Origin of the sequence: Streptomyces sp. NRRL WC-3626 (assembly GCF_000718785.1) — a bacterium.
GTDB lineage: Bacteria > Actinomycetota > Actinomycetes > Streptomycetales > Streptomycetaceae > Streptomyces > Streptomyces edwardsiae.
Genome location: NZ_JOCA01000019.1, coordinates 113,304 through 155,752 on the forward strand (window position 1 = coordinate 113,304; position 42,449 = coordinate 155,752).

30 protein-coding genes, 1 other RNA gene and 1 pseudogene (1 of these 32 only partly in view) are annotated in these 42,449 nt (G+C 73.3%); 18 read left to right on the top strand and 14 right to left on the bottom strand.

Translation table 11 applies throughout. The annotated features are described in order from the left end of the window. The 3 genes from IF28_RS0125965 to IF28_RS0125975 all read right to left on the bottom strand — a co-directional run. Positions 1–1,830: the 5' portion of a polysaccharide deacetylase family protein gene (locus IF28_RS0125965; RefSeq protein WP_030224860.1), read on the bottom strand. It extends 369 nt beyond the left edge of the window; only the first 1,830 of its 2,199 coding nucleotides appear in the window; its start codon is at positions 1,828–1,830; the stop codon falls past the left edge of the window. Continuing rightward, positions 1,830–3,452, bottom strand: a complete 1,623-nt coding sequence (locus IF28_RS38095) for a hypothetical protein (RefSeq protein ID WP_051713882.1) — start codon at positions 3,450–3,452, stop codon at positions 1,830–1,832. Before IF28_RS38095 ends, IF28_RS0125965 begins: the two co-directional genes overlap by 1 nt. Positions 3,453–3,629: 177 nt before the next feature. Continuing rightward, complete coding sequence (locus tag IF28_RS0125975; protein ID WP_030224862.1) at positions 3,630–4,592, bottom strand: LysR family transcriptional regulator; 963 nt, start codon at positions 4,590–4,592, stop codon at positions 3,630–3,632. Between the two features lie 83 nt (positions 4,593–4,675). Between IF28_RS0125975 and IF28_RS0125980 the strand changes: the two genes are divergently transcribed. Both IF28_RS0125980 and IF28_RS0125985 read left to right on the top strand, forming a co-directional pair. Further along, a complete protein-coding gene (locus IF28_RS0125980) occupies positions 4,676–6,067 on the top strand; it encodes an MFS transporter (protein WP_030224865.1) in 1,392 nt (463 codons plus the stop codon). A gap of 90 nt (positions 6,068–6,157) precedes the next feature. After that, complete coding sequence (locus IF28_RS0125985; RefSeq protein WP_030224867.1) at positions 6,158–7,165, top strand: LacI family DNA-binding transcriptional regulator; 1,008 nt, start codon at positions 6,158–6,160, stop codon at positions 7,163–7,165. A 90-nt stretch (positions 7,166–7,255) separates the two neighbouring features. On the opposite strand, the gene ssrA is transcribed toward IF28_RS0125985, so the two are convergent. The 5 genes from ssrA to ftsE all read right to left on the bottom strand — a co-directional run bounded on the left by ssrA (position 7,256) and on the right by ftsE (position 11,176). Beyond that, positions 7,256–7,659: a transfer-messenger RNA gene (gene ssrA / locus IF28_RS37295) on the bottom strand. Between the two features lie 119 nt (positions 7,660–7,778). After that, positions 7,779–8,258, bottom strand: a complete 480-nt coding sequence (gene smpB / locus IF28_RS0125990; RefSeq protein ID WP_030224868.1) for an SsrA-binding protein SmpB — start codon at positions 8,256–8,258, stop codon at positions 7,779–7,781. 59 nt (positions 8,259–8,317) lie between these two features. Beyond that, positions 8,318–9,472 (bottom strand): S41 family peptidase, encoded by a 1,155-nt coding sequence (locus IF28_RS0125995; RefSeq protein WP_199809040.1) that lies wholly within the window; start codon positions 9,470–9,472, stop codon positions 8,318–8,320. 67 nt (positions 9,473–9,539) lie between these two features. Continuing rightward, the gene (gene ftsX, locus IF28_RS0126000) at positions 9,540–10,457 is read right to left on the bottom strand and encodes a permease-like cell division protein FtsX (RefSeq protein ID WP_030224871.1); all 918 of its coding nucleotides are present in this window, start codon (positions 10,455–10,457) and stop codon (positions 9,540–9,542) included. Between the two features lie 29 nt (positions 10,458–10,486). Next, a complete protein-coding gene (gene ftsE, locus IF28_RS0126005; protein WP_030224873.1) occupies positions 10,487–11,176 on the bottom strand; it encodes a cell division ATP-binding protein FtsE in 690 nt (229 codons plus the stop codon). A 341-nt stretch (positions 11,177–11,517) separates the two neighbouring features. Here ftsE and IF28_RS0126010 point away from each other — a divergent pair, with 341 nt between their 5' ends. Beyond that, on the top strand, positions 11,518–11,709 hold the full coding sequence (locus IF28_RS0126010) for a hypothetical protein (RefSeq protein WP_030224875.1): 192 nt from the start codon (positions 11,518–11,520) through the stop codon (positions 11,707–11,709). An 85-nt stretch (positions 11,710–11,794) separates the two neighbouring features. On the opposite strand, the gene IF28_RS0126015 is transcribed toward IF28_RS0126010, so the two are convergent. From IF28_RS0126015 to IF28_RS0126030, 4 genes are all read right to left on the bottom strand, one after another. Beyond that, positions 11,795–12,505: an LPXTG cell wall anchor domain-containing protein gene (locus IF28_RS0126015; protein WP_030224876.1), complete on the bottom strand. Its 711-nt coding sequence runs from the start codon at positions 12,503–12,505 to the stop codon at positions 11,795–11,797. A 308-nt stretch (positions 12,506–12,813) separates the two neighbouring features. Then, positions 12,814–13,920, bottom strand: coding sequence for a peptide chain release factor 2 (prfB, locus tag IF28_RS0126020; protein ID WP_030224878.1), 1,107 nt, complete (start codon positions 13,918–13,920; stop codon positions 12,814–12,816). A 105-nt stretch (positions 13,921–14,025) separates the two neighbouring features. Next, entirely contained in the window at positions 14,026–15,270 is a 1,245-nt protein-coding gene (locus IF28_RS0126025; RefSeq protein WP_030224879.1) for a serine/threonine-protein kinase, read from the bottom strand. A 109-nt stretch (positions 15,271–15,379) separates the two neighbouring features. Then, complete coding sequence (locus IF28_RS0126030) at positions 15,380–17,029, bottom strand: serine/threonine-protein kinase (protein WP_030224880.1); 1,650 nt, start codon at positions 17,027–17,029, stop codon at positions 15,380–15,382. Between the two features lie 460 nt (positions 17,030–17,489). Between IF28_RS0126030 and IF28_RS0126035 the strand changes: the two genes are divergently transcribed. The 9 genes from IF28_RS0126035 (at position 17,490) to IF28_RS0126075 (ending at position 35,028) form a co-directional block, all read left to right on the top strand. Then, entirely contained in the window at positions 17,490–21,038 is a 3,549-nt protein-coding gene (locus IF28_RS0126035; RefSeq protein WP_030224881.1) for an FHA domain-containing protein, read from the top strand. Between the two features lie 515 nt (positions 21,039–21,553). After that, positions 21,554–22,918, top strand: coding sequence for an ABC transporter substrate-binding protein (locus IF28_RS0126040; RefSeq protein ID WP_030224882.1), 1,365 nt, complete (start codon positions 21,554–21,556; stop codon positions 22,916–22,918). A 7-nt stretch (positions 22,919–22,925) separates the two neighbouring features. Further along, positions 22,926–24,275, top strand: coding sequence for a carbohydrate ABC transporter permease (locus tag IF28_RS0126045; RefSeq protein WP_030224883.1), 1,350 nt, complete (start codon positions 22,926–22,928; stop codon positions 24,273–24,275). Next, positions 24,272–25,141, top strand: coding sequence for a carbohydrate ABC transporter permease (locus tag IF28_RS0126050; protein WP_037894011.1), 870 nt, complete (start codon positions 24,272–24,274; stop codon positions 25,139–25,141). Before IF28_RS0126045 ends, IF28_RS0126050 begins: the two co-directional genes overlap by 4 nt. A gap of 148 nt (positions 25,142–25,289) precedes the next feature. Continuing rightward, positions 25,290–27,557, top strand: coding sequence for a bifunctional glycosyltransferase/CDP-glycerol:glycerophosphate glycerophosphotransferase (locus IF28_RS0126055; protein WP_030224885.1), 2,268 nt, complete (start codon positions 25,290–25,292; stop codon positions 27,555–27,557). A gap of 151 nt (positions 27,558–27,708) precedes the next feature. Continuing rightward, positions 27,709–29,910 carry a bifunctional glycosyltransferase/CDP-glycerol:glycerophosphate glycerophosphotransferase gene (locus tag IF28_RS0126060; protein WP_030224890.1) on the top strand — a complete coding sequence of 734 codons (2,202 nt, stop codon included), beginning with the start codon at positions 27,709–27,711 and terminating at the stop codon, positions 29,908–29,910. A gap of 1 nt (position 29,911) precedes the next feature. Further along, positions 29,912–32,122: a bifunctional glycosyltransferase/CDP-glycerol:glycerophosphate glycerophosphotransferase gene (locus IF28_RS0126065; protein WP_030224892.1), complete on the top strand. Its 2,211-nt coding sequence runs from the start codon at positions 29,912–29,914 to the stop codon at positions 32,120–32,122. After that, entirely contained in the window at positions 32,119–33,384 is a 1,266-nt protein-coding gene (locus tag IF28_RS0126070; RefSeq protein ID WP_030224894.1) for a hypothetical protein, read from the top strand. Before IF28_RS0126065 ends, IF28_RS0126070 begins: the two co-directional genes overlap by 4 nt. 99 nt (positions 33,385–33,483) lie before the next feature. Then, a complete protein-coding gene (locus IF28_RS0126075) occupies positions 33,484–35,028 on the top strand; it encodes a hypothetical protein (RefSeq protein ID WP_030224896.1) in 1,545 nt (514 codons plus the stop codon). 12 nt (positions 35,029–35,040) lie between these two features. On the opposite strand, the gene IF28_RS0126080 is transcribed toward IF28_RS0126075, so the two are convergent. Then, positions 35,041–35,454: an organic hydroperoxide resistance protein gene (locus IF28_RS0126080; protein WP_030224898.1), complete on the bottom strand. Its 414-nt coding sequence runs from the start codon at positions 35,452–35,454 to the stop codon at positions 35,041–35,043. Between the two features lie 128 nt (positions 35,455–35,582). On the opposite strand from IF28_RS0126080, the gene IF28_RS0126085 reads away from it, so the two are divergent. From IF28_RS0126085 to IF28_RS0126105, 5 genes are all read left to right on the top strand, one after another. Continuing rightward, positions 35,583–36,098, top strand: coding sequence for a MarR family winged helix-turn-helix transcriptional regulator (locus IF28_RS0126085; protein WP_030224900.1), 516 nt, complete (start codon positions 35,583–35,585; stop codon positions 36,096–36,098). 130 nt (positions 36,099–36,228) lie between these two features. Beyond that, the gene (locus IF28_RS0126090; RefSeq protein WP_030224902.1) at positions 36,229–37,689 is read left to right on the top strand and encodes a nitronate monooxygenase; all 1,461 of its coding nucleotides are present in this window, start codon (positions 36,229–36,231) and stop codon (positions 37,687–37,689) included. Between the two features lie 89 nt (positions 37,690–37,778). Beyond that, complete coding sequence (locus IF28_RS0126095) at positions 37,779–39,380, top strand: glycosyltransferase family 2 protein (RefSeq protein ID WP_030224904.1); 1,602 nt, start codon at positions 37,779–37,781, stop codon at positions 39,378–39,380. Positions 39,381–39,431: 51 nt separating this feature from the next. Beyond that, complete coding sequence (gene galE, locus IF28_RS0126100) at positions 39,432–40,400, top strand: UDP-glucose 4-epimerase GalE (protein WP_030224906.1); 969 nt, start codon at positions 39,432–39,434, stop codon at positions 40,398–40,400. Continuing rightward, positions 40,400–41,332: an ADP-ribosylglycohydrolase family protein gene (locus IF28_RS0126105; RefSeq protein ID WP_030224909.1), complete on the top strand. Its 933-nt coding sequence runs from the start codon at positions 40,400–40,402 to the stop codon at positions 41,330–41,332. The genes galE and IF28_RS0126105 overlap by 1 nt, the downstream gene beginning before the upstream one ends. A 166-nt stretch (positions 41,333–41,498) precedes the next feature. Here the strand turns inward: IF28_RS0126105 and IF28_RS0126110 are convergent, their stop codons facing one another. Then, positions 41,499–42,125 (bottom strand): TetR/AcrR family transcriptional regulator, encoded by a 627-nt coding sequence (locus IF28_RS0126110; RefSeq protein WP_037894027.1) that lies wholly within the window; start codon positions 42,123–42,125, stop codon positions 41,499–41,501. 140 nt (positions 42,126–42,265) lie between these two features. Between IF28_RS0126110 and IF28_RS0126115 the strand changes: the two are divergent. Then, positions 42,266–42,449, top strand: a pseudogene (locus IF28_RS0126115) (ABC transporter permease); the annotation flags it as partial.

Consider the following 42,449-nt stretch of genomic DNA (forward strand, 5'->3'; position numbering starts at 1 on the left):
GGAGACGAAGGGCAGGCCCACGCGGCCGAAGCGGCCCGAGGGGCCCTTCTCGATCAGGGAGCGGCGGTGCTTCCAGATCGCCTGCATGGTGCCGTACGACCAGCGGTAGCGCTGGGACCACAGCTGCTGGACGGTCTCCGGGGCCTCGGTCCAGGCGCGGGCGTTCTCGGCGTAGACGACCCGCCAGCCGGCGCGGTGCAGTGCCATGGTGACGTCGGTGTCCTCGGCGAGGGTGTCCTCGCTCATGCCGCCGATGGGCTCCAGGGCGGAGCGGCGGAAGGCGCCGACCGCGCCGGGGATGGTCGGCATGCAGCCGAGGATGTCGTACATACGGCGGTCGAGGTTGAAGCCCATCACGTACTCGATGTGCTGCCAGGCGCCGATGAGGCTGTCCTTGTTGCCGACCTTCGCGTTGCCCGCCACCGCGCCGACCCTCGGGTCGCCGAAGGGCTGGACGAGTTCGCGGACGGTGGACGGCTCGAAGACGGTGTCGCCGTCCATCATCACGACGATGTCGTAGCGGGCGTTGGCCAGGCCCCGGTTGAGGGCGGCCGGCTTACCGGCGTTGAGCTGCCGGATCACCCGTACGTTGGGCAGGCCCATCGCCTCGACGATACGGGCGGTGCCGTCGGTGGAACCGTCGTCGATGACGAGGACCTCGATCGGGTGCTCGCTCGCCATGAGTGAGTTGACGGTGTTCTCGATGCACTTGGCCTCGTTGTACGCCGGCACGAGCACCGTCACCGGTTCGCTGACCGGCGGGCCCCAGCGGAAGCCCTTGCGGCGCACCCGGCGGGCGTGGAAGCCGGAGAGGACGAGCATCAGGACGAAGCGGGCGATGACCAGGGTGCCGATGATCGCGAGGCCGACCACCAGGACTCCGGTGATGTTCTCCGAGGCCTGGACCAGGAAGATCCACGCCTTGCCCTTCCAGAGTTCGGCGCCGGTGACGGGGCTGTGGGCGCTGGGCGCGTCCAGGGCCTCGGTGAGGTTCTCGAACGCGTAGCCCTCGTCCTTCATGTCGGGCAGGAACGTGTCGAGCGCCGCCACGGTCTGGCTGCGGTCGCCGCCGGAGTCGTGCATCAGGACGATGGCGCCCTTGCCGCCGTGCGGTGTGGCGCGGCGGATGATCTCGTGGACGCCGGGCCGCTTCCAGTCCTCGCTGTCGGTGTTGTTGACGACGGTGAGGTAGCCGCGGCTGCCGATGTACTGGGTGATCGGCCAGGACTTGTTGTCCATGGCGTCGGCGTACGAGGAGTACGGCGGACGGAAGAGCGAGGTGCGGATACCGGCCGCGCCGGTGATCGCCAGCTGGTTCTGCGACAGCTCCCAGTCGATGCGCCTCTTGGACTGGAGGGAGAGATCGGGGTGGTTGAAGGTGTGCAGGCCGATCTCGTGGCCCTCGTCGACCATGCGCCTGACCAGGTCCGGGTAGCGGGAGGCCATGGTGCCGGTGACGAAGAAGACCGCGTGCGCGTCGTGCTTCTTCAGCACGTCGAGGACCTTCGGGGTCCAGGTGGGGTCCGGGCCGTCGTCGAAGGTGAGGACGAGACGGTGGTCGGGGATGCGCAGGCCCTCGGTGTGTCCCGCGCGGGCGTCGATGACCGGGCCGCCCTCCAGTATCTTCTCCGGCACCTGTGTGGTGGGCGCGGGACTCTGGATGCGGTGGTCGGCGAGGATCTCGCTGTGCACATAGCCGCGCAGCATGAGCATCGCGGCCAGGGCGACGAGGACGAGCACGGGGAGCAGCAGGCGCAAGGGCACACGGCGGCGCGGGGCGCCGTCGCGGGGCCGGCGGGTGGCCCTGCGACGGTGGGAACGGGATGCCATCAGACGACGTTCTCCGGGGACGGTGCGGCGGGAGTGGTGGACGTGGCCGGCGGGGCGGCGGAGCCGTCGGAGACGACGACCGGCTGACCGGCGGGCGCACCGGCGACGCGGGGGTCGCTGCCGTCGGCCGTGGGAGCGGTCGTCACGGGGTCGGGTTCTTCCGACACCGGCGGGCTCGCGGGCGCCGTGCTCACGGTGTCGCCCGAGGGTGTGGAGGTGGTGTCGCCACCCCCACCGGTGGCCGGCTTTCCGGTGTCGTTCCGCCGGGTCGCCGTGGGTGACGGGTCGACGGATCCGGGCCGGTCCGCGGTGCTGCCCGCCCCGCCGCCCGTCGCGGGCGCGGTGGCGCCGGGCGCGGTGGCGGTGGGGGCGCCGGTGGTCGGCGTGCTGCCGGGGGTCTCGTCGGCGCCGGCGCTGGGCGGGGTGTCCGTCTCGGCCGGCTCGGGCGTGGTCTCGACCTGGCTCGCGGGCTTGTCCTCCTGGCCCGGTACGGGCATCCAGGGGGCGTCGGAGTTTCCGGACAGCAGCGTGGCGACCATGACGACGGCGTAACCGGCGCAGGCGAGGCCCACGGCCATGCCGATACGGCGGTAGAGGCGGCTGCGGCGTCCGGACTCGTCGACGAACACGGGTCCGGCGGCGGCCTCCTGCCCTCCGCCCGCCCGGCCCGGGGCTGCCCGGCGCAGCTCCAGGCCTTCCCCTATCTGTACGGAGTCGAGCTGGACGGTGACCTCGTGCGGATCGTGGGTGGCGGCGCCGGAATCACCGGCGTCCTCCTGCCACGGGTCGCGGACGGTCGCGCGGGAGGCGGGCTTCGGCAGCCCGGTCGGGGCGCCGGTGCCGGCGGTCGCCGGGGAGCCGGGGGCGCCGGTGCCGGTGGCCGGCGGGAAGACGGCGGTCGCGGGGTCGGCGGACGCGGGGCGGGGCCCGCCGGCCACGGGACGGCCGAGGCCGCCCGGGGCACCGGACGGCCGACGCCCGGTGGCCGGCTGGAAGACGGAGGTCTCGGCCTCGGACGACGGCCCGTTCGCCGGGCCGGACGCGGAACGGCCGAGACCGGTCGCGGCACCGGACGGCGGGCGTCCGGTGACGGGCGGGAAGACGGAGGTCTCGGCCTCCGAGGACGCGGACGGGGAGCCGTTCGCGGGGCTTCCGGGCGCGGGGCGGCCGACGCCGGACGACGGACGCCGGGGCGCCGTCGGGGCGCCGGGGCGGCCGGAGTCGTACGGCGGGCGCGGCCCGCCCTGCCGGGGGGCGGGACCCGTCGGCCGGTCGCCGGGGGTGCCGCCCGGGTCGCGGGGGACCCGCAGGGCCGTGGTGCGTTCGGCGTCCCAGGGGCTCTCCCGCGCGTCCCGGGACGGTGTCGCGGGGCCGCCGGAGGGGGGCTCCGCGCGGTGCGTGGTGGCGTCGGGCAGGACCTGGGTCCTGTCGGTTCCGCCGGGGAAGACTCCGAGGCGGGCCCAGCGGTCCTCGAGGGAGTCGGGACCCGTGCCGGGTCTGACGGGCTTCTCGTTCAGGGGAAGGACCCGCGTCTCCCGCGGGTCCTCGTCCTCGGTGTTCTCGCCGGACGCCCCGACGCCCTCAGGCCGATCCGGTTGGGCGTCTTCTGGCCAATTTCTCACGCGCACGCACTTCCCCCCACAGGACTTACCGGCGCGCACACGACCGAGCCCTCGTCGTCGGACCGGGCCCCCACCCGCTCCGAGCGCCCCGTTTATCACACTGAGCTCGGGCATTGAATGTAGCGCACGCGGAGGTTCTGTGTTTCCGGGGCAGTCATTCGTGTCAGTAGCGAGACATCAGTGGGCTGCCATGGCGACAATATCCAGTTTGGGTATCCATGCGCCCTCGGGCCGCCGCAGCCAGCCCTCCTCGGCGGCGACGAGTGCCGCGGCCCGCCGCAGAGCGTCCAGACCGGGATGAAGCATCCCTTTCCGCCACACAAGAGACACGGGTGAGAGCGGGACGGGGTCCACCAAAGGGCGTAGAACCGTCGCCGGAAGTGGCGGAAAGTCGACTACGGCAAGGATCGGATGGCGGGTCCTCCTCATGATCCGCTGGAACTCCTCGTCCCCCACGGCCAGCGGAGCGGGCGGCGCGAGGGCGATTCCCCGCCCCTCGAAGAGGGCCCGCGCGAGGTCCGTCCACTCCGGGGTACGGGGGTTGCCGGCGCCCGCGTAGACCGTCTCGCCGGCGAGCGCGGCGAGCGGCACCTCGGGCCGCGCGGCCAGCGGGTGGTCCTCGGGCAGGACGACCGCCATCGGCTCGTAGCGCACGGGCCGGTGCTCCAGCCCCGACCGCAGTGCGGGGGCGAGGCCCGCGAAGCGTCCGAACGAGGCGTCGAGCCGGCCCGCGAGCACCTCCCCCGCGGCCCAGGTCAGTCCGCTCTCGTAGCGGGCCATCAGCTCGTGACCGGGGGCGAGTTCGCGGGCCCGGTGCAGCACCAGACGCGGGGTGATCAGGCCCGGGGAGTTGAGGTCGACCAGCAGGGGGCGGGCCCGGCCGGCGGCGGCGAGGAGGTCGTCCTGCGCCTGGAGCACCGCGCGGGCGTACGGCAGCAGGCGTTCGCCGTCGGCGGTGAGGGTCACGTGCCGGGTGGTGCGTACGAACAGCTCGCCGCCCAGCTCCCGTTCCAGCCGCCGTACGTCCCTGCTGAGGGCCTGCTGGGCGACATAGAGACGGGCGGCGGCACGGGTGAAGTGCAGCTCCTCGGCGACGGTCACGAAGGCACGCAGGAGACGGGGGTCGACGTGGGCGGACATCCCGTGAATTTACAACAGGAGTGCGTCAATCGGCGCAGGGAAGGTGTTGGACCCCGCACGTGAGCGGGGGCGACGGTGGTGTCATGCCGCAATCAACCACCGGGGCCACCCGGAACACACCCCTGTTCACCGTCACCGCCGACACCCTCGTCGCCGTCGACTTCGGCCCGCGCGGGCGCGACAGGCCTCGCGCCGAGGTCCCGCGCGGGCGCGGCGAGCCCCGCCCGGAGGACCCGCGCGAGCGGAGCGGACCCCGCGCGCCGGGCCCGTACCGCCGCCTCTTCGCCCTGCCCGGCGCCCGCGCGTTCACCGCCGGGAACCTCATCGCGCGGCTGCCGATGGGCATGTTCAGCGTGAGCGCGGTCGTGATGATCGCCGGGACGCGTGGGTCGTACGCCCTGGCCGGCGCCGTCACCGCGACGGGCCTGGCGGCGACCGCGGTGGTCGCCCCCTGGACCGCCCGCCTGGTCGACCGGTACGGGCAGGCCCGGGTCGCGCTGCCGGCCACGGTGTTCGCCGTGCTCGGCTCCCTCGCCCTGCTGCTGTGCGTACGTCAGGGCGCCCCGGACTGGACCCTGTTCGCCTCCTACGCCGCCACCGCGACCACCCCGAACACCGGCGGGATGTCCCGCGCCCGCTGGACGCATCTGCTGAAGGGGGACGAGAAGGCACTGCACACGGCGAACTCGTTCGAGCAGGCCGCGGACGAGCTGTGCTTCATGCTCGGCCCGGTCCTCGCGGCCTTCCTGTGCGGGACGTTCTTCCCGGAGGCGGGCACGCTCGTGGGCGCCGTGCTGCTGCTGACCGGCGTCGCACTGTTCACCGCCCAGCGGTCGACCGAGCCGCCCGCCGCACGGCGTTCCTCCGCGCGGGCGCCGTTCCGGTCGCCCGGGATGCGGCCACTGCTCGTGGTCTGTCTCGCGACGGGGGCGGTGTTCGGCTCGTTGGAGGTCGTCACCCTGGCGTTCGCGGACGTGCGGGGGCACCGCACCGCGTCCGGCGCGGTGCTGGCGCTCCAGGCGGCCGGCTCCTGCGCGGCGGGACTGCTGTACGGGGCGATGCGCCCGGCGGGCTCCGCGCGGTCCCGGCTGCCGTGGTGCCTCGCCGCGATGACGGCGCTGATGACGCTGCCACTGCTCGCCGCCGAAGCCACCGGCTCGCTGGTGGTGCTGGCGGGCGCGCTGCTGATCGCCGGGATGGCGACCGCGCCCACCATGGTCACCACCATGACCCTGGTGCAGCGGTACACGCCCGGGGAACGGCTGAACGAGGGCATGACGCTCGCGGTGACCGGTCTGCTCGGCGGGATCGCCTGCGGCAGCGCGGCGGGCGGCTGGACGGTGGAGCACGTCACCGCGACCGCCGGGTACGGGGTTCCGGTGGCGGCGGCCGCGACCGCCCTTCTCGTGTCCCTCTGCACCGTTGTGCCGTTCGGGCCGTCGAACCGCTCCAACGATTGTCTCCCGACCCATTGACGACCACAGGTCCCGCACATACCTTCACCCGTCGAAGCGCTTCGAAACCGCTTTCTGCATCCCCACGGACCATGCAGACGAGGACCCCCGATGGTGAAGATCACGGATGTGGCCCGGCGCGCCGGGGTCTCCCCCAGCACCGTCTCGTACGCGCTCAGCGGCAAGCGGCCGATCTCCGACGCGACCCGGCTGCGCGTCCAGGCGGCCGTCCGCGAGCTGGGCTACCGCGCGGACGGTGGCGGCCGGGGCCCGGCCGGCCGCAGGTCGAAGGTGCTGGCGCTGGCGGTCCCGATGCGCTCCGGCGTCCATGTGCCGGTGGTGACGCAGTTCGCCGTGTCGGTGGTCACCGCGGCCCGCGCGCACGACCACGACGTCCTCCTGCTCACCCAGGGCGAGGGCGAGGACGGGCTCGCGAGAGTCGCGGACACGGGCCTCGCGGACGCGGTGATCGTCATGGACGTACAGCTGCACGATCCGCGGCTGCCGCTGCTGCGCTCGCGGTCCCTGCCGTCCGTGCTGATCGGCGTGCCCGCCGAGCCGGACGGGCTGACCTGTGTCGATCTGGACTTCCGGGCGGCCGGCGAGCTGTGCGTGGACCATCTGGCCCGGCTGGGGCACCGGGCGGTGGCGCTGGTCGGCTCGCCGCCGGAGGTGTACGTACGGCGGACGGCGTTCGCGCGGCGGCTGGTGGAGGGGTTCACCGGGGCCGCCGACCGGCACCGGCTCACCTCGGCCGTGCACCCCTGCGGCACCGGACGGGAGGCCGCCCGCGCGATCGCCGGGCGGCTGGTGCGGGAGCTGCCCTCGCTGACGGGGGTCGTGGTGCACAACGAACCGCTGGTCGATCCGCTGATCGACGCCTTCGAGGAACTGGGGCTGAGCATTCCCGGCGACCTGTCCCTCACGGCCGTCTGCCCGGCGCCCGTCGCCGCGTCGGCCCGTGTCCCGGTCACCTCGGTCGCCGTACCGTCGGCGGAACTGGGCACCCGCGCGGTGCACCTCCTCGTACGGAAGCTGGCCGGTGCCCCCGTGCCAGGGGCCACGCTGCTGCCGCCCCGGCTGACGGAACGGGCGAGCACGGCCCCGCGCGGGGCGTGACGGGGCGGGTGCGGGTCGTGGGACCGCATGACGGACGGCATGACACAGGCCCCGCCGCTCGAAGCGACGGGGCCTGTGCCCACATGGGATGAGTGGAGATGGCGGGAATCGAACCCGCGTCCAACGGTGCGGAACCAGGGCTTCTCCGTGTGCAGTCGACTGTGCTTTTCTCGGCCCCGGAGATCACGTCGACAAGTCTCCGACGGGCTCAGTCACTGTTAGGTTTCCCTCTTCACCCCGTGACCGGGATCAAGGTTTAGTCCCCTAGCTGATGCCAGGATCCGGGTCGGGAACATCCCCGGGCTGACACTCCCTTAAGTAGGGGAGCCGCTGCTCGCTACCTGAAAATCAGGCAGCGAGGGCGAGCTCGCCCTGGGAGACAGATCGCTTGGAATTGGCGATTGTTTTTTTCGGCCTGTGGTTTACGAGATCATGGCCGCTTCCTCGACACGCTTCCCCTGCTTCGACATCCGCTGTCGAAACCGATCATCCCCATGTTGTTTTTTCAAAACCCTCCGAGGAGGGGGCTCGCACCCTCTGTGAGGTGCTGTCGCCATCGTACGTGACCAACGCGGGTCGGTGCCAGCGTATTCCCCGGCCCTCCGTGAGAGCCCTACGCGCGCTGCTTCCTGCGCACCGCGGAGATCGCCCGGTCGGTCTCGCGCCGGTCCTGCTTCTCGCGCAGCGTCTGCCGCTTGTCGTACTCCTTCTTGCCCTTCGCCAGCGCGATCTCCACCTTCGCGCGGCCGTCCTTGAAGTACAGGGCGAGCGGCACGACCGTGTGCCCCGTCTCCTGGGACTTGGACTCCAGCTTCTCGATCTCCGCGCGGTGCAGCAGCAGCTTCCGCTTGCGCCGCGCGCTGTGGTTGGTCCACGTGCCCTGGCTGTACTCCGGCACGTGCACGTTGTGCAGCCACGCCTCGTGGTCGTCCAGCTGGACGAACCCGTCCACCAGCGACGCCCGCCCCTGACGCAGGGACTTCACCTCGGTGCCGGTGAGGACCAGGCCGGCCTCGTAGGTGTCGATGATGAGGTAGTCGTGCCGCGCCTTCTTGTTCTGCGCGATCAGCTTGCGCCCTTTTTCCTTAGCCATAGTGCGGCCCATTTTCGCACTACGGAGGGGTCCGGCGGGAAGCCGATTATCGGGGTTCGCTAACGGCCGAGTCCGCTGAGGACCGTTTCCGCGCGCCGGAGGGCCTCTCCGTCGGCCTCCAGGTCGGGCGTGAGCCCGTGGCCGTCGACGCCGCGGCCCGAGGGGGTGCGGTAGTGGCCGACGGTCAGCTCGGCCACGGAGCCGTCGGGCAGCTCGGTCGGCATCTGGACGGAGCCCTTGCCGAAGGTGCGGGAGCCCACGACGACCGCGCGGCCGCGGTCCTGGAGGGCGCCGGTGAGGAGCTCGGCCGCGCTCATCGTGCCGCCGTCGACGAGCGCGACCAGGGGTCGGGTGGTGTCGCCGCCGGGTTCGGCGTGCAGGGCGCGCTGCTCGCCCTCGACGTCGTACGTGGCGACCAGGCCGCCGTCGAGGAAGGCGGAGGCGGCGGTGACGGCCTCGGCGACCAGCCCTCCGGAGTTGCCGCGCAGGTCGAGGACGATGCCGGCGCCGGCCGGGGCCTCGCGTACGGCGGTGCGGACCTCGTCGCCGGAGCCCTTGGTGAAGGCACCCACCTCGACGACCGTGACCCCGGAGGCGAGCTCGCGGACGGTGACGGTGTCCCGGGACAGCCGGACCCGGCGTACGGTCTCGTGCCACGCGCGCGTGCCGCGTTCCAGACCGAGGCGGACGGTGCTGCCGGCCGACTCGCCCGTCGTCTCGCCGCGCAGTAAGGAGACGACCTCGGTGACGGGCCGCCCGTCGACCTTCTCCCCGTCGACGCTGCGCAGCCGGTCGCCCGCGCGGATGCCGGCGTCGGCGGCGGGCGTGTCGTCGCCCACCTTCGTCACCTCGATCCGGCCCTCCCGCTCGCGGGCCCACAGCCCCACGCCGGTGTAGCGGCCGTCCAGCGTCTCCTCGAACTCCTCGTACTCGCCCGGCGAGTAGACGGCGGCCCAGCGGTCCCCGCTGCGGCTGACGGCGCGCTGGGCGGCCTCCATGGGGGACGTGCCGTCGGCGGCGGCCTCCTCGGCCGCGCGGGCGACGTCATGGCCGACGGGAGCGGCCGAAGGGGCCCCGTCCGAACGGGGCTTGCCGCCCGCTCCCGGAAGGCTTCCCGTGGCGGCTCCGGCGACGAGGACACTCGCGAACACCAAGGTCAGGGCGGCCCCACGGCCGATGCGGCGGGGCTGACAGAACAGGGCACGACCTGACATGCCGGTGAGTCTAGGACAACGAGAAGGGGCGCACGGCCGGTTGGCCGCACGCCCCATTTGGCGAGAGTCACACCTTGAGGTACTTGCGCAACGCGAAGAACGCGGCCAGCGCCGGCATCAGGAGACTGGTCGCCAGGATCAGTGGCAGCTTCGTCAGTACGGCGTCCCAGCCGATGAAGTTGATCAGGTTCAGCTTCTCCGACAGGGCCAGGCCGTTGTCGATGATGAAGTACCGGCCCACCACAAGGAACGCGCACGCGAGGATGCCGCCGATGAGTCCGGCGACCGCGGCCTCCATGATGAACGGCGTCTGGATGTAGAAGCCGGACGCGCCGACGAGCCGCATGATGCCGGTCTCACGTCTGCGGCTGAACGCGGACACGCGCACCGTGTTGACGATCAGCATCAGCGCGACGACGAGCATCAGCGCCATCACCGCGAGCGCGGCGACGTTCATGCCCTCCAGCAGCCCGAAGAGGCTCTCCAGGAGGCCCTTCTGGTCCTGCACCGACTGCACGCCGTCCCGCCCGTCGAAGGCGGTCGCGATGACCTGGTACTTCTCCGGGTCCTTCAGCTTGATGCGGTACGACTCCTGCATCTGGTCCGGCGTGAGGGAGCTGGCCAGCGGGGAGTCGCCGAACTGCTCCTTGTAGTGCTTGTACGCCTCGTCCTGCGACTCGTAGGTGACCGAGTCGACGACCGACATCTTCTCCAGGTCGGTCTTGATCTGACCCTTCTGATCGTCGGTCACCGCGCCCTTGGCGCAGTTGGGGTCGGACTCGGCGTCCGCCTTGTTGCACAGGAAGATGGAGACGTTGACCTTGTCGTACCAGTAGCCCTTCATCGTGTTCACCTGGTCGTTCATCAGAAGCGAACCACCGAACAGGGCGAGCGACAGGGCGACGGAGACGACGACCGCGAAGGTCATCGTCAGGTTGCGGCGGAGACCCACACCGATCTCCGACAGGACGAACTGGGCGCGCATGGCGTCTGATCAAGCCTTTCCGTGGAGCGTCAGTGCTGGTAGCCGTAGACGCCGCGCGCCTGGTCGCGGACGAGACGGCCCTTCTCCAGCTCGATGACGCGCTTGCGCATCTGGTCCACGATGTTCTGGTCGTGCGTCGCCATCACCACGGTGGTGCCCGTCCGGTTGATCCGGTCGAGCAGCTTCATGATGCCGACGGAGGTCTGCGGGTCGAGGTTGCCGGTGGGCTCGTCGCAGATCAGCAGCTTGGGCCGGTTGACGAAAGCCCGCGCGATGGCCACGCGCTGCTGCTCACCGCCGGAGAGCTCGCCGGGCATCCGGTCCTCCTTGCCGCCCAGCCCGACGAGGTCGAGCACCTGGGGCACGGACTTGCGGATCTCGCCGCGCGACTTGCCGATGACCTCCTGCGCGAAGGCGACGTTCTCGGCGACCGTCTTGTTCGGCAGCAGACGGAAGTCCTGGAACACGGTCCCCAGCTGGCGCCTGATCTGCGGCACCTTCCAGTTGGAGACACGGGCGAGATCCTTGCCCAGAACGTGCACCTGTCCATGGCTGGCCCGCTCCTCGCGGAGGATCAGCCGCAGGAAGGTGGACTTTCCGGAGCCGGAGGACCCCACGAGGAACACGAACTCGCCCTTCTCCACTTCCAGGGAGACATCCCTGAGTGCAGGACGGTTCTGCTTGGGGTAGGCCTTGGACACGTTGTCGAATCGGATCACGGATGCACCACGGGTAGCCGGGGGTAGATGAGCGTGACCATACGCGACCGGGGCAGTCGAGCGCAGGCGCCGATAGCGGTTGCGTAAGACTTACGCCCTTTTGTTCTGCCGTGCCGGGCGGGGTGGCGCCCTCTTTCCGAGGGAGCGGGGCTGTGACATGTGCGGCTCCGCCGCGTGGGCACGGCCGGCACCCGCGGCCCGCGGCCGCGAAAGCAGGCCGAATCACCCCTCCTGGAGCGACCCGGCGCAGCTTCCGCGGGAACCTGGCAGAGTGGTAGAGGGGAACGTTCACGGAAGCGTGGACGTTGTTCCACTGAGACCGGTGCGAGGAGGGCGAGCGCATGACGTACGACAGGCTGGTGTGCGCGAACTGCGCCGCGCCCGTGAGCGAGGGCCGGTGCCCGGTGTGCCGTGCGAACCGCGAGCGGCTGCAGCAGGAGAACTTCTTCGCGGGGCTGAACCCCATGACGCTGATCGCACTGCTGGCGGTGCTGATCGCGGCGGTGGCGCTGCTCGCGCACCAGACCGTCTGACGTAGCGAGGGAAGGGCCCGGAGCGCGGTCGCGCTCCGGGCCCTTCCGTCATCTCACGCTACGGTGCGTGGACGCGCGGCCACCGTCAGGCGGCGGCACCCCCGCGGCCGTTCGCCAGGCGCGGCAGCACCCGGAAGCCGATGCCGCCGGCGATCATCGTGGCGGCGCCGATCAGCAGGAACGTGGTCTCGGTGGCACCGGTCTCGGCGAGCTCCTTGCCGTTGCCCTGGGCCGAGGTGGCCGGGGCGTCGTCGCCGGTGTCGGTGAGGGCCGAGGAGCCCTCGTCCTGCGGCGAGGCACCGTTGCCGCCGTCCGGCTTGGTGCCGGGGTCGTTGTCGTCACCCGGGGTGGTCGGGTTCTCGGAGGGCTCCTCCACGGGGTCCTCCCCACCCGGGTTCTCCCCGCCCGGGTTCTCCCCGCCCGGGTTCTCCCCGCCCGGGTTCTCCCCACCGGGGTTCTCCCCACCGGGGTTCTCCCCGCCCGGGTTCTCCCCACCGGGGTTCTCCCCGCCCGGGTTCTCCCCGCCCGGGTTCTCCCCACCGGGGTTCTCCCCACCCGGGTTCTCCCCACCGGGGTTCTCCCCGCCCGGGTTCTCCCCGCCGGGGTTTTCTCCACCCTCCCCTTCGCACTCCGGGTCGACCGCGATGTCGCAGCCGGGGTCCGGCTCGTCCGCGACGGTGACACCGATGTTGAGGTCGAGCGCCGAAGCGGCGCCGGCCGCCGACAGCGAGGCCCCGGCCGCGATCACGGCGCCGGCCGCGATCCGAGCGACACGGATCCGCGTCTTCTTGGTCATATGTTTGCTACCCCCAGTAGCTCATCGTCAGTGAGGCGGCGCCCGGGGCCGTGATCAACGGGGGTAACTGCGGTGAAACGCCCCCCGGTTCACATGCGCCCCAGAGATACGCATGCCACGCTTCACCCTTCCCATTTTCCAAAAGAACGTCAAGGCCGTTGCGTACGCGATGTCCCGCTACGCACGCTTTGCGGGAGAAGGAAGCTGTGAGTGTGATGTAAATCCCGGACATCCCCGGCACGAAAAAGGCAACTGCCGTCAAAGTGACGGCAGTTGCCTTGTCGACAAATCGGCGCTCGTGCGAGGAGTTACTTCTCCTGCTGCTTGCGCCAGCGAATTCCGGCCTCCAGGAAACCGTCGATCTCACCGTTGAACACGGACTCGGGGTTGCCGACCTCGAACTCGGTGCGCAGGTCCTTGACCATCTGGTACGGGTGCAGCACGTACGAACGCATCTGGTTGCCCCAGGAGTTGCCGCCGTCGCCCTTGAGGGCGTCCATCTTGGCCTGCTCCTCCTGCCGGCGCCGCTCGAGGAGCTTGGCCTGGAGGACGTTCATCGCGGTGGCCTTGTTCTGGATCTGCGACCGCTCGTTCTGGCAGGAGACCACGATGCCGGTGGGGATGTGGGTGAGCCGCACCGCGGAGTCGGTGGTGTTCACGCCCTGGCCGCCGGGCCCGGACGACCGGTACACGTCCACCCGCAGCTCGGACTCGTCGATCTCGATGTGGTCGGTCTGCTCGACCACGGGGAGGATCTCGACGCCGGCGAAGGAGGTCTGGCGGCGGCCCTGGTTGTCGAAGGGGGAGATGCGCACCAGACGGTGGGTGCCCTGCTCGACGGAGAGCGTGCCGTAGGCGTAGGGAACCTGGACGGAGAAGGTGGTCGACTTGATGCCGGCCTCTTCGGCGTACGACGTCTCGATCAGCTCGGTCTTGTAGCCGTGCTGCTCGGCCCAGCGCAGGTACATGCGCTGCAGCTTCTCGGCGAAGTCCGCGGCGTCGACGCCGCCCGCCTCCGCGCGGATGTTGACGAGCGCCTCGCGGGAGTCGTACTCGCCGCTGAGCAGCGTACGGACCTCCATCTCGTCCAGGGCCTTCTTCACCTGGGCGAGCTCGGACTCGGCCTCCGCGCGGGTGTCCGGGTCGTCCTCCTCCTCGGCCATCTCGAAGAGGACCGCGAGGTCGTCGATGCGGCCCCGCAGTGCCTCGGCCTTCCGCACCTCGGCCTGGAGGTGGGAGAGCTTGCTGGTGATCTTCTGCGCCTCGTCCGGGTTGTCCCAGAGGGACGGCGCGGCCGCCTGCTCCTCGAGCACGGCGATGTCTGCCCTCAGCTTGTCGAGGTCCAGAACGGCCTCGATCGACTCCATGGTGGAGGAGAGGGATTTGAGCTCTTCGGATACGTCGACGACTGCCACGTTCTCCAGCGTAACGGTTCCCCGGGGTGGGCCACGCAGTACCGCAGGGAAGGGCAGCCCACCGCGCTCCACACGGTGCCGCCCCAGCGGCACGACTGCCCGCAGTTATGGGGCAGCCGGGGCCGAGTTCCGGGTGTCCTCGGGCAGGGGCGGAGCGTCCTCCGTGACGGCCAGCCAGGTGCCCACGCCCGCCGCTGCCAGGATCACCGCCGCCACCGCCACCGTGAGGCGACGGCGGCGGGTGATCGTACGGTTGCGGGCCGAGCCCGGGCGGCGGGCGCCCGCCGCCCGAGGGGCGCGGGCCGTGCCGCGGGCTCCGCCGGCCAGTTCGTCGGGGCCCGGGACCCTCATCGACGTATGCGTGTCGCGGTTGGAGTCGGCCGGTCTGGCGCCCGGTACCAGGGGGACCGCGCCCCGGCGGCGTACCGGCTCTCCGGCGGCCGGGGCCGTGCCGGAGGGCTGGAGGTCCTCGCCCGTGTCCTCCGCGGACTCGGGGTCCGGCTCGTCCACGTCCAGCGGGGGCATCCCCGCCAGCAGCGGCAGCAGCTCCCGCAGCCGGGCGCCCAGCTCGGAGGCGCGCAGCCGGGACGCCGGGGCCTTCGCCAGGCACTGCACCAGCAGTTGCCACAGCTCGTCCGGGATGCCCGGGAGGGGGACGACCGTCTCGGTGACGTGGCGGCGCAGTACCGCGCCCGGGTGGCCGCCGCCGAACGGGGTGAAGCCGGCGAGCAGCTCGTAGAGGACCGTGGCCAGCGCGTAGATGTCGACCGAGGCGCGCGGGGGCAGGCCCTCGACGATCTCCGGGGCGAGATAGTCCGGCGTGCCGATGATCTTCGTGGCGCGGGTGCGGCGCGGGGTGTCGATGAGTTTCGCCACACCGAAGTCGGTGAGGAGGGCGCGGTGCGAGCCGCCGGGACCGAGCGGGCCCTGCATGTCCAGCAGCACGTTCTCCGGCTTGACGTCCCGGTGCACGACCCCGGCCGCGTGCGCCGCCGCCAGACCGTCGGCGACGTCGGCGACGATCGCCACGGCTGCCTCGGGGGCCAGCCTGCGCTCACGGTCGAGGCGGGTGCGCAGGTCCGTGCCCCGGACGAGGTCCATGACCAGCGCGAGGTCGTTGCCGTCGACCACGAGGTCGCGTACGGAGACGACGTGCGGATGCTCCAGGCCGAGCAGTGCCGTGCGCTCCTGTACGAAGCGGCCGACGAGTTCCTGGTCCGAGGAGAGGTCCTCACGCAGCAGCTTGACGGCGACGGGCCCCTCGGGGCCCTCGCCCAGCCACACCGTCCCGGCGCTGCCCCGCCCGAGGATCTGATGGGCGGTGTACCGGCTGCCGATTCTCCGTGCCAAGACTGCTCCTACCGACGCGTGTTGTCGCCAAAGCTACGCGTCCGGTGCGGCGACCTTCACCGGGGATACGGAAATTGCTCCCCAGATGTCGACAAATCAGCAAACAGGCTCAGTTCGTCCCGGAGGGCACCGAGGGCTCGTCGGAGCCGCCCAGGTCCTCGATCCAGCCGCCCACCTTGCCGAACCAGTCGCCGATCTGGTCCCAGTAGCCCCGGCCGGTGCCGATCCAGTCCTGGAGCGGGGTCAGCTCCCAGATCAGCCAGCTCGCGACGAACAGGATGAGGAGCGTGAACAGGCAGCCCTTCAGACAGCCCAGACCGGGGATGCGCATCCGGTTGGCGCCGCGCTGCCGGGGCTGCCGGGGCTCGGGGGCCGGACGCTGCGGCTCCGGGGGCTGCGGCGCGTACCGCTGCGGCGGGGGCTGCTGCGGCCGCTGGTGCTGCTGCGGCGGCGGGGCGTACTGCTGCTGGGGCTGGGGCTGGTAGCCGTACCCCGGCTGCTGACGCTGCGGCGGCTGATGCTGCGGCGGCTGCGGGGGGCGTGACACCTGCCGCTGGGGGCGGCGGCGCAGCGGGTCCTGGTGGGGGTCGAGGTACTGGACCTGGGTCTGCTCGTTGCGGTCACGGGCCGCGCGGAGCTGGTTCTGCCAGGGGTGCGGGTCCTCCGGCCCGCCGCCGGGCCCGCCCGGCGGTACGGGCGGCATCACGGCCGTGGGGTCGGCGGCGCCCGCCGGGCCGCCGGTCTGCGGCAGGACGCTGGTGGCGCCGTTCGGGTCGTAGGCGCCCGCGCCGTGCGGCAGCACCTGGGTGGGGTCGGCGTCGCCCGGCACGCCGGGTACGGCCGTGGGCGCCGGGTCGGGTGCGAGGAGCGCGCCGACGTTCTCGGCGGCGCCGATCTGCGCGGAGCTCGCGTGCACGCCGATGCCGTCGGCGACGACACGCAGGCCGCGCGCGAGGTTCTCGGCGCTGGGCCGCTGGTCGGGGTTCTTGCGCAGACAGCGCTCGATGACCGTCCACAGCGGGTCGGGGACCGTGGAGGGGCGGCGCGGTTCGGCGCTCAGGTGCTGGTGCAGCACCTCCAGGGCGGAGCCGCCGGAGAACGGCGGGCGGCCGGTGACCAGCTCGTAGAGGAGGATGCCGGCGCCGTAGATGTCGACGGCGGAGGTCTGCGGCCGGCCCTCGGCGGACTCGGGCGCGATGTACGCGGGCGTGCCGACGAACTCGTGGGTGCGGGTGAGGCCCGGGGAGTCGGCGAGGCGGGCGATGCCGAAGTCGGTCAGCATCGGGTGCAGCTCGCCGCCCTGCTGCTTGAGCAGCACGTTGGCGGGCTTCAGGTCGCGGTGGACCACGCCGTCGGCATGGCTGGCGCCGAGCGCGTCGGCGATCTGCGCGGTCAGCAGGGCGGCGGCGACCGGGGTGAACGGCCCGCTCTCGCGCAGCTGGCGGTGCAGGTCGGGGCCCTCGACGAGGTCCATGACCAGCGCCAGCAGATCGCCCTCGACGACCAGGTCGCGGACCCGGACGATATTGGGGTGGGTGAGCCGGAGCAGGACGGAGCGCTCGCGCAGGAAGCGCATCACGACGTCGGCGTCGTTCGCGAGCTCCTCCTTGAGGACCTTGATCGCGACGGTTTCGCCGGGCTGTCCGGCCACGGCCGCCTCGGCGCCCGCGGTCTCCCGCTGGCGGGCTCGCCAGACGGTGCCCGTGGCGCCGCGTCCGAGCGGCTCCTCGAGCAGGTACTTGCTGCCGACTGGCCGCACGTCACGCACTCCCTGCTGCTTGCTTGGCGTACACCCTGGTCCACGGTGCTACGGAACGTTCCGACCCACTGTAGTGCCGCCGCCCGGGATACCGGCCGGTCGTCCTCGACGTGATCTCCCCGTGGTCCATACGTACCGGTTCCCGTCCGTGTTCGGAGGTCGGCGGGAAAGACGCCCGACCCGGTCCCTTGGTTGCCGTATGCCGAACGTGACCGATCTCAAGTGGAGCCACAACGATCATTCACTCCTCACCTGTCAGGCACTTTTGCGGGCAGAGCCGACCAATCAAGATCATTTGATGGTGGAAGGCGGGCGCGTTGTCGGTGGCAGGTGCGAGGATGCGTGCAGTACTGGCCGTACGTGCGCGTGTGGCGGTGGGGGAAGTCCACGGTGGGGGACCGCGGACCGGCCGAGTCCCCCCGCGTCGCGGGCGCCCTCGCAGAAGGGACCGCTGACGGCGATGCAGATCCGGCTGACCGTCGTAGACCCGCTGGGCTCCTCCTCCCCCGCGCGGGAGCGGGCGGCGAGCTGCGATGTGCTGGTCACGGCACCCGCGGGCACGGCGCTGGCCGCGGTCGCCTCCGCGCTGGCCTCGGCGGTCGCCGGTGGGGACGGCTCGTCGGGCACCCCGGTGCTGTACGCCGGTGACCTGCGGCTCGACGCCCAGCGCTGCACGCTGGGGGAGCCGCCGCTGATCGACGGCGCGGTGCTGGCCGTGGGCGCCCCCGGTGAGCCCGAGCCGCATCCCGAGCTGGACGGGACCCCCACGCGGCTGCATGTCGTCGCCGGTCCCGACGCGGGCGGGGTGCATCTGCTGCACGGCGGGGAGATCCGCATAGGCCGTTCCGCCGACGCCGACGTACCGCTGGACGACCCGGACGTCTCCCGGCTGCACTGCGCGGTGACGGTCGCCCCGGACGGCGGTGTCTCGGTCGCCGACCTCGACTCCACCAACGGCACGACCCTGGACGGCCGGCGCGTCGGCCCCCGCCCGATCCGGCTCACCCCGGGCGCGCTGCTGCGCATCGGCGAGTCGGCCCTGCGGCTGACCCCGGCGGCGGGACCCCGCGCGCGTGCGGCGACGACACCGGACGGCGAGGGGCACGTACGGGTGCCGGGGGCGCGGGCGGGCGAGGACACCGGCGGTGCCGCACGCGAGCGGACGGAACCGGGTGCCGGCCCGCGCGCGGGGACGCATCACGCGTACGGCTCCCTGGAGTGGGCCGCGTCCGGTGACGCCGCCGAGGGGCAGGCGTCCGGTGCGGCGGGCCCGCGCGCGGGCCGTACGCCGGTGGTGCCGGGGCAGAGCGGCGCGCCGGACATCGAGGGGGCGGACGGCACCACCGGCCGGCGGCCGGTACGGGTCGCGACCCGGGGGGACGGCGTTCCGCCCATGCCCGGGGGGCGGCGGGTGTCCCGGCCCCGGCCCGCCGGTGACGAGACGCACGCGGGGAGCGGTGCCCTCGACCCCGGGTTCGGTCACGGCACCGTCGCTCCGGATCGACGCGGCCCCGACGCCGCGCACGGCGACTCCCGGGACGAGTCACCCGCCGCGGCGCGGCACGGCGGGGCGCCGGGACGCGGCTCCGTCCGCGGGGACGACGGCACACGTGACGGGGAGTACGGCCGGTACGCCGACGGCGGTCCCGCAGCCGCACCGCACACCGAGCGGCCCACCCGCGCCGACGACCCCGCGCGGGGCGGACGGCACGACCGGTACGACGGCCCCCGCGACGGCGTCGACGGCACGCCCGCCGCCTCCCGCGAAGGCACCCCTGCGCGCGGCACCGACCGCCCGCAGCCGCCCGCCGCCCGCAGGCGCGGCGGGATCGGCGCCTGGGCCCGGCGGCTGGCCGCGGGACGGCAGGAGCGGGAGGACACCTCCGCGCGGGACGCGTACGGGGACGAGCCGGCCGGGTTCGCCGCCGAACCGGTCCACGTCGCCCCCGTACTGCCCGAGACCTGGCCGGACCCCGCCACGCTGCTGCTGACCGCGCTGGGCCCCGGCCCCCGGCTGTGGGAGCGCGGGCCGGACGACCCCGAGGCGCTCGCGGTGCGGCTCGGCACGGCCGACCGGCCGGCGCCGGACGGTTCCGGACTGCTGCCCGCCGTACCGGTGACGTCGGGCCTGCGCGAGGCCGGCGCGCTGGGACTGGCCGGTCCGCGTGAGCGGCTCGCCGGGCTGGCCCGCGCGGTGGTCGCGCAGCTCGCCGCGCTGCACTCCCCCGACTCGCTGGAACTCGTCCTGATCGCCGCCGACCCCTCCCGCCCGCTGGCGGAGCGCACCGCCGAGTGGTCCTGGGCGGGCTGGCTGCCGCATGTACGCCCGGCGCACGGGCAGGACTGCCGGCTACTGCTCGCGCACGACCGGGATCAGGCGGCGGCCCGCGCGGAGGAGCTGTTGCGCCGGCTGGAGGACCACGACCACACGGCGCCCCGCATATCCGGAGGCCGTGGAGGGCCGTACACCGTCGTCGTCGTGGACGGCGATCCGGGCGGTGCCGAGGTGCGCGAGGCCGTGGCCCGGCTGGCCCTGGAGGGGCCGCGGGCCGGTATCCACGTGGTGTGTCTCGCCGAGACGGCCGCCGCCTCCCCGTCGTCCCCGGTGACGGAGACGTACGAGGCGGCCTGCGCGGTGGCGCCGACGTTCCGGCAGTGCGGGGCCGTCGCCCTGCTCAGCGGGGACGTGGCGACCACCCTGCGGCTGCTGCGGGTCGGCGGGACCGGCCCCGTCGGCCACGGCACCCTCGCGACGGTCGACGCGGTCTCCCCCGCCTGGGCGGAACGCTTCGCGCGCGCGCTGGCGCCCCTGCGCACCGACGGCACCGGCGGGGGGCGGCACGCGCGCGTGTCGGCGCCGCTGCCCCGGTCGGCCCGGCTGCTGGACGAGCTGGGCCTGGCCCGCGCCACCCCGGCCTCGCTGATGGCCCGCTGGGCGGACGCGGCCGACGACACCCAGGCGCTCGGCGGACGCGTCACCGCCGTACTCGGCGCCGGCCCGCGCGGGCCCGTCACCGCCGACCTCGCCGCCGACGGGCCGCACCTCCTGGTCGAGGGGCCGTCCGGCAGCGGCCGTACGGAACTGCTGCGGGCGGTCGTCGCCTCGCTCGCCGCCGCCGAGCGTCCCGACCGGCTGGCCGTCGTCCTGGTCGACGGCCGGGGCGTCCCCACGCCGGACGCCACGCCCGGCGAGGGCCTGCGGGTGTGCACGGACGTACCGCATGTCACCACGCATCTGTCCGCCCACGACCCGGTGCGGATGCGGGAGTTCGCGCAGTCCCTGAGCGCCGAGCTGAAGCGGCGCGCGGAGCTGCTGGGCCGGTCGGACTTCGCGGAGTGGCACACCGGGCGGGAGCTGTCGGACCGGATGGTCGCCCAGCGCACGGCGGCCGCGTCCCGCGAGGACCGGAACGGGGACCTGGACAGTCCGCCCAGTTCGACGCTGCGGCTGCGGCCGGGCGCGGACCGGCGCAGGGCGGAGCCGGCGCCGCCGCTGCCCCGGCTGGTGGTGGTCGTGGACGACCTGGACGCGCTGGTGTCCCCGGCGCTCGGCTCACCGGGGCGGCCCGCCGCCGGATCGGTGATGCGGGCGCTGGAGGCGGTGGCGCGGGACGGGGAGCGGCTGGGGGTGCATCTGGTGGCGGCCACCGGGCCGTGTGCGCGTACGGCGCAGACGGAGCCGGTGCGGCAGGCGTCGCTGCGGGTGGTGCTCGATGCGGTGGTGCCGGGGGGTGGTCCTGACGAACCGGCGCCGGGGCGGGGGCGGTTGGCCCGTGCGGACGGGTGGGAGACGGCGTTCCAGGGTGGGCGGGTGACCGGGCGTATCCCTCGGACGGCGACGCTGCGGCCGACGGTGGTGCCGCTGGAGTGGCATCGGATGGGGGATCCGCCGGCTCGGCGGCAGGTTCGCGAGCTGGGGAACGGGCCCACCGATCTGGCGTTGCTCGCCAGTGCGTTGGAGCGGGCGGCGCGGCAGGTTTCGGCGGCGGAGGTTCCGTCGCTGCTCTGAGCTGGTTGCGGGCGGCCCGGCGTGTGCGGGGTGCCGCGCCCCCCCTTGCGGAGGGGTTGGGCGGCTGCCCGGTGTGAAGGCTGGACGGGGGTGGGTCGCGCAGCCCGGCGCCCACGGGGTGCCGTCGCGCCCACCCGTGCCGCCCTGCGGCACGATTGCCCGCGGAGTGCGGAGGGCGGGGGTGGGACTGCCACCCCGGCGGCACGAATGCCCGCGGATCGCGGAGGGCGGGGTGGGACTGCCGCCCCGGCAGCACGAATGCCCGCGGATCGCAGAGGGCTGGGGAGGGACGCCACCCCAGCGGTGCGATTGCCCGCGGAGGGCGGGAGGGGCGGGGGTGGGTTCGCCGTCCCGGCGGTGCGGGTGTGTGGGGCTTGGTGACGTGGGGTCACGGCGTGGTTACGATCGTGAGGTTGACGTGGGGTGCGGTCTTGCCACCCCCACCCGCCGGGCGTAGACCATTGCGCACGGGAACAGTGCTCGGCGTTCGACGGCGTACGAAGAACGGGGCAGTGATGCGCAGGACGAGCAGGATCATCCGGATACGTGGTGCCGCCGCGCTCGCCGCGGGGGTGCTCGCGGTCTCGCTGACCGCGTGCGGCGGCGGTGGCGACGACGACAGCGGCGGCGACGACGAGGACAAGGGCACCGGCGACACCGGAACCACCGTCACCCTGCCGAAGCTGGACGGCGAGACCCTCGAGGTCGCCGCCGTGTGGACCGGCGCCGAGCAGGCCAACTTCAAGAAGGTCCTCGCGGAGTTCGAGAAGCGCACCGGCGCCAAGGTGACCTTCGTCCCCGCCCAGGACCCGATCATCAACTTCCTCGGCTCGAAGGTCGCGGGCGGCGCCCCGCCGGACGTGGCGATGCTGCCGCAGCCGGGCGCCATCAAGCAGGCCGTCGACAAGGGCTGGGCCAAACCGCTCGGCGCCGACGCGGTCAAGGAGCTCGGCGAGAACTACTCGCAGGGCTGGCAGGACATCGGCACGATCGACGGCAAGCAGTACGGCGTCTACTACAAGGCCGCCAACAAGTCGCTGATCTGGTACAACGCCCAGGTCTTCGAGAACGCCGGCGCCGCCGAGCCCAAGACGTGGGACGAACTCCTCACCGCCGCGCAGACGGTGTACGACTCCGGTGTCACACCCTTCTCGGTCGGTGGGGCGGACGGCTGGACGCTGACCGACTGGTTCGAGAACGTCTATCTCTCGCAGGCCGGCCCGGAGAAGTACGACCAGCTCGCCCGGCACGAGATCAAGTGGACGGACCCGTCCGTCAAGGAGGCCCTGACCACGCTCGCCGGGATCTGGGGGAAGAAGGACTACGTCGCGACCGGCGCCCTCGGCACCGACTTCCCGACCTCCGTGACCCAGACCTTCACCGGCGGCGACCAGCCCAAGGCCGGCATGGTCTACGAGGGCGACTTCGCGCAGGTCAACATCGGTGAGACCAAGGCGAAGGTGGGCACGGACGCCAAGGTGTTCCCGTTCCCGGCCGTCGGCGACACCGCGCCGGTGGTCTCCGGCGGTGACGCGGCCGTGATCCTGGACGACTCGAAGGCGGCGCAGGCGCTGGCCACCTTCCTGGCCTCGCCGGACGCGGCGCAGATCCACGCGAAGCTGGGCGGCTTCCTCTCGCCGAACAAGAACGTCGACCCGTCGACGTATCCGAACGAGGTGCAGAGGAAGATCGCCGAGGCGCTGGTCGCGTCCGGTGACGACTTCCGCTTCGACATGTCCGACCAGGCCCCGCAGGCCTTCGGCGGCACACCCGGCAAGGGCGAGTGGAAGGCGCTGCAGGACTTCCTGAAGAACCCGGGGGACATCGCCGGCACACAGGCGAAGCTGGAGGCCGACGCGGCCGCGGCGTACGGGAACTGATCCGGCGATGGCGTCGGACACGGCGGCAGGGGCGCCGGGGACGGCCCCCGCCGCTCCCAAGTCGCGCAGGAGCGTCACCGGGACCCGCAGGACCGTCGCGGCGCTGTTCCTGCTGCCCGCGCTGGTGCTGCTCGGTGCGCTCGTGGTCTACCCGATCGGGTACTCCGTCGTCCGCAGCTTCTACGACCAGTCCGGCGACGGCTTCGCCGGATTCGACAACTACGAGGCCCTGTTCACCGACGACGGCATCCGCACCGCCCTGAAGAACAACGTCCTCTGGGTGGTGTTCGCGCCGACGGTCGCGACCGCGCTCGGTCTGGTCTTCGCGGTGCTGACCGAACGGGTGCGCTGGGGCACGGCGTTCAAGCTGGTCGTCTTCATGCCGATGGCGATCTCGATGCTGGCGGCCGGGATCATCTTCCGTCTGGTGTACGACCAGGACCCGGACAAGGGCGTGGCGAACGCGGTGTGGGTGGGGGTCCACGACACCTTCGCCCAGTCGTCGGCGTTCCCGAAGGCGCACCCGGGCCGTGAGTCACCGCTGGAGCCGGCCGGCGGGGGCGCGTTCGTCACCACATCGACGGTGAGCGCCGGTGACACGGTGACGCTGCCGCTCGTCGGTGTCGCCCCGGATCTGATGCCGAAGGAGGCGCGGCGGGCGGCGGCCCCGAAGCCGGAGGACGACCGGATCACCGGCACCACCTGGCAGGACTTCACCCGTGGCAAGGGCGTCGGCACGCTGAACGGCGTCGACGCGACCGAGCTCGGCTATCCGGGGATGAAGATCGAGGCCGTGAAGGACGGCAAGGTGGTGGAGACGGCCACGGCGGGCGACGACGGCACGTTCTCCCTCTCGTCGAAGGCCGACGGGGCCCTGCTGCGGCTCCCGGCGGACAACTTCGCGCAGCCGTACAACGGCCTCGACTGGCTGGGCCCGTCACTGGTCACGCCGGCGATCATCGGGTCGTACATCTGGATGTGGGCGGGCTTCGCGATGGTGCTGATCGCGGCCGGGCTCGCGGGGATGCCCAGGGAACTGCTGGAGGCGGCGCGGGTGGACGGCGCGAACGAGTGGCAGGTGTTCAGACGTGTCACGGTGCCGCTGCTGGCGCCGGTCCTCGCGGTCGTCACGGTCACCTTGATGATCAATGTGCTGAAGGTGTTCGACCTGGTCTTCATCATCGCGCCGGGCTCGTCCCAGGACGACGCCAACGTGCTCGCGCTGGAGCTGTACCGCAAGGGCTTCGCGTCGGACCAGCCGGGCATCGCGAGCGCGATCGCGGTGTTCCTGCTGCTGCTCGTCATCCCGGTGATGTGGTTCAACGTGCGTCGGCTGCGGCGGGAGGTGCGGCGATGAGTGTCGCCAAGGCCGACGAGCCGCTCGGGTCCCGGCTCAGCCGGTGGGTCGGCGGCGGTCTGGTGCGCGTTTTCCTGATCGTCGTGGGCCTGTTCTGGCTGGTCCCGACGGTGGGGCTGCTGCTGGCCAGTCTGCGCACCCCGGAGGACATGGCCGCCGACGGCTGGTGGAACGTGTTCACCGAGCCGTCGCAGCTCACCTTCGGCGCCTACGAGACCCTGCTGAAGAACGACGACATCACCGGTTCGCTGCTGAACACGGCGTACATCACCGTCCCGGCGACCGTGCTGGTGGTGGTGATCGGCTCCCTGGCCGGATACGCCTTCGCCTGGATGGAGTTCCCGGGCCGCGACTGGTGGTTCCTCGCGGTGGTGGGGCTGCTGGTGGTGCCGGTGCAGGTGGCGCTGATCCCGATCGCCGAACTCTTCGGCACTCTCGGCATCTTCGGCTCGCTGACCGGGGTGATCCTCTTCCACGTCGGTTTCGGTCTGCCGTTCGCGGTGTTCCTGCTGCGGAACTTCTTCGCGGAGATACCGCGCGAACTGCTGGAGGCGGCCCGGCTGGACGGCGCGGGCGAACTGCGGCTGTTCGTCAGGGTCGTGATGCCGCTGGCCGGTCCCGCGATCGCCGCTCTCGGTATCTTCCAGTTCCTGTGGGTGTGGAACGACATGCTGGTCGCGCTGATCTTCACCGACTCGGGAAGCCAGCCGATCACGGTCGCCCTGCAGACGCAGGTACGGCAGTTCGGCAACAACATCGACGTCCTGGCACCCGGCGCGTTCATCTCGATGGTGGTCCCGCTGGTCGTGTTCTTCGCGTTCCAGCGGCAGTTCGTCTCCGGTGTCATGGCCGGCGCGGTGAAGTAGCCGAACGCAATGCCGAGTTGAGGGGGCGGGTCCGCCCGGGACCGCCCCTTCGTGTGACGGGAGTCCCCCGGATGCCGCAGGGCGCGTAACCAAGTAGGGCGGGCGGCCGTTGCCGGGCAGAGCACCCGCACCGACCGTTGGACGCCCCTTGCCCAGGTTCAGTGTCATTGTCCCCGCGTACCAGGTCCAGGCGTATCTGCACGAGTGCCTGGACTCCGTGCTGTCCCAGTCGTACCCCGATCTCGAACTGATCGCCGTCGACGACTGCTCGCCGGACGCCTGCGGTGCGGTGATCGACGAGTTCGCGGCCCGCGACCCGCGCGTACGGGCCGTGCACCTGCCGGAGAACGGCGGCCTCGGGCCCGCCCGCAACGCGGGCATGGAGCGGGCGACCGGCGACTACCTGGTGTTCCTGGACGGCGACGACACCCTGACCCCCGACGCGCTGCTCGCCCTCGCCGACCGGCTGAAGGAGACCGGCGAGCCGGACGTCCTGGTCTACGACTACGCCCGCACCTACTGGTCGGGCGAGACCGTCCGCAACCGGGCCGCCGCCGAACTCGGGGAGGCCGGGCCCGCGCCGTTCCGACTCACGGACCGGCCGGGGCTGCTGAATCTGCTGATGGTGGCCTGGAACAAGACGTACCGGCGGACGTTCGTCGAGCGGGCGGGCCTCACCTTCCCGCCCGGCTACTACGAGGACACCCCGTGGACGTACCCGGTCCTGATGACGGCGGGGTCCATCGCCACCCTGGACCGGGTGTGCGTGCACTACCGGCAGCGGCGGACCGGCGGCATCCTGCGCACCACCAGCGAACGGCACTTCGACGTCTTCGACCAGTACGACCGGGTCTTCGCGTTCCTCGACGAGCGGCCGGAACTCCGGCGCTGGCGGCCGGTGCTGTTCCGCCGCATGGTCGACCACCTGGTGACCGTGTACGCCCGCCGGGACCGGCTGCCGCACGGTTCGCGCACCGCCTTCCTGCGCCGGGCCCGTACCCACTACCGGCGTTACCGGACGCCCGGCGCGCCCGTGTCCGCGCGCGCCCGCGCGCACCACGCGATGGTCCGGTTCGGACTGCACCGCACCTACCGGTCGCTGCGGCTGGCGGCCGCCCTGCGCCGCAGGTGGACCCGGATCGCCGGGCGGCTGCCGCGCGCCCTGGGCCGCGCCGCCCTGCGGCTGCACTACCGCGTCCAGCGCCTGCTGCCGCTGCGCGCCGACCGGGCCGTGTTCACCGTGCACGGCGGCCGCGGTCACGGCGGTGACCCGGGCGCGCTGGAGTCCGCGCTGCGCGATCTCGCGCCGCACATCCGCACGGCGTGGGTGGCCCGCCCCGAGTACCACCACACCCTCCCTTCGGCCACCGCCCGGCTGGTGCCGGGGACGGCCGCGCACTGGAGCGCGCTCGCCCGGTCGGCGTATCTGGTGACGGACGCCGACGTGGTGCCGGGGCTGGTCAAGCGCAAGGGGCAGGTCGTGGTGCAGACGCGGCGCGGCACCCCCCTCGGGCATGCGGGCCTGGACCTCCTCGAACGTCCGGCTGCGGCCCGGGGCACCGACTTCGCACGGCTGCTGCGGGGCGTCGACCAGTGGGACTACGTGATCTCCGCCGACCGCCACTCCACCCTGACCTGGGAGCGGGTGTGCCCCGGCCGCTACACCACCCTGGAGTACGGCCGCCCGCGCACCGACCGCTTCCACACCGCGACCGCGGCGGACGTGGCCCGGCTGCGGAGGTCGCTGGGCGTACCGGAGGGCTCGGTGGCGGTCCTGTACGCGCCGGCCCACCGCGACTACCGGCGCACCCAGCCCCGGCTCCTCGACCTGGAGCGCCTGGTGCGCCGCCTCGGCCCCCGCTTCGTGGTCCTGTCCCGCGCCCACCACCCGCACCGCGGACCGCTGGAGGCCGCCTCCGACCGGGTCCTGGACGTCACCGGCCACCCGGACCTCACCGCGCTCTGCCTGGCCTCGGACGTCCTCGTCACCGACTACTCCCCCGTGATGTTCGACTACGCGGGACTTGACCGGCCCGTGGTGCTGCACATCGAGGACTGGGAGGCGTACGAGGCTGCCCGCGGCGCCTACTTCGACCCGCGGGCGTTCCCGCCGGGCGCGGTCGCGGGCAGCGCGGACGAACTGATCGACATCTTCGCCACCGGGCACTGGTGCGGCGCCCGCTCCGCCCGGCTGCGGGCGGACTTCCGCGCGCGCTTCTGCGCGTACGACGACGGCCGCGCCGCCGAGCGGGTGGTGCGGCGGGTCTGGCTCGGCGAGGCCCGGCCCGCGCCGGTGGTCCCGCGCGGGGAGCGCCGGCCGGTGCCGTCCGCCGCCGACGTGACCGGTCCCGCGTCGCTCACCACGGTGCCGCCGCAGCAGCCCGCCGGCCTGCGGACCGTCACCGACCACGGCTGACCGCCGTTTTCCCCCACGTACAGGGAGTGCCCATGCCCTCCGGCTCGTCGCGGCCCACCCCGACCCGGCCGTCCACCTGGCGGCCGGCGGGGCGGCCCGGCCGGCGCCCCTCCCGCTGAGGGCGCCAGACATCCGCTACGGAAAGAAGAGAATGCCCCGCTTCAGCATCATCGTCCCGTCCCACGGGGTCGCAGGCAGGCTGGGACAGGCGCTGGACTCGGTCCTCGCCCAGTCCTTCGGCGACTTCGAGCTGATCCCGGTCTGTGAAGCGCCCGGTTCCCCGGCCGACGGGGTGGCCGCCCGGCACGCCGCGCGGGACTCCCGGGTGACGCCCGTGCACGCGCCGCCGTCGGCCGGACTCGCGGGGGCGCGCAACGCGGGACTGCGGGCGGCCACGGGGACGTATCTGCTGTTCCTCGACGGTGACGACGTCCTCGTGCCGGGCGCGCTGGCGGCGCTGGACGGGCGGCTGACGGAGACCGGCCCCGTGGACGTGCTGTACTTCGAGCACGAGCGGGCGCCCTGGTGGGAGGGTGAGCCCACCAACCCGGCCGCGCCTCTCCTGGCGCGGACCCCGGACGGCGCGTTCGCGCCCGCGGACGCCCCGCGTCTCACCGGCGTGAGCCTCCCGGCGTGGAGTGCGGCCTGGCGGCGGGCGTACGTCGCCGAGCGCGAACTCGTGTTTCCCGAGGGCCACTTCACGGACATCGGCTGGGGCGGGGTCGCGATGGCGGGCGCCGGGCGGGTCGCGGTGCTGCGGTCGGTCGTCGTACGGCATCTGGTGCGGCGGCAGGGCAGCCGGCTGAACCTGCCCGGGGAACACCACGCCGAACTCCTGGACCAGGTGGAGCTGGCACTCGTACGGGCCGCCGGACTGGGGCTGTCCGCCGAGCGGTCGGGGCCGTTGTTCGAACAGCTCTTCACCGCCGTACTGAAGACGGCCGCGCACCCCCGGCGGCTGCCGTCGGGCCGGCGGGCCTTCTTCCGCCGGGCGAGCACCCTGTACCGCCGGCACCGCCCCGCCGGGTTCCGGCCGCCGTCCGGCAGCCTCGGGGTGCAGCACCGGCTGCTGGCGTCCGGCTCCTACGGGGCCTTCGCCGCCCTGCGCGGTGTCCGTCGCGCGGTGACCCGGGCGGTGGCCCCGCTGCCGCGCCCGGGCGGGCTGCGCACCCGGCTGCGGTACCGGATGCGGCTGCGCCGCCCCCTCGATCCGAACCTGGTCGTGTACTGCGCCTACTGGGGCCGCGGCTACGCCTGCAACCCGGCCGCGATCCACGCCAAGGCCCGCGAACTCGCCCCGCGTCTGCGCTCGGTGTTCCTGGTGGAGGCCGACCAGGCGCACACCGTGCCGGACGGCGTCGAGTACGCGGTCATCGGCAGCCACCGCTACTGGGAGGTGCTGGCCCGCGCCACGTACCTGGTCAACAACGCCAACTTCGCGGAGGGCGTGGTCAAACGGCCCGGCAGCGTCCACCTCCAGACCCAGCACGGCACCCCGCTGAAGACCATGGGCGTCGACCAGTCGACGTACCCGGTGGTGGCCGCCGCGTCCGGCAGCTTCACCAAACTGCTGGGCCGGGTGGACCGCTGGGACTACAACCTCTCCGCCAACCCGCACTCCACCCGCGTGTGGGAGCGCGCCTTCCCCGGCTCCTACGAGCACCTGGAGTACGGCTATCCGCGCAACGACGTGTACTGCACGGCCGGCGCCGACGACGTGGCCCGCGTCCGCGCGGAGCTCGGCATCCCCGAGGGCGCGCGGGCGGTGCTGTACGCGCCCACGCACCGCGACCACCACACCGGCTTCGAGACCGGTCTCGACCTGGAGGCGTTCTGCGCGGCGGCCGGCGAGGACGTCGTCGTCCTGCTGCGCGCGCACTACTTCTACGACCGGGGCGCGCGCGGGAACACCGGCCGGGTCATCGACGTCACCGCGCACCGCTGTGCAGAGGACGTCTGCCTCGCCGCCGACGCCCTGATCACCGACTACTCGTCGATCATGTTCGACTACGCCAATCTGGACCGTCCGATCGTCGTGTACGCCGACGACTGGGACGTCTACCGGGAGACCCGGGGCGTCTGCTTCGACCTGATGGAGGAGCCGCCGGGCCGGGTCGCCCGTACCCCCGGCGAACTGGCCCGGATGTTCCGCGACGGCTCGTACGCGGACGCGGAGTCGGCCGCGCTGCGGGCCCGGTTCCGGGAGCGGTTCTGCCCGTTCGACGACGGGCGGGCCGCCGAACGGGTCGTGCGCCGGGTACTGCTCGGCGAGCCGCCCGAGGCCCTGCCGCCCGTGATCCCGCTCGCGGAGCGTGTCCCCGCTCCCGCGGCCGCCACCCTGGTGAGGAACTGACGTGCCCCGCTTCAGCATCATCGTCCCCGTCTTCAAGGTGCGGGGATATCTGCACGCCTGCCTCGACTCGGTGCTCGGGCAGTCGTACCGCGACATCGAGGTGATCGCCGTCGACGACCGCTCGCCCGACGAGTGCGGGGCGATCCTCGACGCGTACGCGGCCCGCGACGACCGCCTCCAGGTCCTGCGGCTGCCCGAGAACGTGGGCCTCGGCCGGGCCCGCAACGCCGGGATGCCGCACGCGACCGGCGACTACCTGTTCTTCCTCGACAGCGACGACACCCTCACCCCGGGCGCGCTGCGCGCCCTGGCCGACCGCCTCGACGAGACCGGCGACCCGGACGTCCTCGTCTTCGACTACGCCCGCACCCACTGGTGGGGCGGCACCCGCCGCAACGCGCTGGCCCGGCTGCTCGCCGTCGACGACGTGTTCACGGCGGCCGAGCGGCCGGAGATCCTCGATCTGCTGATGGTGGTGTGGAACAAGGTCTACCGCCGGGACTTCGTCGAACGGGAGGGCTTCACCTTCCCGCCCGGCTACTACGAGGACACCCCCTGGACGTTCCCGGTGCTGCTCAGCGCGGAGCGCGTCGCCACCCTGGACCGGATCTGCGTGTACTACCGGCAGCGCCGCCGGGGCAGCATCCTGTCCACCACCAGCCGCAAGCACTTCGACGTCCACGAGCAGTACGCGCGGGTGTTCCGCTTCGTCGACGCCCGCCCGGCGCTCGCGCACTGGCGGCCGTTCCTGCACACGAAGATGGGCGAGCACTGTCTCGACATCCTCTCCAAACCGGACCGGCTGCCCCCGTCCGACCGGGGCGAGTTCTTCCGCCGTACGGCCGAGATGTTCCGCGCGCACCGGCCGGACGGGGCGCCGGTCCCCGCCGAACTGCGGGTGCTGGAGGGCAGCTACGCCGGGTACGTCCTGCGGCGGCAGGCGGGACGGGCCGGACGCGAGCTGGGACGGCGGGCGCGTCAGACGCGTACGGCCTCGGCGGCGCGGTACGCCCGCGCCCGGGCCGCGCTCCCCCACTCCCTTGACCCGGACCTCGCCGTGTACTCGGCGTTCTCCCACCGGGGCGTGCTCGGCGACCCGGCCGCGATCCACCGCGCGGCACGCGAACTCGCCCCGCACATCAGGGGCGTATGGGTGGTCGCCGACGAGGAGCGGGCCGCCGCGCTGCCGCCGGACACCGACTACGTGCTGCTCGGCTCGCCCGAGTACCGGCGGGTGACCGGGCGGGCCACCTACTTCGTCAACAACGTCAACTGGCCGGGCGCGCTGGTCAAACGCCCGGGGAGCGTGCACATCCACACCCACCAGGGCACCCCCCTGAAGTACATGGGCGCCGATCTCCTCGGCCGGCCCGGCGCCCGGCTCGGTACCGACGTACCGCGGATGCTGCGCCGGGCCGACCGCTGGGACCACAGCCTGGTCGCCAACCGGCACTCCGAGCTGGTGTGGGAACGCGCCTACCCCTGCCACTTCGCCTCCGCACGAACCGGCAGCCCGCGCAACGACGTCCTGGTCGCGGCGCCCGGGGAGCGGGGCCGCGCGGTCCGCGCACGGCTCGGTGTCCCGGACGGCGACACGGTGGTGCTGTACGCGCCGACCCGCCGCGACTACCGCAGGGACGGCCTGGTGGAGCGGATCGACCTCGCCCGGTTCGCCGCCGATCTGGGTCCCGGTCACACCCTCGTCGTCCGTCTGCACCCCTCCCTCGCCGCCGGACCGGCGCGCGGGCTCGGTCTCGCGGAGCTGCACCGGCGGGGCGTGCTCGTCGACGCCACCGACGAACCGGAGGTGCAGGACGTGCTGCTCGCCTCCGACGTGCTGGTCACCGACTACTCGGCCCTGATGTTCGACTACGCCCTCCTGGACCGGCCGATCGTGCTCCACGCCGACGACTGGGACGCCTACCGGGCGAGCCGGGGCGCCTATCTGGACATCACGGCCGAGGCGCCGGGCCGTGTCACGCGCTCCTACGGGGAGCTGGCGCGGCTGTTCGGTTCCGGGAGCTGGCGGGACGAGGAGTCGGCGCGGCTGCGGTCGGCGTTCCGGGAGCGGTTCTGCGAGTTCGACGACGGGCGGGCCGCCGAGCGGGTGGTGCGGACGCTGATGCTGGGCGAGCCGATGCCCAAGGCGGCGTCCGGTCCGGTCCCGGTGCCGTCCCAGGGCGCCGGCGCCGGCCTGCCGGCCCCGTCGTGAGGCCGCGCGCCTGGGTCCTGCTGCTGGCCGGCGTGTTCGCGCTGCTGCAGCTCGCCAACGTCACCGGCCGGGACACGCCCGACAGCAAGAACTATCTGTCGTACGCGCTGAACCTGACCGGGGCGGACAAGCGGGAGGCGGCGGCCGCCACCATCGACTACTACTGCGCGGGCCGGGCGGTGATCGCGCACCGCGGGCAGAACGTGAACGTGGTGCGCTTCCACGCCCCGGACCCCGCCCCGGAGGTGCTGCGGGAGTGCCGGGAGCGGGAGTGGCGGCAGGTGGAGGCGCGGCTGGCGGCCGGGGAGACCGGCGGGCACACCGTGCCGTTCATGCCGGAGCGGTTCATGCGGATCTTCGAGACGCGGCCCGGCTACCCGGTGTTCCTGGCGCCGTTCGTCGGCGCGTTCGGGGTGACGTGGGGGGTCTGGGCGGCGGGTGTGGCGGTCACCTGTCTGGGCGGGGTGCTCGCCTTCCTGGTGCTGCGCGCCCTGGCGCTGTCGGTGCCGCTCGCGCTCACCGGGCAGGCGCTGTTCATGGTGCTGCCGTGCGGGACGACCGCGATGCGCCCGATGACCGAGGGGCTGCTGCTGGCGCTCACCCTGGCCGCGCTGTGGGGCTGTGCGCTGCTCCTCGAGGGGCGAGGGAGACGGGAGGGTCTGGCGCTGGTGTGCGGGGCGCTGCTCGCGCTGTTCACCGTCAAGCACTCGCAGGCGCTGTTCCTCGGCCTGTGTCTGGCGGTGGCGGGCGCGGTCGTCGCCGTACGGCGGCGGTGGCGGGGTCTGCCGGCGGGGCGCGGGGTGGTGGCGCTCGCGGCGGCGGGGTGCGCGGGGGTGCTGGGCACGGTGCTGCTGGCCCGGCTGCTGCACTATCCGTCGGTGTCGGAGAGTGTGCAGGATCTGCTCACCGATCACTTCGCCCGTCCGGACCGGGAGCGGCCGTGGGCGGAGTTCTTCCAGTTGCAGGGGAACTTCTGGACGGAGTGGCTGCGGCGGCGGTTGTGGGAGCCGCTGTTCGTGGCGTTCCTGGCGGCCGGTGTCCTGGGGGCGCGGCGGCGGCCGGCGTTCGGTGCCTTCCTGGTGGCCGCCGCCTGCACGGGGTTCCTCAACCAGGCGGGGCATCCGGACATCAACATCTGGGGCGACCGGCTGATCGTCCTGGCCTGGCTGCTGCCGGTGCTCGGCGTTCCGCTGCTGCTGGAACCGGTGGTGCTGCGGGCGGTGGTGCCGGCGCAGGGGGCTCCGGTGGAGCCGGTGCGCTGACCCGCCCCGTTCACTCGATGGAGTGAGGGGAGGTCATGTCGTTGATCGTTTCGGGAACGTACGACAAATGCCCAAGATGCCCCCTTTGCCTGCCATCCGATGAGCTCCGGAGTCCTCGTACGCGGGCCCGGGCACGGCGCCACGGCGCTGCGCGGCGACCGGACCTGGCGCCCGACCCCGTACCAGCTCTTCGGGTTCCTGTTCTGGATCGTGATGTCGCTGGCGTACTGGAGTGTGCCGCTGTGCTGTGACGCCGGGCAGCACGCGGCCGTCGTCGAGCGCCTCAGGGACGACCTGCTGCACCCCCGGCATCCGATGGCGGACCTGCCGGGGGCGGGCAGCCCCTACTACTCGCCGTTCGCGCTGGCGCAGGGGGTGGCCGCCCGGCTGACGGGGCTGGGCGGCTGGGAGGTGCTCCGGCTCACCGGGCCGCTGAACCTGATCGTGCTGCTGACCGGGATCGGCCGCTTCGTGCGCGTGCTGACCCCGCGCCCCTGGGCGCCGGTGCTGGCGCTGGGCGCGATGTCGCTGCTGTGGGGGGTGGAGCGGGCCTGGTGGAGCGGTTTCATCAACGTGATGTCGATGACCGGCAACCTGTCCTACCCGTCGGCCTTCGCGATCGGGCTCACCTTCTGGGCGTGGGCGCTGACGGGTGCGCGGGCGCGGGACGCGGGGGCCGTGCGGTACGTGGGGCCGAGCGGGCTGCGGCCGGTGTCCGGGTACGTGGCGCTGGGCGTGCTGTACGCGGTGATCCTGCTGGTGCATCCGATCACGTCGGTCGCGGCGGTGCTGGGGGCGGTGGCGCTGGTCGCCGGCTGGCAGCGCCGGTGGCGGCCGGCGGTCGTCGCGCGGTGGGCACTGACGGGGGCGGTGGCGGTGCTGGCGGCCGCGTCCTGGCCGTACTTCGACGTGTTCACGCTGGCCGGCGACGACAGCGTGGACGCCATGCACCGGCGGCTGTATCTGGACCTCGGCGGGCAGTTCGGGCTGGCGCTGCTGGGGCTGCCCGCGCTGTGGCTGCGGGCCCGGCGCGTCTCGTGGCGCGATCCGCTGGTGCTGATGTTCGTACTGGACTGCCTGGTGGTGGCGTACGGCTGGGCCGGCGGCCACTACACCTACGGCAGGATCCTCGGGCTGACCCTGGCGCCGCTGCAGTTCGCGCTGGCGGTGGAGCTGGCGGCGCCCCGGCCGTGGCCGGTGTGGCGGCGGCTGCTGGGCGGGGCCGCGGCGGCGGGGGCGTGCGCCGGGTTCCTGACCGTCCACGCGGGGGCGCTGCTGCCGGCGGGCTTCGAACGGCCGCCGGACTGGCCGTCGTACGTCTGGGCCACGCGGTACATCGGGCCGGGCGAGGTGGTGATCACCGACGGGTACTTCGCCGTCCACGCCATCGCCGGATACGGGCCGAACCTCGCGGCGCCGGCCTGGCCGGACCCCTCGCTGGACGAAGGGGAGCGGCTGCGGCGGGCGGCCGATGTGCGGGCGTATCTCGATCCGGGTTCGACCCGCGCGGAGCGAGCCGCGGTCGTCCGCCGGTACCACGCGCGCTGGCTGCTGCTGACGCCCGGACAGCGGGTGCCCGGCGAGGCGGTGGTGGTGACGTGGAGCCGGCGGACGGGGGAGGTGCTGGCGCGGGTCGGGGGCTGAGCCCGCCGCCGGTTACTCGATGACGAGGTCGACCGGGATGTTGCCGCGGGTGGCGTTGGAGTAGGGGCAGACCTGGTGGGCCTGCTCGACCAGCTTGCGGCCGGTCTCCTCCTCGATGCCCTCGGGCAGCTCGACGCGCAGCGTCACGGCGAGCGCGAAGCCCTCGCCCTGCTTGCCGAGGACCACCTCGGCGGTCACCGCGGCGTCACTCACATCCACCTTCGCCGCCCGGCCGACCACACCGAGGGCGCTGCCGAAGCAGGCCGCGTAACCGGCCGCGAACAGCTGCTCCGGGTTGGTGCCCACGCCGTCGCCACCGAGCTCGACGGGCATGCTCAGGCCGAGGTCCAGCTTGCCGTCGGAGGTGACGGCGCGGCCGTCGCGGCCGTGGGTGGCGGTGGCGACAGCGGTGTAGAGCGCGTCCATGGAAGGACCTTCCCTCTTCAGTCGTGACACGGCCGGCCCGGGGCGGGTCCGGCTGCCGTACGACCACAAGTAGAGCACGCAATTTAATTGCGCGCAACCAAATGGCTCGCTAGCGCTACGCTGGACGCATGACTGCCACCCCGAGCCCCCCACCCGCGACGGTCCCGGCACCGGGCTCCGCGGACGACTGGCTCCGCCTCGACCAGCAGGTCTGCTTCACGCTGAACGCGGCCTCCCGCGCCTTCAACGGCGTCTACCGGGTGATCCTCAAGGACCTCGGGCTCACCTACCCGCAGTACCTGGTCATGCTGGTGCTGTGGGAGCACGGCACGCTGCCCGTGAAGAAGCTCGGCGAGCATCTGCGGCTCGACTCCGGCACCCTGTCCCCGCTGCTCAAGCGACTGGAGACGGCCGGTCTGGTGCGCCGGGAGCGCAGTGCGCGCGACGAGCGGTCCGTGGAGGTCCGGCCCACCGAGGAGGGCACCGCGCTGCGCCGGCAGGCCCTGGAGGTGCCGCTGCGGATCGCGGCCGCGACCGGTTTCGAGGTGGAGGAGATCCGCGAACTGAGCGCCGTCCTCCAGCGGCTCACGACCGCACTGGACGCGGCGGCGGCCGCGGCGGAGGGCACGGCGGAGGGCGCGTAGCGACCGGGCCCCCGTAACCTACGCCTGCGTAGGTTACGATGCCGTAGCTTACGGAACCGTAAGTTAACGGATACGCCGGTACGGACCCGGTGCGTCACCCCGGTCCTGCCGTCACCCTTGCGAGGACCGCATGAACGAATCCCGGACGGCGGCCGAGCCGCCCTGGCTGATCCAAGGCGGCATGGGTGTGGGGGTGTCCGGCCGGCGGCTCGCCCGCGCGGTCGCCCGCACCGGGCAGTTGGGAGTCGTCTCCGGCACCGCTCTCGACACCCTGCTGATCCGGGTGCTCCAGAGCGGCGACCCGGGCGGTCACCTCCGGCGGGCGCTGGCCGCCTTCCCCGTGCCGTCGCTCGCCGCCGAGCTGCGGGAGCGCTACTTCGTCGAGGGCGGCATCGGACCCGGCGAGCGGTTCGCGGCCACCCCCATGACGACCGCCGACGAGGCGTGCCCCGCGCGGGCGCTGACCGTGGCCGCCAACTTCTGCGAGGTCTGGCTCGCCAAGGAGGGCCACGGCGGACCGGTCGGCATCAACTACCTGGAGAAGCTCCAGCTCGCCACCGTGCCCGCCCTGTTCGGCGCGATCCTGGCGGGCGTCGACTACGTCCTGGTCGGCGCGGGCATCCCCGCGCAGATACCCGGGATCGCCGACGGTCTCGCCCGGTCGCAACCGGTCACCGTACGCGTGGACGTGGCGGGTGACGACCGGCCCCACGAGCTGCGCTTCGACCCCTCCTCGGTGCTGCGCGGGGCGGATCCGGGCCGCGTCGGCCGGCTGCGCCGCCCCCGCGTCCTGGCCATCGTCTCGCTGCCCGCGCTGGCCGCGTACCTGAACCGCGACGAGGAGACCCGGCCGGACGGATTCGTCGTCGAGGGCCACCGCGCGGGCGGCCACAGCGCCCCGCCGCGCGGACCGCTGGGCCTGGACGAGTCCGGTGAACCCGTCTACGGCCCCAGGGACGTCCCCGACTTCGCGAAGATGGCCCGCCTCGGGCTGCCGTTCTGGATCGCCGGCGGCCAGTGCGGGCCGCGGCAGGTGCGCGAGGCCAGGGCGGCGGGTGCCGCCGGCGTCCAGCTCGGCAGCGTCTTCGCGCTCTGCGAGGAGTCCGGCATGGACACCGGGCTGCGGCGGCGGCTGATCGAGCGCGAGCTGGCCGGCGGACTGCGGGTGCGCAACGATCCGGCGGCCTCCCCGACCGGCTTCCCGTTCAAGGTCGCCGACCTGCCCGGCACCCTGTCCGACCCCGGCGTCGGCGCCGACCGCGCCCGCGTCTGCGACCTCGGCTATCTGCGGACTCCCTACCGCACCCCTCAGGGCACCATCGGCTACCGCTGCCCGGCGGAACCGCGGGCGGCGTACGTCCGCAAGGGCGGGGACGCCGAGCGGACCGAGGGACGGCACTGCCTGTGCAACGGGCTGCTGGCCGCCGTCGGCCTCGGGCAGCGCCGCCCACGGGGCGTGGTGGAACCGCCCGTCGTCACCATCGGCCAGGACCTGGGGTTCCTGCGCCATCTCGCGCCCGAAGGGGGTCCGTACAGCGCCGCGGAGGTCGTGCGGTGGCTGCACGCGGGCGTGACGGCCTCGCACGTGTGAGCGGACGAGCGGGGGCGCCATCCGGCCGGGGTACCGGGGTACTGATGAACAGAATGCTGACAATCAGCCCATAACACCACGAGGATGTCATGCGCCCCCACCTCCCCCCGGCCGCCGTCGCCGTCGTCGTCATCGGCCATGACGACGCCGCCCATGTGACCGACGCCGTGCGCTCGGCACTCCGGCAGGGCCCCGCCGTACGGGAGGTCGTCGCCGTCGACGACGGCTCGACGGACGGCAGCGCGGACCTGCTCGACCGGCTCGCCGCCCGCGAACCCCGGCTGCGGGTGATCCGGTGCCCCGTCAACAGCGGCGGCTGCGGCACCCCGCGCAACACCGGTCTCGCGGCGGTGACCTCGCCGTACGTGATGTTCCTGGACAGCGACGACATCCTGCCGCCCGGCGCGGTGGACGCCCTGCTCACGGCCGCGACCGGGGCAGACGCGCAGGTCACCGGTGGTCTGTGTGTGCGCCGGGAGCTGCCCTCGGGGCGCGAGGTGCCGTGGGAGCCGGCCCTGTACGCGGCGCCCGCCGTGCACGCCCGGCCCGCCCTGCGCCCGCGCCTGGTCCACGACACCCTGTGCGTCAACAAGCTCTACGCCACGGCCTTCCTGCGCACGCACGGCATCCGCTTCCCCGACGGCCGCTTCCCCTATGAGGACGTCGTGTTCACCGCGCGCGTGTGGGCGGCCGCCCCGCGCGTGGCACTGGTCCCGGACCGGGTGTACGTCTGGCACGTCCGCCGGTCCGCGCGGCGGCTGTCGATCTCGCTGGACCGCGCGGGCATCGGCAACTGGCGGGCCCGCACCCACGCGTGCCGCACCGCCCACGGGATCCTGCTGGACGCCGGGCAGAAACGCCTGGCGCGCAGGGCACGGGCCAAGTTCCTCGACCACGAGCTGCGCATGTACGCGCGTGAGCTGCTCCTGCGCGACGAGGGGTACCGGCGGGCGTGGTGGGCGCACACACGGGAGTTCCTCGCGGAGTACGACGCCGCCGACTGGGCCCGTGACCCGGTCGCCCCCGGCCGGCTGATCGGGCGGGTGGTGCTGGCCTCCCCCGGGCCGCGCGACCTGCCCCGGCTGCGGGAGCTGGCGGCGCGGCCGGCCCGGCTGTACCCGCCGTACGCCCGCGCGCGGGACGGCACACCGTGCTGGTCAAAGGAGCTGCCCGGGGTCACCCTGGAGCCGCTGCCGGACCGGCCCGCGCCCCTGCTCCCGCTCGCCGTGGACGCGGAACTGCGCCCGCGCGCGCGTGGCCTGCGGTTGCGCCTGCACGAGCTGTACGGCCGGGTGGGGCGGGCGGGACCGGTGTCGGTGGAGGTCGAGTGGCGCCACCGGGAGCGCGAGGGGGCCGTGGACCGCGACACCCTGCCGCTGCGGGCGGCCGCCGACGGCACCTGGGCCGCGGCCGCGCCCGTCCGCCTCGACCGGCTGGCCACGCTCGGCGCGGGCGCCTGGGACCTGCGGCTGCGGGTGCGCTTCCGGGACGGCTCGAGCCGCCGCGTCACCGCGCACGCGCTCGCCGGACCTGGCCTGCTGCGCCGCAGCGCGGTGCCGAGCGCCCGGCACGGCGTGGTCCTGGTCCGGCCGTACGCCACCCACTCGGGCTCACTGGCCCTGCGCGTGGCCGCCGGCGTCCACGGAGTCGTACCGATGCTGCACGCGGGGCTGCGGCGCCTGATTGACTGAACTCCGACCATTTCGGTACCGCGCAGGCCAACAACGAGGGGGCGGCCGACCATGACCTGGCTGATCACCGGTGGCGCCGGCTACATCGGGGCGCACGTCGTCCGGGCGATGACCGGGGCGGGTGAGCGGACGGTGGTGTACGACGACCTGTCCACCGGTGTCCCCGACCGGGTGCCGGACGGGGTGCCGCTGGTGGTGGGCTCGACCCTGGACGGCGGGCGGGTGGCGCGCGCCCTGAGGGACCACGAGATCACCGGCGTCGTCCATCTGGCGGCGAAGAAGCGGGTCGCCGAGTCGGTGTCGCTCCCGCTGCACTACTACCGGGAGAACGTCGAGGGCCTGCGTGTGCTGCTGGACGCGGTCACGTCGGCGGACGTGCGCTCCCTCGTCTTCTCCTCCTCGGCGGCGGTGTACGGCACGCCGTACACCGCCGGCCCGGTCACGGAGGAGACCCCGTGCCTGCCCATGTCGCCGTACGGCGAGACGAAGCTCGCCGGGGAGTGGCTGGTCCGCGCGGCCGGCGCGGCGACCGGGCTCTCGACGGCCTGTCTGCGCTACTTCAACGTGGCCGGCGCCGCCCGCCCGGACCTCGCCGACCGGGGCGTCTCCCACCTCATCCCGATGATCTTCGAGAGGCTGGCGGACGGTCTGCCCCCGCGCGTGTTCGGCGACGACCATCCGACCCCCGACGGCACCTGTGTCCGCGACTACATCCACGTGGTGGACCTGGCCGAGGCGCATGTGGCGGCGGCCCACGCCCTCGCTTCCGCGCCGGGCCGGAACCTCACCGTCAACATCGGCCGCGGTGAGGGCGTCTCCGTCCGGGAGATGATCGACCGCGTCAACACCCTCACCGGCCACGACCGCCCACCGGTGATCGCCCCGCGCCGTCCCGGCGACCCGGCGTGCGTGGTCGCCTCGGCCGAGCGCGCGGCCGCGGAACTGAACTGGAAGGCCCACCTCGGCCTCGACGACATGATCACCTCGGCCTGGTCCGCCCGGCAGCGGACCCGCCCCTGATGCCCACCACCACCGCCCGCGCCCTGGGCGCGGTCATCGGCTCCGCGGTGGGCGACGCCCTGGGCGCCCCCTTCGAGTTCGGCCCGGAGGGCGCGTTCTCGGCCCGCTTCCCGGCGCCGGGGGCCGGCGGGGAGATGTGCGGGGGCGGCGGCTGGGAGCCGGGCGAGGCGACGGACGACACCCAGATGGCGGTCCTGGTCGCCGAATCGCTCCTGGAGCACGACGGTCTCGACCTCCCGGACGTCTTTGACCGCTTCCGGCGGTGGGCCGCCGCGGACCCGAAGGACATCGGCCTGCAGACGGAGGCCGTGCTGACCGGCGGCGACCCCTGGGACCTGGCCGCGGCGCTGCACTTCCAGACCAGTCAGCGGGCGGCGGGGAACGGCGCGCTGATGCGGGCGGCGCCCTCCGCCGTGTACTTCGCCCGGAGCGGCCGCGCCGCCACCATGGACGCCGCCCGCCGCCTCTCCGCGCTCACCCACGGCGACCGGGCGGCCTGGGAAGGCACCGCGATCCTCCACGACCTGATCCGCGTCGCCCTGACCGGCGCGGACCCGCTGGCCGCCCTCCCCGACGCCCTCGCCGCGGTCCACCCCGGCCACCACTCCCGCTACGCGACCGTCCTCGCCCCCGACTGGCACCCGGACCTGGCGACGGAGTTCAACGGCGCGGTCTGGCCCTGCCTGGCCTCGGCCGTCTGGTCCCTTCGCACGACGTCGTCCTTCGAGGAGGCCCTCCGCACGGCGGTCGACCTGGGCGGCGACACGGACACGGTGGCGGCGGTGACAGGAGCCCTGGCCGGAGCGGTCCACGGCGTGACCGCCGTCCCCACCCGCTGGACGGACCCTCTGCACGTCCCCCTCCCGGGCTTCGCCGACCGCGTCCTGTCCACGGCGGACCTGACCGGCCTGGCCCTGCGTCTGCACGGCTGAGCCGACCGCCGGTTCACATACGGCGCACCGCGGCTTGGTCCAGCTGATCCGCAGGCCGCTCGCTTCTTGTCCTCTCGGCACACTACTGACACCCTCGGCGCGGCGACCCCTGCGCGGCGCGCGGTGTCGGCGCATGCCGTCGAGGCAGGAGCCGGCGCCGGCCGCCTCACAGCGCCTTCAGCGCCTCCGTCGTGGCCCGGGTCAGGGCCGCCAGGTAGCCCTTCGGGAGTTTCGGGCTGCGGATGACCACCGAGCGCCAGTACAGGGGGCCCGAGATCAGGTCGAGGGCGAGGGCGTGGTCGGTGCCGGGGCGGAGTTCGCCGCGCCGCTGCGCCGCCGCGACGATGCCCTTGGCCACTCCGTCCTGGCCCTCGCGCAGCGCCGTCTGCAGCGCCTCCGCGATGTCCGGGTTGCGGGCGGCCTCGGCCTGCAGGTCGGGGAGGATCTGCGAGGCGACGGGATGGCGCAGGGCGCGGGAGGTGACCTCGTACAGCAGACGCAGGTCGCCCTCCAGGGAGCCGGTGTCCGGCGCGGGCAGGCCCTGGACGGCGATCGCGGAGACCAGGTCGAGGACGAGGTGCAGTTTGGAGCGCCAGCGGCGGTACACCGCGGTCTTGCCGACGCCCGCGCGGCGCGCGATCCCCTCGATCGACATCCGCGCGTAGCCGACCGCGGCGAGTTCCTCGAAGACGGCCGCCCGGATGGCCTCCGTCACGTCCGCCCGCAGTACTGCGGCCCCCGCGGGTGCCCTGCGGCGCGGACGCGGCTGAGGCTCGTCTGCGTGGGTCGTCATACGGAACAGCATAGGCCGCCACCGTCACGACGAAACGGTTGCGTTCCGACGTTCTTTCGACTTACGCTCCCGTTGCGACGATACGGTCCCGTCCCGACGTAGCTTCGTCGTCCCCCCTCCCTCTAGCGAAAGCGCCGGATGTGAGTCAGGCCCTCCACACACCACCCCCCGCGCCGGCCCGCCCGATACCGGACGAGGGCGACCTCGCGGCCCTCGCCGCCCGGCACGGCCTCACGGTCAGCGGCGCCCGGCCCACCCTCCGGGAGTACGTCCGTCAGCTCTGGGACCGGCGGCACTTCATCCTCGCCTTCTCCCGGGCGAAGC

Excerpts from the sequence above, each read along its gene's own strand:
- IF28_RS0125975 (WP_030224862.1), bottom strand. The coding sequence starts at position 4,592 with ATGTCCGCCCACGTCGACCCCCGTCTCCTGCGTGCCTTCGTGACCGTC.
- IF28_RS0125980 (WP_030224865.1), top strand. The coding sequence starts at position 4,676 with ATGCCGCAATCAACCACCGGGGCCACCCGGAACACACCCCTGTTCACC.
- IF28_RS0125985 (WP_030224867.1), top strand. The coding sequence starts at position 6,158 with ATGGTGAAGATCACGGATGTGGCCCGGCGCGCCGGGGTCTCCCCCAGC.
- smpB (WP_030224868.1), bottom strand. The coding sequence starts at position 8,258 with ATGGCTAAGGAAAAAGGGCGCAAGCTGATCGCGCAGAACAAGAAGGCG.
- IF28_RS0125995 (WP_199809040.1), bottom strand. The coding sequence starts at position 9,472 with ATGTCAGGTCGTGCCCTGTTCTGTCAGCCCCGCCGCATCGGCCGTGGG.
- ftsX (WP_030224871.1), bottom strand. The coding sequence starts at position 10,457 with ATGCGCGCCCAGTTCGTCCTGTCGGAGATCGGTGTGGGTCTCCGCCGC.
- IF28_RS0126010 (WP_030224875.1), top strand. The coding sequence starts at position 11,518 with ATGACGTACGACAGGCTGGTGTGCGCGAACTGCGCCGCGCCCGTGAGC.
- IF28_RS0126015 (WP_030224876.1), bottom strand. The coding sequence starts at position 12,505 with ATGACCAAGAAGACGCGGATCCGTGTCGCTCGGATCGCGGCCGGCGCC.
- IF28_RS0126035 (WP_030224881.1), top strand. The coding sequence starts at position 17,490 with ATGCAGATCCGGCTGACCGTCGTAGACCCGCTGGGCTCCTCCTCCCCC.
- IF28_RS0126040 (WP_030224882.1), top strand. The coding sequence starts at position 21,554 with ATGCGCAGGACGAGCAGGATCATCCGGATACGTGGTGCCGCCGCGCTC.
- IF28_RS0126045 (WP_030224883.1), top strand. The coding sequence starts at position 22,926 with ATGGCGTCGGACACGGCGGCAGGGGCGCCGGGGACGGCCCCCGCCGCT.
- IF28_RS0126050 (WP_037894011.1), top strand. The coding sequence starts at position 24,272 with ATGAGTGTCGCCAAGGCCGACGAGCCGCTCGGGTCCCGGCTCAGCCGG.
- IF28_RS0126060 (WP_030224890.1), top strand. The coding sequence starts at position 27,709 with ATGCCCCGCTTCAGCATCATCGTCCCGTCCCACGGGGTCGCAGGCAGG.
- IF28_RS0126075 (WP_030224896.1), top strand. The coding sequence starts at position 33,484 with ATGAGCTCCGGAGTCCTCGTACGCGGGCCCGGGCACGGCGCCACGGCG.
- IF28_RS0126080 (WP_030224898.1), bottom strand. The coding sequence starts at position 35,454 with ATGGACGCGCTCTACACCGCTGTCGCCACCGCCACCCACGGCCGCGAC.
- IF28_RS0126085 (WP_030224900.1), top strand. The coding sequence starts at position 35,583 with ATGACTGCCACCCCGAGCCCCCCACCCGCGACGGTCCCGGCACCGGGC.
- IF28_RS0126090 (WP_030224902.1), top strand. The coding sequence starts at position 36,229 with ATGAACGAATCCCGGACGGCGGCCGAGCCGCCCTGGCTGATCCAAGGC.
- IF28_RS0126095 (WP_030224904.1), top strand. The coding sequence starts at position 37,779 with ATGCGCCCCCACCTCCCCCCGGCCGCCGTCGCCGTCGTCGTCATCGGC.
- galE (WP_030224906.1), top strand. The coding sequence starts at position 39,432 with ATGACCTGGCTGATCACCGGTGGCGCCGGCTACATCGGGGCGCACGTC.
- IF28_RS0126105 (WP_030224909.1), top strand. The coding sequence starts at position 40,400 with ATGCCCACCACCACCGCCCGCGCCCTGGGCGCGGTCATCGGCTCCGCG.
- IF28_RS0126110 (WP_037894027.1), bottom strand. The coding sequence starts at position 42,125 with ATGACGACCCACGCAGACGAGCCTCAGCCGCGTCCGCGCCGCAGGGCA.